The sequence below is a fragment of the Rheinheimera mangrovi genome, from assembly GCF_003990335.1.
Lineage (GTDB): Bacteria > Pseudomonadota > Gammaproteobacteria > Enterobacterales > Alteromonadaceae > Pararheinheimera > Pararheinheimera mangrovi.
This window is the reverse complement of sequence record NZ_CP034683.1, coordinates 2,587,501-2,645,171: the sequence shown is the minus strand read 5'-3', so window position 1 is coordinate 2,645,171 and position 57,671 is coordinate 2,587,501. Positions and strand designations below refer to the sequence as shown.

43 protein-coding genes and 1 CRISPR repeat array (1 of these 44 running past the window's edge) are annotated in these 57,671 nt (G+C 46.8%); of the genes, 32 read left to right on the top strand and 11 right to left on the bottom strand.

Annotated elements, in window-relative coordinates:
• Positions 1–51: 51 nt before the first annotated feature.
• Positions 52–1,716 carry an asparagine synthase B gene (gene asnB, locus EK374_RS11855; RefSeq protein ID WP_127023699.1) on the bottom strand — a complete coding sequence of 555 codons (1,665 nt, stop codon included), beginning with the start codon at positions 1,714–1,716 and terminating at the stop codon, positions 52–54.
• A gap of 289 nt (positions 1,717–2,005) precedes the next feature.
• Here asnB and EK374_RS11850 point away from each other — a divergent pair, with 289 nt between their 5' ends.
• The 18 genes from EK374_RS11850 (at position 2,006) to EK374_RS11765 (ending at position 22,464) form a co-directional block, all read left to right on the top strand.
• On the top strand, positions 2,006–2,833 hold the full coding sequence (locus tag EK374_RS11850) for a DUF3025 domain-containing protein (RefSeq protein ID WP_127023696.1): 828 nt from the start codon (positions 2,006–2,008) through the stop codon (positions 2,831–2,833).
• Between the two features lie 26 nt (positions 2,834–2,859).
• Positions 2,860–3,660 (top strand): ATP-binding cassette domain-containing protein, encoded by an 801-nt coding sequence (locus tag EK374_RS11845; protein ID WP_127023693.1) that lies wholly within the window; start codon positions 2,860–2,862, stop codon positions 3,658–3,660.
• The gene (locus tag EK374_RS11840; protein WP_127023690.1) at positions 3,661–4,863 is read left to right on the top strand and encodes an ABC transporter permease; all 1,203 of its coding nucleotides are present in this window, start codon (positions 3,661–3,663) and stop codon (positions 4,861–4,863) included. It begins immediately after the preceding gene.
• A gap of 365 nt (positions 4,864–5,228) precedes the next feature.
• The gene (locus tag EK374_RS11835; protein WP_164731867.1) at positions 5,229–5,978 is read left to right on the top strand and encodes an NUDIX hydrolase; all 750 of its coding nucleotides are present in this window, start codon (positions 5,229–5,231) and stop codon (positions 5,976–5,978) included.
• 153 nt (positions 5,979–6,131) lie between these two features.
• Positions 6,132–6,971, top strand: a complete 840-nt coding sequence (locus EK374_RS11830) for a helix-turn-helix transcriptional regulator (RefSeq protein ID WP_127023684.1) — start codon at positions 6,132–6,134, stop codon at positions 6,969–6,971.
• A gap of 103 nt (positions 6,972–7,074) precedes the next feature.
• Complete coding sequence (gene cas3, locus EK374_RS11825) at positions 7,075–9,540, top strand: CRISPR-associated helicase Cas3' (protein WP_127023682.1); 2,466 nt, start codon at positions 7,075–7,077, stop codon at positions 9,538–9,540.
• A gap of 17 nt (positions 9,541–9,557) precedes the next feature.
• Positions 9,558–10,277, top strand: a complete 720-nt coding sequence (cas5c, locus tag EK374_RS11820) for a type I-C CRISPR-associated protein Cas5c (RefSeq protein WP_206099189.1) — start codon at positions 9,558–9,560, stop codon at positions 10,275–10,277.
• Complete coding sequence (cas8c, locus tag EK374_RS11815; protein WP_127023679.1) at positions 10,274–12,235, top strand: type I-C CRISPR-associated protein Cas8c/Csd1; 1,962 nt, start codon at positions 10,274–10,276, stop codon at positions 12,233–12,235. Before cas5c ends, cas8c begins: the two co-directional genes overlap by 4 nt.
• A 10-nt stretch (positions 12,236–12,245) precedes the next feature.
• Complete coding sequence (cas7c, locus tag EK374_RS11810; RefSeq protein WP_127023676.1) at positions 12,246–13,076, top strand: type I-C CRISPR-associated protein Cas7/Csd2; 831 nt, start codon at positions 12,246–12,248, stop codon at positions 13,074–13,076.
• Between the two features lie 85 nt (positions 13,077–13,161).
• Positions 13,162–13,362: an addiction module protein gene (locus tag EK374_RS11805; protein ID WP_127023673.1), complete on the top strand. Its 201-nt coding sequence runs from the start codon at positions 13,162–13,164 to the stop codon at positions 13,360–13,362.
• Entirely contained in the window at positions 13,359–13,655 is a 297-nt protein-coding gene (locus EK374_RS11800; RefSeq protein WP_127023670.1) for a type II toxin-antitoxin system RelE/ParE family toxin, read from the top strand. Before EK374_RS11805 ends, EK374_RS11800 begins: the two co-directional genes overlap by 4 nt.
• Position 13,656: 1 nt before the next feature.
• Positions 13,657–14,298, top strand: coding sequence for a CRISPR-associated protein Cas4 (gene cas4, locus EK374_RS11795; RefSeq protein ID WP_206099188.1), 642 nt, complete (start codon positions 13,657–13,659; stop codon positions 14,296–14,298).
• Complete coding sequence (cas1c, locus tag EK374_RS11790; RefSeq protein ID WP_127023664.1) at positions 14,279–15,295, top strand: type I-C CRISPR-associated endonuclease Cas1c; 1,017 nt, start codon at positions 14,279–14,281, stop codon at positions 15,293–15,295. Before cas4 ends, cas1c begins: the two co-directional genes overlap by 20 nt.
• A gap of 19 nt (positions 15,296–15,314) precedes the next feature.
• Entirely contained in the window at positions 15,315–15,608 is a 294-nt protein-coding gene (gene cas2 / locus EK374_RS11785) for a CRISPR-associated endonuclease Cas2 (RefSeq protein WP_127023660.1), read from the top strand.
• A 179-nt stretch (positions 15,609–15,787) separates the two neighbouring features.
• Positions 15,788–17,698: direct repeats of the CRISPR family, unit length 33 nt; unit sequence GTCGCGTCCCGCACGGGGCGCGTGGATTGAAAC.
• A gap of 623 nt (positions 17,699–18,321) precedes the next feature.
• Positions 18,322–18,873 (top strand): NAD(P)H-dependent oxidoreductase, encoded by a 552-nt coding sequence (locus EK374_RS11780; protein WP_127023658.1) that lies wholly within the window; start codon positions 18,322–18,324, stop codon positions 18,871–18,873.
• Positions 18,863–20,686: a monovalent cation:proton antiporter-2 (CPA2) family protein gene (locus EK374_RS11775; RefSeq protein WP_164731866.1), complete on the top strand. Its 1,824-nt coding sequence runs from the start codon at positions 18,863–18,865 to the stop codon at positions 20,684–20,686. Before EK374_RS11780 ends, EK374_RS11775 begins: the two co-directional genes overlap by 11 nt.
• A 3-nt stretch (positions 20,687–20,689) precedes the next feature.
• Positions 20,690–21,205, top strand: a complete 516-nt coding sequence (locus tag EK374_RS11770) for a cyclic nucleotide-binding domain-containing protein (RefSeq protein WP_127023652.1) — start codon at positions 20,690–20,692, stop codon at positions 21,203–21,205.
• Positions 21,206–21,351: 146 nt separating this feature from the next.
• Positions 21,352–22,464 carry a GGDEF domain-containing protein gene (locus EK374_RS11765; protein ID WP_127023649.1) on the top strand — a complete coding sequence of 371 codons (1,113 nt, stop codon included), beginning with the start codon at positions 21,352–21,354 and terminating at the stop codon, positions 22,462–22,464.
• Between the two features lie 40 nt (positions 22,465–22,504).
• Here the strand turns inward: EK374_RS11765 and rimO are convergent, their stop codons facing one another.
• The gene (rimO, locus tag EK374_RS11760) at positions 22,505–23,902 is read right to left on the bottom strand and encodes a 30S ribosomal protein S12 methylthiotransferase RimO (RefSeq protein WP_127023646.1); all 1,398 of its coding nucleotides are present in this window, start codon (positions 23,900–23,902) and stop codon (positions 22,505–22,507) included.
• A 259-nt stretch (positions 23,903–24,161) separates the two neighbouring features.
• Here rimO and ahr point away from each other — a divergent pair, with 259 nt between their 5' ends.
• From ahr to EK374_RS11745, 3 genes are all read left to right on the top strand, one after another.
• On the top strand, positions 24,162–25,163 hold the full coding sequence (ahr, locus tag EK374_RS11755) for an NADPH-dependent aldehyde reductase Ahr (protein WP_127023643.1): 1,002 nt from the start codon (positions 24,162–24,164) through the stop codon (positions 25,161–25,163).
• A 203-nt stretch (positions 25,164–25,366) separates the two neighbouring features.
• On the top strand, positions 25,367–27,010 hold the full coding sequence (locus EK374_RS11750) for an amidohydrolase family protein (protein WP_127023640.1): 1,644 nt from the start codon (positions 25,367–25,369) through the stop codon (positions 27,008–27,010).
• 99 nt (positions 27,011–27,109) lie between these two features.
• Positions 27,110–28,483, top strand: coding sequence for a DUF2252 family protein (locus tag EK374_RS11745; protein ID WP_164731865.1), 1,374 nt, complete (start codon positions 27,110–27,112; stop codon positions 28,481–28,483).
• Between the two features lie 46 nt (positions 28,484–28,529).
• Here the strand turns inward: EK374_RS11745 and EK374_RS11740 are convergent, their stop codons facing one another.
• Positions 28,530–30,377, bottom strand: coding sequence for a cytochrome c/FTR1 family iron permease (locus EK374_RS11740; RefSeq protein WP_127023634.1), 1,848 nt, complete (start codon positions 30,375–30,377; stop codon positions 28,530–28,532).
• A gap of 258 nt (positions 30,378–30,635) precedes the next feature.
• Here EK374_RS11740 and EK374_RS11735 point away from each other — a divergent pair, with 258 nt between their 5' ends.
• The 4 genes from EK374_RS11735 to EK374_RS11720 all read left to right on the top strand — a co-directional run bounded on the left by EK374_RS11735 (position 30,636) and on the right by EK374_RS11720 (position 36,130).
• Positions 30,636–30,869, top strand: a complete 234-nt coding sequence (locus tag EK374_RS11735) for a FeoA family protein (protein ID WP_127023631.1) — start codon at positions 30,636–30,638, stop codon at positions 30,867–30,869.
• A gap of 72 nt (positions 30,870–30,941) precedes the next feature.
• Complete coding sequence (feoB, locus tag EK374_RS11730) at positions 30,942–32,774, top strand: ferrous iron transporter B (protein ID WP_127023628.1); 1,833 nt, start codon at positions 30,942–30,944, stop codon at positions 32,772–32,774.
• A 386-nt stretch (positions 32,775–33,160) separates the two neighbouring features.
• The gene (locus EK374_RS11725; protein WP_127023625.1) at positions 33,161–33,814 is read left to right on the top strand and encodes a TetR/AcrR family transcriptional regulator; all 654 of its coding nucleotides are present in this window, start codon (positions 33,161–33,163) and stop codon (positions 33,812–33,814) included.
• Positions 33,815–33,832: 18 nt separating this feature from the next.
• Positions 33,833–36,130 carry an acyl-CoA dehydrogenase gene (locus tag EK374_RS11720; protein WP_127023622.1) on the top strand — a complete coding sequence of 766 codons (2,298 nt, stop codon included), beginning with the start codon at positions 33,833–33,835 and terminating at the stop codon, positions 36,128–36,130.
• Between the two features lie 100 nt (positions 36,131–36,230).
• Here the strand turns inward: EK374_RS11720 and EK374_RS11715 are convergent, their stop codons facing one another.
• Positions 36,231–37,454, bottom strand: a complete 1,224-nt coding sequence (locus EK374_RS11715; RefSeq protein ID WP_127023619.1) for an amino acid deaminase — start codon at positions 37,452–37,454, stop codon at positions 36,231–36,233.
• A 182-nt stretch (positions 37,455–37,636) separates the two neighbouring features.
• Here EK374_RS11715 and EK374_RS11710 point away from each other — a divergent pair, with 182 nt between their 5' ends.
• Genes EK374_RS11710 through EK374_RS11695 form a run of 4 tightly spaced genes read left to right on the top strand, consistent with a single transcriptional unit; the run spans position 37,637 to position 41,917 of the window.
• Positions 37,637–38,500, top strand: a complete 864-nt coding sequence (locus tag EK374_RS11710) for a MurR/RpiR family transcriptional regulator (protein WP_127023616.1) — start codon at positions 37,637–37,639, stop codon at positions 38,498–38,500.
• Positions 38,501–38,526: 26 nt separating this feature from the next.
• Positions 38,527–38,919 carry a RidA family protein gene (locus tag EK374_RS11705; protein ID WP_127023613.1) on the top strand — a complete coding sequence of 131 codons (393 nt, stop codon included), beginning with the start codon at positions 38,527–38,529 and terminating at the stop codon, positions 38,917–38,919.
• A gap of 1 nt (position 38,920) precedes the next feature.
• Positions 38,921–40,441 (top strand): sodium:solute symporter family protein, encoded by a 1,521-nt coding sequence (locus EK374_RS11700; protein ID WP_127023608.1) that lies wholly within the window; start codon positions 38,921–38,923, stop codon positions 40,439–40,441.
• A 21-nt stretch (positions 40,442–40,462) separates the two neighbouring features.
• Positions 40,463–41,917, top strand: coding sequence for a M81 family metallopeptidase (locus EK374_RS11695; RefSeq protein WP_127023605.1), 1,455 nt, complete (start codon positions 40,463–40,465; stop codon positions 41,915–41,917).
• Here EK374_RS11695 and EK374_RS11690 read toward each other — a convergent pair.
• From EK374_RS11690 to EK374_RS11670, 5 genes are all read right to left on the bottom strand, one after another.
• Entirely contained in the window at positions 41,914–44,301 is a 2,388-nt protein-coding gene (locus tag EK374_RS11690; protein ID WP_127023602.1) for a beta-N-acetylhexosaminidase, read from the bottom strand. The two genes, EK374_RS11695 and EK374_RS11690, sit on opposite strands and share 4 nt — an antisense overlap.
• 255 nt (positions 44,302–44,556) lie before the next feature.
• Complete coding sequence (locus EK374_RS11685; protein ID WP_127023599.1) at positions 44,557–45,216, bottom strand: 3'-5' exonuclease; 660 nt, start codon at positions 45,214–45,216, stop codon at positions 44,557–44,559.
• Positions 45,217–47,037: a putative nucleotidyltransferase substrate binding domain-containing protein gene (locus EK374_RS11680; RefSeq protein WP_127023596.1), complete on the bottom strand. Its 1,821-nt coding sequence runs from the start codon at positions 47,035–47,037 to the stop codon at positions 45,217–45,219.
• Between the two features lie 66 nt (positions 47,038–47,103).
• Entirely contained in the window at positions 47,104–48,819 is a 1,716-nt protein-coding gene (locus tag EK374_RS11675; RefSeq protein ID WP_127023593.1) for a sodium:solute symporter family protein, read from the bottom strand.
• A gap of 10 nt (positions 48,820–48,829) precedes the next feature.
• On the bottom strand, positions 48,830–49,096 hold the full coding sequence (locus EK374_RS11670) for a DUF4212 domain-containing protein (protein WP_127023590.1): 267 nt from the start codon (positions 49,094–49,096) through the stop codon (positions 48,830–48,832).
• Positions 49,097–49,237: 141 nt separating this feature from the next.
• Between EK374_RS11670 and EK374_RS11665 the strand changes: the two genes are divergently transcribed.
• On the top strand, positions 49,238–52,813 hold the full coding sequence (locus EK374_RS11665) for a hybrid sensor histidine kinase/response regulator (RefSeq protein WP_233280238.1): 3,576 nt from the start codon (positions 49,238–49,240) through the stop codon (positions 52,811–52,813).
• Positions 52,814–52,888: 75 nt separating this feature from the next.
• A complete protein-coding gene (locus EK374_RS11660; protein ID WP_127023587.1) occupies positions 52,889–53,953 on the top strand; it encodes an AI-2E family transporter in 1,065 nt (354 codons plus the stop codon).
• A gap of 18 nt (positions 53,954–53,971) precedes the next feature.
• On the opposite strand, the gene EK374_RS11655 is transcribed toward EK374_RS11660, so the two are convergent.
• Positions 53,972–54,643, bottom strand: coding sequence for a response regulator transcription factor (locus EK374_RS11655; protein WP_127023584.1), 672 nt, complete (start codon positions 54,641–54,643; stop codon positions 53,972–53,974).
• 97 nt (positions 54,644–54,740) lie between these two features.
• A complete protein-coding gene (gene acs / locus EK374_RS11650; RefSeq protein ID WP_127023581.1) occupies positions 54,741–56,690 on the bottom strand; it encodes an acetate--CoA ligase in 1,950 nt (649 codons plus the stop codon).
• Positions 56,691–56,952: 262 nt separating this feature from the next.
• Between acs and EK374_RS11645 the strand changes: the two genes are divergently transcribed.
• A protein-coding gene (locus EK374_RS11645; RefSeq protein WP_127023577.1) for a DcaP family trimeric outer membrane transporter crosses the window boundary here: on the top strand, positions 56,953–57,671 show its 5' portion. The gene runs 439 nt beyond the window's last position; only the first 719 of its 1,158 coding nucleotides appear in the window; the start codon lies at positions 56,953–56,955; its stop codon lies beyond the right edge, outside the window.

The window sequence follows — 57,671 nt, the reverse complement described above, 5'->3', positions numbered from 1 at the left end:
GGGTGAGTGAACGCGGTCAACAAAGTTGCGGCATCAAGGACGCAGGGGATTTTAGTAGCCTTGTTCGTGAACGTCCCGCACTGCACGCCCTGATGGGTCAGTCATTTGCGCCATTTTCGCATCCCATGCCAAAGCTTCAGGAGTAGAACAAGCGACAGACTTACCACCTGGTACACAGGAAATTGCGCCCGTGTGTGGGAAATGCTCTTCAAAGATCACCCGATAGTAATAAGCTTCTTTGCTGTCCGGAGTATTGACCGGGAAGCGGAAAGCCGCTGTTGCCATTTGCTGATCCGTCACTTCTTTTTCCGCATGAGCTTTTAAGCTGTCTATCCAGCTGTAACCCACACCGTCAGAGAACTGCTCTTTTTGACGCCACAAAATGTCGTGCGGTAACAAGCCATCAAAGGCCTGACGCAAAATGTGTTTCTCCATTTTGCCTTTGCCACACATTTTAGCTTCTGGATTCAAGCGCATGGCGACATCCATAAAGTGCTTGTCGAGGAAAGGCACGCGGGCTTCAATACCCCAGGCCGACATAGCTTTGTTGGCGCGGTTGCAGTCAAACATATGCAACCTGTCTAGCTTACGTAAGGTTTCTTCATGGAACTCTTTGGCGTTAGGCGCTTTGTGGAAATACAAATAGCCGCCAAAAATTTCATCAGAACCTTCACCCGACAACACCATTTTAATACCCATAGCTTTGATTTTACGGGCCATTAAGTACATAGGGGTTGAAGCACGAATAGTGGTGACATCATAGGTTTCGAGGAAATAGATCACGTCACGCAAAGAATCTAAACCTTCCTGCACAGTAAACAGCACTTCATGGTGCACTGTGCCAATGCTGTCAGCCACTTTACGCGCAGCCACTAGGTCAGGTGAGCCTTGTAAACCTACAGCAAAAGAGTGCAGGCGAGGCCACCAGGCTTCGGACTGACCATCATCTTCCACACGATTACGGGCAAACTGCTGAGTAATTGCAGAAATTAAAGACGAATCCAGACCACCAGATAACAACACTCCATAGGGCACGTCGGACATTAAGTGGCTTTTTACACTTTGCTCAAGAGCTGCGCGTAATTCGCCTAAGTCAGCCGGATTGTCTTTGACAGCATCAAAACTTTGCCAGTCGCGCTGATAGTACTGCACCAGCTTGCCTACTTTGCTGTCAAAGTAATGGCCTGGTGGGAATTCCTGCATTTGCTTACATACAGGCACCAAGGCTTTTAATTCAGACGCCACATACAACTGACCGTGTTCGTCGTAGCCGTAATACAACGGAATAATACCAATATGATCACGGGCAATCAGGTAACGGTTTTGTTCTGCGTCATACAGAATAAAAGCGAACATGCCTTGCAGTTGGTCAATAAAATCAACGTCGTGCTGTAAATACAAAGGCAAAATCACTTCGCAGTCCGATTTGGTCTGGAACTGGTAATCGACTGTTAAGTTTTTCTCTAAATTTTTGTGATTATAAATCTCACCATTCACTGCCAGAATGTGATTTCGATTTGGATTAATCAGGGGCTGGGCGCCATTTTCAGTATCTACGATAGCCAGACGTTCATGCACTAAAATGGCATGGTCGTTGTTCCATACGCCTGACCAATCTGGTCCACGGTGGCGTAATAATTTAGATAACTGTAGCGCCTGCTGGCGCAAGGCTTTAACATCAGTCTTGATGTCAAGCACCCCAAATATCGAACACATGATGAGTAACCTCTAATTAATTAATCCAGATCGGTACCCTAAGTAGTTGGCGTTGCAGTGCGGCGACCAGCGAACGAGTCCCCATGGACATAGAAGGACTATGTGGTTGGGGCGGCGAACGCAGGCAACAAAGCTGCGGCGTCTACTACGACGGATACATTTCATTTTGGCAGTATGTACGTCTATACGTACTCTTTGAATTTGCCAGCTTACAGGAAAATTGCAAGAGGTTTTTTGCAGGTAATTGACAAAGTATGGTTTCAGCACAACAGACGGTTTTTTCTTATTCATGCAAAAAAGCAGCGTAAACTCCAGATTCATGGCACCCACAGCCTGGCAACCAGAGCTATTTTTACAGCCCGGTGTATTCAGCGCTTTGGCTGCACAATTTCCGTTAGCACAACAACGCCATTTCCCGTCGCCAGAGCTGCTGACAGCCTGGTTGCATCAGCGCACTGAGCTACAGGACTGGAGCTTTGTTGACAGCTCAGTGCTAGATGCAGATGGTCGTTATTACGAAGACTTTATTTGGCAAACCCGGCAAATACCTATGCGTGCAGACAACTGGCATGACTTATTTGGCGCCTTGATTTGGTGTTTATTCCCCAAAAGCAAGCGGGTAATGAATCAGCTGCATATGGCACAAATTCAACAGTTTGGCACTAAAGAACGCAGCAAAATTAGGCATAAGCTCACCTTATTAGATGAATGTGGCGTGTTGCTTTGTATCCAGCCTTCGCAGCGATTTATGTTGGATTTATTGCGTGATCACCAATGGACCGACGCTTTTTATCAGCATAAAAACCTATGGGCTGAGCTAAATCCTATTATTTTTGGCCATGCGAACTATGAAATGGCAACCAGGCCTTTTATTGGTTTAACCGCAAAATTATGGTGTATTGAATTGCCCTCAGGCTTGACCTGTCCAGACACAGAAGGTTACGATTTTGTTGATAACTTATTAGCAGCTCAGCTTGTGCAAGCAGAGCTGCTGCTTGATAATCAACAGCTTAGTCCACTGCCATTACTGGGAGTACCGGGCTGGCATCAACAGGCTCAGGATCTGGCCTTTTATGCTGATACCAGTTATTTCAGACCGAAACGGCATACGACTTAACAGAAGAATAACAAAGGGAACTATCAATGATAAAAATCGACGCGCTGGCTAAATCTTTTGCCATTAGTCGTGGCCAAAAGTTGTCGGACAGTGAAAAACAAGATGTGCGCTATAGCAAAGACGCTTTCCATTCGGTACGCAACGTCAGCTTTGATTGTGGCTCAGGCGAAGTATTAGGTTTATTGGGCCCGAATGGTGCAGGTAAAACCACCACTTTACGTATTTTATCGACTGCCTTACAGCCAGATTCTGGTTCTGTGTTGATTGAAGGCGTGGATGTGTTAAAGCAACCTGTGCAGGCCCGTAAAAAAATCGGTTTTTTATCCAGCAGCACTGGCTTATATGGCCGCCTCACTGCTTATGAAAACATTGCATATTTTGCCCGTTTGCATGGGATGAGCGAAACCGCATTAAAACAACGGATTGAAGAACTATTCACCCTGCTGAATATGCACGATTTTGCTAACCGTAAAGCCGATGCCATGTCCAGTGGTATGAAGCAAAAAACCGCCATAGCGCGCGCTGTGGTGCATTCACCCAAAGTGGTTATATTAGACGAACCTACTACCGGCCTGGATATTATGACCACCCAGACGGTACTGGATTTTATCCGCTCGTTAAAACAGCAGGGCACACCTGTTATTTTTTCTACCCATCATTTGGATGAAGTCGCGTCTTTGTGTGATCGGGTTGTGGTGATAGACAAAGGCATCAGCGCGTTTTCCGACAGCTTTGATGCATTTAAAGCGTTAAGTGCTGACGGTGATCTACGCCAGTCATTTATGAATGTGATTAATCAGGCAGGGCACAACAGGGAGTACAACTAAATGTGGCAAGTTTACCTTAAAGAACTCACCGAGTTAGTCCGCGATAAAAAAACCATGTTTTTTGTCATTTTACTGCCGATTCTGGTTTTCCCTGTGCTGTTTGGCATTATGGGATTAGTGGTAGCGAACGTAGCGAAGAATGCAGAAGCAGAAGAGCATCGCTACGTCATTATCAATGCAGATAAAGCGCCTGAATTAACAGAAGCTTTGTTTTATCACAAAAATTTCAAAAAGGTAGAGTCTGATCTGACCGAACCGGAAGCACTGAAACAAGCTATTCGCGACGATAAATTTGATTTGGCTATTATCATTGCCGACGACTTTAGTGCCGATGTAACTAATCTGACGCAAAGCCAATGGACTGTGATTTACAATATGTCGTCCCAGCTTGATATGATTGATAAATACTTCAATCAGTTGCTGCGCGATTACAGCAAAAAGCTGCAACTGGCCAAGCTGGATAGCTTAGGTGTAAGTGCCGAAAAAGTGGATGCATTGTTGCAACCAGTCAAGCTGGAAAAAGTAAATACCGCCGAAAGCCGTGAAAATTTGGGTGAAAAAATTGGCGGTTTTGTTGCTTACATCCTGATCCCTTTGTGCTTAATCGGCTGCTCTTATCCGGCTGTTGATATAGGTGCAGGTGAAAAGGAGCGCGGTACTTTAGAAACCTTATTAATATGCCCGATCAGCAGAACCTCTATTGTGTTAGGAAAGTTTCTGACTGTACTGACCACAGGCTTAGCCTCTGCACTTATTACGGTCAGTAGCTTTGGTGGCTGGGGTTATGTTATTGGCTCTTTAATGGGGGTCGATATAGTGGCTAAAACTATGTCTACTTTAGGCGTTGCCGATCTGTTACTGATCCTGATGATGCTGATCCCATTGTCTGCCATTTTTGCATCTTTATTGCTGTCATTATCCATCTATGCCCGCAGCTTTAAAGAAGCACAAAACTATATTGGCCCTTTGAGCATGATCGTCTTTATGCCGCTGATTGTGGCGTTAATGCCTGGCGTAGAGCTGACCTGGGCAATGGCTATGTTACCTATTGCCAACGTTGCACTTGCCATTAAAGAGCTGATTAAAGGCACTATGGATATAGGTATGCTGTTGGCTATTTTTGGTTCGACAGTAGTGATCGCAGGAGCCATGTTGGCCTTTTGTGTCAGCTGGTTCCAAAAAGAAAAAGTATTGTTCAGATAAAATGTTCGAGCATGTTAACGCATGTTGGCTGTAGGGGCGGGGCTTGTCCCCGCCCGTTTCAAATTACAAGGCGATGTTATAGGGCTTGTCCCCGCCCGTTTCAAATTACAAGGTGATGTTATAGGGGCTTGTCCCCGCCCGTTTCAAATTACAAGGCGATGTTATAGGGGCTTGTCCCCGCCCGTTTCAAATTACAAGGTGATGTTATAGGGGCTTGTCCCCGCCCGTCTAATGATACCCCGGTGTTAATGAAAGGGCCGGGGCACCCGCGGATTCAATGTAGGGGCGTCGTTTATCGGCGCCCGTTTCGTTTCTGCGCATATGAAGTCATTAAAGCTGCAGCTTTAAGTACGAAGGGGAGTTTAATGAAGTTATTTGATGCCATAGTCAACCCATACAAAGGTTGCTTTATTGGACCGGAACAACTGCCTGACACGATAGCCGAATTTGCCGGGCGTTTAGCTGCATCTGTGGAGGCATGGCGTCAGCATTACTCTTTAATTTGGCTTGAGCTACCGGCTTCGCGCTCAGAGCTGATTTCCGTCGCTGTTGAACTTGGTTTTGCCTTTCATCACTGCATGCCAGACAAATTAATGCTTTGCAAAAAACTGCAGGCCGACAGCTATTTGCCTTTAGCTGCAACCCATAGCATTGGGGTGGGTGCTGTGGTGTTATCCAATTCTGGCAAAGTATTGCTGGTGCAGGAAAAACCTTTGGAGGGCCGCAGAGCAGGCTATTTTAAATTGCCTGGCGGTATGGTGGACCCGAAAGAGCATTTAGCCGATGCCGCCATTCGTGAAGTACAGGAAGAAACAGGTGTCACAGCTCGCTTTGACAGCTTTTTAGGCTTACGCCATCACCATCAGGGCCAGTTTGGTGCTTCTAATTTGTATATGGTCTGCCGTTTAACCGCAGAAGAAACAGAGCCAAAACCAGACCCGCGCGAAATTCTGCACGCCCGCTGGTTTGATTGTGCCGAGTATCTGGCTGACCCTAACGCCAGCCCTTACAACAAGCTACTGGTACAAACGGCATTAACAGGCCAGCGGCTTTTAAGCCGGAAAGTGGAGGGCTATATGAAAGGACCTGATGAGTATGAGATTTTTATGGGTTAGTTTTGGTTGTTAAAGAGACTTTACCCTAATTTATCGGATCGACTCCAAACCCGTCGAATTCGACTGCTTTAGAAATAAAATCTACCAAAGCCGTTGTAGTGTTTGTCCCTGTTACGCTATGGTAGTGCCAAAGCAAAATTTCAGGGACATGAAGTGCTTAGCATTAATCAGGACAAAAGATTATGGTTTATCGAACTGATCGCTTGGTGGGAAGGCCGGATCAGTACCAGTCACTTAATCCGCCAGTTTGGCATCAGCCGCACTCAGGCACAAAAAGATATTCTTTATTACCAGCAATTGTTACCTGGAAATCTGCTTTATCACGCCAGTTATAAAGGTTTTCTGCCACAACCTGATTTTAAGCACGGCTACATTTGTGGCGATGTAGTGGAGTATCTGAATTGGGTGAGCCATCAGGACGCTATTGCCGACGTCAGCACCGCTTTGCCTTATACCACCTTAGCTCTGCCGAAACGCCAGGTAAGCGCAGAAATCATTCGGGTCTTGGTCAGGGCAATAAGGCAAAAACGCAGGTTGGAAGTAGACTATGTATCGGTCAGTAATCCTGATCGGCAAGGCCGTATCATTGTGCCGCATCATTTTGTCAGTGCAGGGTTGCGCTGGCATTTACGGGCGTACTGCGAAAAATCCAAAGGCTTTCGTGACTTTGTCTTAAGCCGTTTTCGTGGTGTACCGGAGTTATTGGATAAAACCAACATCAGCGCAGAGCTAGACCCCGGCTGGACCACTGAGTTTTGTCTAGAATTCCAACCCGACCCACGTTTAACCCCAGCCCAACAAGAAGTGTTGCGCCAGGACTACCAAATGCAAAACGGCAAACTCCAGCTCCAAACCCGGGCTTGCCTTGCCCAATACGTGCTGCAGGAAATGCAGGTCAACATCCGCGACATCAACATCAGCCCCGAAGCCCAGCAGCTGGTTTTAATCAATCTGAACGAAATAAAACCCTGGCTATTTGAAGAAAAATCATAAGCTTACCAACAACCTGCACAGTTAGTTTACAGGTGTTTTTGTACAGTGTTGTTAATTCAGGGATAGAGGGTAGAGTGGTTATATTGAAAAGGAGATACTGCAAATGAACTACATCGCTCATCCTGCGAAAGATGGTATTAGCCACCAAAGCGTCAAAACACATTTGATTGAAGTTGGTGCATTGGCTGCAGTTTATGCAAATAAACTTGGTCAGAGTGATGTCGGTTTACTGCTTGGTTTATTGCATGACTTTGGCAAGTTTAGTCAGGCTTTTCAAGGCTATATGCAACTCATTATTCAGCAGTCTGTATCCAGTTTTGATGCTGACATTGACGATGTTGACGTAAAAAGTTTGAAAGGAAAAATCGACCACTCATCAGCAGGTGCCCAATGGGTTTTTCAGCAACTGCTGCCAGTGGCACTGCGATGCTTTCCTGAAAAAGGATCTTCAGATCAAAGACTGGCCATCGCAGCGATACAAATTTTAGCTTTGTGCATCGCGTCTCATCACAGCGGTTTAATTGACTGTTTACCCTCTGAGAATGGCTCAGGCTTCTTAAGCCGGATCCGCAAAGCGGATGAGCTGACTCATCTGCAAGAATGTATAAGGGTGGCGGATGCAGAAATTCTGACTAAAGCTGCTTCATTTACATCGCTCGATTTTATTAAAAGTGTCGTCAACAAGTTAAAGCAACATTCAACTGAAGCCTCTGGATACAGTGAGGTTGCTCGGGCGTTCAATCTTGGTTTTTACACAAAATTCCTGTTCAGTTGCCTTATAGACGCGGATAGAGTCAATAGTGCCGATTTTGAGAATCCGGAATATAGCCAATACAGACACCAGAAGCCTGATTGGGCAGAGGCATGTCTGCGAGTAGAAACTTTTGTAGCAACACTGGAATGCAGAAATTCCGTGGACTCTATCCGTAAGCAAATTTCAGATCATTGTTTAAAACTTGCCGTGGATGCGCAGGGGATCTATAGCCTAACTGTGCCGACAGGAGGCGGGAAAACTTATTCCAGTTTGCGTTATGCGCTGCATCATGCAAAAGAGCATAAGCTTGACCGTGTGTTTTACATCATTCCATACACTTCAATTATTGAGCAAAATGCCGAAGCGATAAGGGAAGTACTTCATCGTGATCATGATGCGCGCCCATGGGTATTGGAACATCATTCGAATCTGGAACCTGAACAACAAACCTGGCATAGCAAATTAGTCGGTGAAAATTGGGATGCCCCTATAGTGCTGACGACTATGGTGCAATTTCTTGAAACATTGTTAAGCGGCGGCACCCGTGGTGTAAGGCGTTTACATCAACTGGCGAATAGTGTCATCGTTTTCGATGAAATTCAGACTTTACCTGTGAACTGCATTCATCTTTTTAATAATTCGTTGAACTACCTGGCCGCGTATTGCAAAACGACAGCGGTGCTTTGTACTGCAACTCAGCCTTTGCTGCATAAAGTTAAAAATGAGGAAAAAGGCCGACTGAATTTAACCGATGACAATGAGTTAATGCCTGACGTTACCGATTTGTTTGACGAGCTAAAAAGAGTCGAGATCCTCGACGTAACTAAGCCGTTAGGCTGGTCATTAGATGAAATTACATTGCTTGCACTTGACGAAGTGAAGCTGAAACAAAGCTGTCTGATTATTGTAAATACCAAAAACTGGGCCCAGGCACTTTTTAAGTCTTTACAGCAAAGTGGTGAAGTGGATGCTGAAGCGTTAATTCACTTAAGCACAGCACAATGCCCGGCTCATCGTAAGGCATTGTTAGCAAAAATACGGCAGCGTCTGAATGCCAATTTGCCTGTACTGTGTATCAGTACTCAACTTATTGAAGCTGGCGTGGATGTGGATTTTGCTACCGTGATCCGTTTTCTGGCGGGTTTAGATTCTTTGGCTCAGGCTGCTGGTCGCTGCAATCGTAATGGTAAACATCCGACATCAACGGTTTATGTGATCAATCCGGATAAAGAGACAATTGATTTACTACCGGATATCAAAGCAGGCCAAGAAGCTACAAAACGAATTTTTAATGAATTCAAGGGCAAAGACTTCCTGAAACCAGAAGTGATGCAGCAGTATTTTCAGTACTACTTTTTTGAACGTAGCGATGAGATGAATTACCCCATAAAAGCTAGGGTAGAAGAAGGCCCGAATGATTTGCTGAATCTGTTAAGCGTGAATGCCAGAAATCCAAACGCAAATCCTATGCTCACATTACAACATGCTTTTATGACAGCCGGAAAAGCCTTTAAGGCAATAGACGCGCCGACACAGTCGCTTATTGTGCCTTATGGTGAAGGACGAACATTTTTGAAAGAACTTTGTGCGGTGAACAAAAAATTTGATGCGGCCACCTATTACCAATTACTCCGGAGGCTACAGAAATACAGCGTGAATTTGTTTCCAAATGTATGGGAACAACTTCAGCAGCAAAATGCAATTTATGAAGTTATCGAAGGTGAAGGGATTTTCTATCTCGATGAGCGATTTTATAGCCAGGATTTTGGTATATGCACGAATGCTTGTGCAGAACAGTACAACTTAGTTTTCTAACTGAAAAGGACGGAATAATGGAGACAAAACCGATGAAAAACAGCATTAGTTTTCGTCTATGGGGACGTTATGCGCTATTTACCGATCCGATCACAAAGGTTGGTGGGGAGAAATGCTCATATCACTTACCTACGTATGAAGCGCTAAAGGGAGTTCTGAAATCCATCTATTGGAAACCAACAATCACTTGGTATGTCGACAGAGTCAGAGTGATAAACCCTTTACGGACACAGACGAAGGGCACTAAACCACTAAACTGGGGAGGGGGGAATAGTCTGGCTATTTATACCTTCCTGCATGAAGTTGAATATCAGGTTGAAGCGCATTTTGAATGGAATACTTGTCGGCCTGATTTGGCGAAAGATCGTGTTGATGGCAAGCACTTTAGTATTGCGAACCGAATGCTTGAAAAAGGTGGTAGACAAGACATTTTTTTAGGGACGCGCGATTGCCAGGGCTATGTGGAACCTTGTGAGTTTGGCTCTGGCTCCGGGGCTTATGATGGAATTGATGAACTTGGTTTTGGCTTGATGTTCCATGGTTTTGATTACCCGGATGAAACGGGTGTAGATGAACTGCATACCCGGTTTTGGCATGCCACTATGAAACAGGGAGTTGTCACGTTCCCCCGACCAGAAGATTGCCAGATCCGCCGCTTTATCCGCGACATGCAGCCAAAAGAGTTTGTGCTTGATGTGAATCAACAGGCTGTGGAAGAGCTGGAGGCTGCGTTATGAGCTGGTTAGCGCGTTTATACGAAACTTATGAACAGGCACAGAAGTTTTCTGCAGATTTAACGCAGGAACAGCAATTAATGCCGGTTAGCCACACTCCGCAGAACGCACATATCAATATTGTGATTGACGAAAATGGTAATTTCGTAAGAGCTGAAGTGCTGGAGAAAACACAAATAGTTTTACCGGCAACTGAACAGTCTGCGGGCCGGAGCAGTGGCTTGGCACCCCATCCATTAGCAGACAAAATCCAGTATGTTGCTGGTGATTATGCCGAGTTTGGTGGAAAAAAAGCTTCTGGCTATGAGCTGTATGAGGCTTTACTACGTTCTTGGTGCGAATCAGAGTTTGCTATATCTACACTTAAAATTATTCACACCTATATTGTTCAGAAAACGGTTGTGGCGGACCTGATTAAGCATGGTGTATTACATGCCGCAGACGGTGAACTTTTAACAAAATGGTCTGGAGATTCGGAAGCACCTGCCATTTTTAGATTGTTACCAAAAGAAAAAGGATCGTTGGATCAAGGATCAGCGTTAGTGTGCTGGACTGTAGAAGTGCCCGGGATAGTACAGTCTAAAACCTGGCTTGATTCTGAAATTCAGCAAAGTTGGATTAACTTTGACAGCTTAAATGGTGGTAAGCCTGGCCTGTGTTTAATAAAAGGCGAGCAAAGTGTTTTAGCATCAAACCATCCAGCCAAAATTCGACACAACGGCGATAAAGCAAAATTAATCTCCGCCAACGATAGCAGTGGATTTACCTTCAGAGGTAAATTTACCGATAGTGAGCAAGCATCGGCAGTGAGTTTTGATGTAACGCAAAAAGCACATAATGCCCTAAGATTTTTGCTAAAAAGGCAAGGTATCAAAGTGGGCGATGGTGGTGATAATAATGCCTACTACCTAAGCTGGGCTATTTCAGGCAAAAAGACTCCAAACCCGTTTGCAGATCCCTGGGATCTGTTAAATACCGAAATCCTACCCGACAAAGATCACTCACTCGATTTAGGCCAAAGCTATGCGCTAAACCTGAAAAAACACTTAAAAGGCACTGGTAAAGGAGAGTTAGAACGGAACGAGAGCATTTGTATTTTGGGGCTGGATTCCGCTACGCCAGGCCGCATGGGTATTATTTACTATCGTGAAACCATAGCTGAAGAGTTTTTAGCCTCTTTAGAAAAGTGGTATCAGGATTTTGCCTGGCCACAGCGGCATAAAGTAACGCTGAACAGTAATGGCAAAACTAAACCTGTCGAGAAAACAGTTTGGTCGGTTTGTGCTCCCGCCCCTTATAAAATTTGGGATGCAGTTTACGGCGACGTTTTAAAAAGTACTGATTCACTTAAGAAAAACCTGACCGAACGTCTGTTGCCTTGCATTGTTGAAGGCAGGCCTTTACCTGTAGACATTGTTAACTACGCCATTAAACGGGCAACGAATCGTTTAGCTTACAAAATAGATGAAACATGGCGCTGGGAGCAAAACCTCGGAATTGCGTGCGCACTATACAAAGGCTTTTGTAAACGTACATCTCATTCAAAATATCAAAAGGACTATGCCATGGCATTAGATGAAACCAGTACCTCACGGGACTATTTATATGGCCGCTTATTGGCGGTAGCTGAAAATATAGAATCCTACGCGCTTTACAAAGCGGGTGAAAAGCGTAACACCACGGCTGACCGTTTAATGCAACGCTTTGCCGACAGGCCGTTTTCCACCTGGCGTAATTTAGAGCTGGCACTAAAGCCCTATATGCATCGTTTGCAAAATGTAAGCCCCGGCTTTTTAAAGTTAAGAAAAGATTTGCTGGATAGCATTCAGTCGGCGTTCGACACTACAGAATTTACGTCAGACAAAGCGCTAAGTGGTGAGTTTTTACTTGGGTTTCACTGCCAGCGTTTAGAACTAAACAGTAAAAAAGACGCGGTAGAAACCGCAGATGCATCGGAATAAGGAAACCAACATGAGCTTACAAAACAAAATTGATTTCGCCATTATTTTTTCAGTAAAAAACGCTAACCCAAACGGCGATCCGTTAAATGGTAACCGCCCACGAACCGACTATGACGGTTTTGGTGAAATTACTGACGTCTGTTTAAAGCGTAAAACCCGTGATCGCTTACAAGATGCTGGTCAGGCAATTTTTGTACAATCGGATGAAAAGAAAAACGATGGACACCCAAGCCTGCGTGCACGAGCCGAAGGCGTTTTAGGTAAAGATGCGTTGAATGCCAAAAAAACAAAACCTGAAGATGCAGCAAAGTTAGCGTGTAATACCTGGTTTGATGTCCGTGCTTTTGGTCAATTATTTGCGTTTAAAAGCGAAGAGAAAGACGGCGTTTCAATCCCTATTCGTGGACCAGTCAGTATTCAATCAGCCTTTAGCCGGGAGCCGGTGAGCATTACCAGCACCCAAATAACCAAAAGTGTCAGCGGTGATGGCGATGGCAGTAAAAAAGGCTCAGATACCATGGGGATGAAGCACCGTGTTGATCAGGCTGTTTACGTTGCCTTTGGAGCCATGTCACCACAACTTGCAGAAAAAACCGGCTTTAGTGATGCAGATGCAGATGTTCTGAAATCCATTCTGCCGAAGCTGTTTGAAGGCGATGCCTCGTCGGCAAGGCCGGAAGGTTCTATGGCGGTAGAAAAGGTGATCTGGTGGAAACATAACAGTAAGGCTGGCCAATATTCGTCAGCTAAAGTGCACAGATCGTTGGATGTAAAACCCGATGGCAGCTATCAGTTAACGCCTTTGGATAACTTAAAAGCTGAAGAAATAGACGGTTTCTAGCTTTGCATAACACCAGAGCCTGCAGCAATCAGGCTCTGAAAAAGCTATAGTACCAACACAATCAGGTTAGTTTGGAGATATGCAGATGAACCTTCATGAGCTAAGTGCCAGCGAAAAGATTTTACTGGCAGAGCAGTTATGGGACAGTGTTCGGGCTGAGGCGGATGCCAGTGAGCTAAGTGCTTCGCAGCGTAAGGTGTTGGCAGAGCGTTTGGCGGAGTATGAGCTGGAACCTGCAGAGGGGGAAAGCTGGGACAGTGTGAAAGCACAAATTGCCCGGCTATGACTGCCAAATTGCTGATCCGCTCGGCTGCCAAAAAGGATCTGCAGTATGCTTTTCAGTACTATCAGTCTTGTTTGCCCAACCTGGGGCATGAATTTCTGCTGTGTGTCGATGCACAGCTGCATGCCATTCAGCGGATGCCAAAGCGCTATCGCATGGTTTATAAGATGATTCGCCGGGCAGTAGTCCAGCGTTTCCCGTATTGCATTTATTTTATCGAAACAGAACAGGTGATTAGCATTATCGCCGTACTGCATGCCAGACGTGCACCCGATAGCTGGCAGCGCAGGCAATAGTATGAATGATGTAAGACTGATCCCACTTGCTGCGCTTCAGCACTACGCCTTTTGTCCACGTCAATGCGCGCTAATCCATAACGAACAAGTGTGGGCTGATAACTTTCTGACTGCACAAGGCCATTTGTTGCATGAACGGGTGGATAGTGGTGAGCCGGAAACCCGGAAAGGGATCCGGATTGAGCGTGGAGTGCAGGTAGCTGCACCAAATATTGGCATTACCGGCAAACTGGACTTGGTTGAAAAGGATTTATCCACTGGTGAACTGTTTCCGGTGGAATATAAAAGGGGTAAACCCAAAGTAAGTGACTGGGATGAAATTCAGCTTTGTGCTCAGGCTGTATGTCTGGAAGAAATGACCAGAAAAACTGTGGCTGAAGGAGCACTTTGGTATAACCAAACCCGTCATCGTCAGGCCGTGATTTTTACACCCGAATTGCGTCAGCGTACCTTACAGGTGATTGCTGATGTAGCCACCATGCTGGAGTCTGGTATTACCCCAAAAGCTGTGTATGACAAGCATTGCCATGCCTGCAGTTTGTTTGATTTGTGTAATCCGAAGTTATTACAAAAGGACAACAGCTTGCAGTATGTGAATCGCCTTTTTTCAACGGAAGATTTCGATGAAGAGACTACAGAATAGTTTGTACATCAATACGCAAGGTGCGTACCTGCATAAAGAGCGTGAAACTTTAGTTATTGATATTAATAAAGAAAAAGCAGCTCAGCTGCCTATTCATGGTATTGGGGCTATCTTTTGCTTTGGTAATGTCATGGTGTCGCCTCAAGTGATGGGTTTTTGCGGTGAAAACTCCGTCAATCTGGCGTTTTTTACTGAATACGGCAGGTTTTTAGCGAGAGTACAGGGTAAACAAACGGGTAATGTGTTGTTGCGCCGTGCTCAATACCGTAAAGCAGACGAAGACCCGGTTTCTGTTGCCAGAAATATTGTGGCGGCGAAAATTCAGATGCAAAAGCAAGTGTTACAGCGCCATCAACGCAACCACGGAAACTCTGTTGAATTTAGTCAGCAGATCACAGCCATCAATCATGTGTTGGATACCTTAAAACACTGTGCAGATTTGGACAAAATCCGCGGTTATGAAGGGGAGGCGGCGTCCAGATATTTTTCTGTGTTTAATATGCTACTGACCAATAAAGATCTGGGTTTCGAGTTTTCTGGCCGGGTCAGGCGGCCACCAACAGATCCTGTCAATTGTTTATTGTCTTTTATGTATTCTGTGCTTGGTAACGATATAAGCGCCGCATTGCAAGGTGTAGGATTGGACCCGCAAGTAGGCTTTTTGCACCAGGAAAGACCTGGGCGTGATAGTTTAGCGCTTGATCTGCTTGAGGAGTTCAGAGCCTTTATTGCTGACAGACTGGTACTTACTCTGCTGAACCGGCAACAGCTAAAACCGTCTGATTTTATTACGGAAACCGGTGGGGCAGTAAAGCTAAAGGACGATGCTAGAAAGCTGGTATTGAAAGAGTATCAAAGCCGGAAACAACAAAAGATCCGACATCAGTTTTTAGACGAAGACGTTGAAATTGGTTTGTTACCTCATGTGCAGGCACTTTTGCTGGCAAGGCATATTCGTGGAGACTTACAGCAGTACCCACCTTTTATCAGTAAGTAAATTTGCGAGGGCAATACGCATGATGGTGTTAATTACTTATGATGTTTCTTTTGATAACGAAGGTGGGCAGCGCAGGCTCAGGCACATCGCAAAAATTTGCCAGAACTACGGCACAAGAGTGCAGTATTCAGTGTTTGAGTGCGATATAGACCCATCACAATGGGTGGCATTAAAGTCAAAGCTGTTATCAACCTACGATGACAGTGTCGACAGCTTACGTTTTTACATTCTGGGTAAAAACTGGCGGAGCAAAGTCGAACATCATGGTGCAAAAGCCACGCTGGATTTGTTTGCTGATCCCCTCATTATTTAGTTAAACGCTAACTTGTAGTGCTCTTTAAAAAGCCGGAACATTAGCGGCATCCTTAGTTACTGATTTTAAAGTAATTAAGATGTCCCATTCCTCTTATTCATGTATTTTTTTCATATTGATCTGACGTTAGCGCAAATTGCACATAACGGTTAGACTATGCGTGCCTTTGCAAAAAGGCGGTCGCGTCCCGCACGGGGCGCGTGGATTGAAACATGCTCTGTTACCTATGGGGGTTACATTACTCAGTCGCGTCCCGCACGGGGCGCGTGGATTGAAACGGACAGCAGCCGTGTTAACAGCGTAGGGTCCTCGTCGCGTCCCGCACGGGGCGCGTGGATTGAAACGCTAAGTTCTGGAAACTCCCCGAACTTATCCAGAGTCGCGTCCCGCACGGGGCGCGTGGATTGAAACCTATTAAGGGTTATTAAGCCGCTATGAAGCGGCCCGTCGCGTCCCGCACGGGGCGCGTGGATTGAAACAGTGGATTGGCATGGATTACGAGACTGAAGAATCGTCGCGTCCCGCACGGGGCGCGTGGATTGAAACCTTTCGGTGTAACAGCGGTTAGCGATGCTAAATCGTCGCGTCCCGCACGGGGCGCGTGGATTGAAACACTTACTCCATCAAAGTACAACTCAGAAATAGCGTCGCGTCCCGCACGGGGCGCGTGGATTGAAACAGTTCCAGCGCATTCACAACGGCCGTCATAAAATGTCGCGTCCCGCACGGGGCGCGTGGATTGAAACGTTGAGCTATCTGCAATGCTGGTGGCTCACGAGTCGTCGCGTCCCGCACGGGGCGCGTGGATTGAAACGTTTATATCCGATCCAGCCCAATACGTTGAAATGTCGCGTCCCGCACGGGGCGCGTGGATTGAAACTTCACTGTGGTGAAATTAAAATTAACAACAGCATGTCGCGTCCCGCACGGGGCGCGTGGATTGAAACCAGTAATGCGGCGTATTTTCTCAAGCTTGCTTTGGTCGCGTCCCGCACGGGGCGCGTGGATTGAAACAGATGTTAGCTCTGACGCCGCAGGACGTCTTACAGTCGCGTCCCGCACGGGGCGCGTGGATTGAAACACAGTGTCGCTTACGCCAATAAAAACAAATGGCGTCGCGTCCCGCACGGGGCGCGTGGATTGAAACTGAACTAAATCCTTGTGCGCCTCACGCGCAAAATGTCGCGTCCCGCACGGGGCGCGTGGATTGAAACGCGCACCAATTCGCGCATATCAGGCTCTAAAGTGTCGCGTCCCGCACGGGGCGCGTGGATTGAAACCATTGTTTTATCCTGAGCGAACCCGTCGAGCGTCGTCGCGTCCCGCACGGGGCGCGTGGATTGAAACGTGAAGGAACAGCCGTACCGCTATAACGGTCAGGGTCGCGTCCCGCACGGGGCGCGTGGATTGAAACGACGATTTATGGTCATGTAATGCCGATGCACTGGCGTCGCGTCCCGCACGGGGCGCGTGGATTGAAACTCCATTAGCCCCTTCCCGCAAGTTGGTACAGTGAAGTCGCGTCCCGCACGGGGCGCGTGGATTGAAACTTTGCCCGAAGTGCGCCAAGGTTTACCAGTACATCGTCGCGTCCCGCACGGGGCGCGTGGATTGAAACGGACAGACTAATCAGGAAAAGGCTAACAAGAAAGGTCGCGTCCCGCACGGGGCGCGTGGATTGAAACCACAGCAACGCCTGCGAGCTGAAAATAAGCATTAGTCGCGTCCCGCACGGGGCGCGTGGATTGAAACTGTGATCGTCGTGTCCCATGCGGCCAAAGGCTTGGTCGCGTCCCGCACGGGGCGCGTGGATTGAAACGACAGAAGCGCTGGCCGCTTTAGTTGCTGGAAAGGTCGCGTCCCGCACGGGGCGCGTGGATTGAAACAATCGGGTAGCTACCATCGGGTATTTCCACAACGGTCGCGTCCCGCACGGGGCGCGTGGATTGAAACCTCCAAAACGGAATCTGAACCAGTTATTTAGCCATCGTCGCGTCCCGCACGGGGCGCGTGGATTGAAACAGGTCAGGTGAGAAACAAAGGCTCTGTGGTGACAGGTCGCGTCCCGCACGGGGCGCGTGGATCGAACGAGGCAGTTGTCATTGCCAAGTATCTGCAGGTCGCGCTGCATCCTGAAAGGAGCTTATCGATTGATGTCTGTAACATTATTTCAGTATTCAAACTAGCTAATTGTTACAAAGATAGCCTGAATATTTGATGTTAAGTATTTTGCAGTAGCAGGATTGAAAGTTTTGATTTATTGACTTTGCTAAGTTAAGGCTGAACTTCTTATTGATGTTAATGATGGCGAATTCGCCATAATTAAAAGTCAGGGATCGTGTGGTGGTTGTATGCTACCTGTAATTTATCTGTTCATTTTGTTTAACAGGTTGGTCTGCTTTTTCTCGAAAATTTCGTTGTTAATGCGGTGTAGGAGCCGCATTGAAATCGGCTTTGGCTGATTCTAGATCATTGGTGTAATGCCGTCGGTGATTGCACCCTACATGATGGTTGTTTTCTTATTTAAAATGTACTGACTGGAATTAAATAGGGAATTGATGCCTTTTTGCAATCAGTTCCCTTTCTATCCGCTTTTACAGGCGGATTCTGATGGTTGCGTAAAAAAATGTGCCGGATTTTCAGATTCAACTTGCTACATCCGCAGCAGTCATAAACACTGTAGTCACTGCTTTTAAAGGACAATCAGCCAGTTATGATTAGTTTGTTATACGCCCACCCTTATGCCCACCATGCCAGGCTGGAACAAATGATGCTTAATGCTGTACAGCATTGGCCTGGGCTTGAATTGCGCGAGTTGTATCAGTTGTATCCGGACTTCTACATTGATGTAGCGCTGGAGCAAAAAATGCTGCAACACAGCAGCGCCGTTATTTTACATTACCCTATGCAATGGGGCTTACCGCCGGCTTTGTTAGTGCAGTACCTGCATAAAGTGTTTCAGTATGGTTGGGCTTATGGCAAAGATGCAGCTGCTGTGCCTGTAATGTCGCTCAAAGGCAAAAAACTCTGGCTGGTGACCAACGCAGTAACCAGTCAGCACGAGCTGGATCCTTGTTATCAGCAGACGATGTTTACTCCTTTGCGTCAGCTGGCATTGTCTTGCGGTATGCAGTGGCAGCAACCTTTGATGTTGCCAGAACTGACAGATGCAGTGACCGCTACTCAGGCCGCTGAGTTGTTCCGCCAGGGGTTGGAGCAACTGTCTGTAGCCAGTGAACATCATGGGGCACCTTATGCATCTTAATGTGCTGACGTACCTGATGATTTATCTGGCCGCTATGGTGCTGGTGGTACCTTTAGCCAAACGTTTTGGTTTAGGTGTGGTGCTGGGCTATTTATTGGCTGGTATTGCGCTGGGACCTGCAGGTTTAGCTGTCGCCAGCAACACCGATGATATCAAGCTGCTGGCCGAGTTAGGCGTGGTGTTGATGTTATTCAGCATAGGGTTGGAGCTGGATGCGAAAAAACTCTGGGCCATGCGACATAGAGTGTTTTTATTTGGATCTTTGCAGGTGCTTGTCTGCGCTGTAGGTATAGCCGTCGCCACTTTTTTACTGGGTTTATCTTATGCCTTGTCGGTCTTTATTGGTCTGGCTTTAGCGCTGTCATCCACAGCTGTGGCAATACAGTTGATGAAAGATCGCAATTTAATGGGCACTCATACCGGCCAGTCGGTTTTTGGTGCCTTGTTATTGCAGGATATGGTGGCTATTCCACTGTTGATTGGCGTCAGTTTAATAGCACCTTCGGCCGATACTGCAGAGTTTAAGGCTCTGCCAGCTTTGGCTGCTGTAGTGGCGGTGGTTTTAACAGGTCGTTATTTGATTGGATATTTACTGCACTGGGTGGCGCATCATGGTTCCCGCGAGTTGTTTGTTGGTTTAGCGTTATTGCTGGTCATTGGCGTGATGGAACTGATGACAGCTGTTGGCGTATCTGCAGGCTTAGGGGCTTTTATTGCCGGTGTGCTGCTGGCAAGCTCAGAGTTTCGTCATCAGTTAGAAGCCGACTTAGAACCTTTTAAGGGGCTGTTTTTAGGGCTGTTTTTTATCACTATTGGTGCCAGCATTAATATGCAGTTACTCCGTGAAGAATGGCAACTGATCAGCTTGTTGTTGCTGTTATTTGTCGGTTTAAAACTGTTGTTATTGTATGGTGTGGCTTGTGTGTTAAAAATTGCAGGGCCAGAACGTTTTAGTTATGCGGTGTTGTTGGGCCAGGGCAGTGAGTTTGCTTTTGTGTTAGCGGCTTTGGCCACGGCCGGAGCGCTGTTAACCGGCACCGAAGGCGCTATGCTGAACTTGCTGATCGCTTTGTCTATTGCTGTATCTCCTTTGCTGATGAAATTACAGGATGCCTGGGCGGCTCGCCAGCAAAAACAACAACCAGTACAAAACACTGATGTGCAAAGCAGCGACAGCCCGGTGATTATTGCCGGTTTTGGTCGATACGGACAAATTTTAGGCCGTTTATTACTGTCCAACGGCATAGTGCCAACAGTACTGGATCACGATTCTGACACTATTCAAACCATGACTAAATTTGGTTTTAAAGTGTATTACGGCGATGCCAGCCGGATGGACGTGCTGGAAGCTGCCGGAGCCGCAGAAGCCAAAGTTCTGGTGATTGCCGTGGATGATGTGCAGGCCATCAATGCCATAGTCTCGAGTGCTAAACAGCATTTTCCGCATTTAACTCTGATGGCGCGGGCTAAAGATGTTGCGCATATGTATCAGTTGCGCCAGTTAGGGGTGGAGCATATAGAACGTGAGCTTTTTGAAGCTTCGTTACGCCAGGGCCGTGATGTGTTGTCAGTCTTGGGCATGGGGCATTATGAAGCCAAAGAACTGGCTGACCGGTTCAGAGCGGCCAATTATCAATTGCTTGATAAAATGCAGTTGGTTCGTGAACAACAAGATGAAAAGAATTACATTCAGTTGCTCAAACAAAGCAGGGAAGAATTACAGCGTCAATTGGAACGGGAGAGCCGGGATGCGCCGCAGCGCTATCAGGGGTTATCTTCTGCGATGAAGCAAAGGGAAAACAGCAAGGAGTAACGCATGAGCTACACCAATAAATTGCGATTAATGGAAATTCTGGCCAGGATCCCGTTGTTTAAAGATCTGCAGCCAGCTGACAGAGAACTGATATTGCAAATGCCTAAAGCCTTTGAGTCATACAGTCAGGGCCAGGCGTTGATTAAAGAAGGCGGCTACGAGCCATTTTTTTATATCATTTTATCTGGACAGGCGCTGGTTTATCACCGGCAACACCAAATTGGGCAATTAATGCCAAGTCAATTTGTCGGTGAGGTCGGCTTTATTTGTAACGAGCCTCGCAGCGCAACAGTGATTGCCGAAACCGATATGGTGCTGATGAAGATTGACAGCGATAGCTTCTTAAGGTTACCAGACAGGGTGCAGTCAGCCATTAAAGACAAGATTATTTTTGGTCTGACACAAAGAGTGGCGCAGTTGAGTGAGCGACTGATTGAACTTGATGGGGTATTACCAGAGCCCCGATTACCCTCGATTGATGAGGAAATACAACGGAGTAATGAAGATCCACGGGCATAAAACAGAGTTGTAAGTCGTTTGTATTACTGGAACGTCACGGGCTATACTGCCAAATGAACAGAACAACGGAGTAATTAGTCATTAATTTTCATGGATTTGAATTACATTTACCCACGCTACTGCTGTTAACTCTGCTGATTAATCTGATGATTGGCTGCTATTTGGGCATGGTGTATTTGCTACGGCGCCATGATAAAAGCTTTCTGCTCTGGGCTGTTGCCTGTTTTGTGTTTGTGGCCGGTGGTTGTGCTGCTGGTGCAAGAAACTATATAGACCAACCCCTCATTACCTATTTGCTGGCCGATCTGTTGTTGCTGCTTTCTCCGGCTTTGGTCGTCCTGGGACTGGTGTTATTTTTGCGCGGCCAACTCAGTGCCAGATCCAAACAGCAAGCGGCCTTGTTATTGACCTTATATCTGTTGCCACTGAGTATGTTGCATCAGGTCAATAATGCCTCATCAGCACTGACCTCCTTTGGCATCGCAGTCATATTTATGTATGCGATAGTACTGTTGAAACATGCCCGGTTAACGCCGGTATTTCCGGTGTATGTGCTGCAATTATTTTTCGCTCTGCATGCAGGCTTAATGCTGCTTCAGGTTGGCCTGGTTTTGCCTTTGATCGGCGAAGACAGCAGGGCTTTTAGTTTGCCCAGCCTGCAATGGGTCTTGTTGGGTCATGTGCTGTTAACCACGAGCACAGGACTAATGTTGCCGTTATTGTCATTTTCCCTGACTGAAAACCAATTGCTTCGGCTGTCAGAGCTGGATGATTTAACTCAGTTGCTTAACCGCCGTGAATTTTTAAAACGGGCTAATTTAACCTTGTCACAGAGCAGACGCCAGCAACACAGTGTGGTTGTGCTGATGATTGACCTGGATCATTTCAAGCAAATTAACGACAAATGGGGCCATGCTATTGGTGATCTGGCGCTGAAAAAAGTAGCTGATTTACTCAAAGTAGGGCTTCGCACTTCAGATTTAATCGGCCGTTTAGGTGGTGAAGAGTTTGCTGTACTGATGCCCAACACCAGCGCAGAACAGGCGGCCTTAATTGGCCAACGTTTATGTGACCGTATTGCGCATCAAGCCTGGGAAATTGAAGCCAGGCCGGTGAAACTCACTGTCAGTGTTGGAGGAGCCAGTTGCGTCACGGCACTACGGGACTTAAAAGAACTGCTGGTCGATGCGGATAACGCTTTGTATCAAGCCAAAGCCCAGGGGCGTAACCGCATCATCTTTGGTCCTGAGTCTGAATAAAAAAACGGCCAACAGGCCGTTTTTTTAGAGGTTGTAGGGATTAAACCAGACTACCCCATAAGTCGTATTCGTCAGCTTCTTCAACCACCACATCCACCAGATCGCCCGGCTTTAATGAGGTTTCGCCATTTAAATACACAGCGCCGTCAATTTCCGGAGCATCAGCGAAGCTGCGGCCAATGGCGCCTTCATCATCTACTTCATCAATTAACACTTTGATAGTGCGGCCAATTTTGCTCTGCAAACGGGCTGCACTGATGCGCTGCTGAGTTTCCATAAAGCGGTGGTAACGCTCTTCTTTGATTTCTTCAGCAATTTGATCCGGTAAGTCGTTGGCTTTCGCGCCTTCAACCGGGCTGTATTTGAAGCAGCCAACGCGGTCTAACTGAGCTTCTTCTAACCAGTTTAATAATTCCTGGAATTCTTCTTCTGTCTCGCCAGGGAAACCTACGATAAAGGTAGAACGGATGGTCAGCTCAGGGCAGATTTCACGCCATTTTTTGATGCGCTCTAATACACGGTCAGACTGACCAGGGCGTTTCATCAGTTTTAAAATACGCGGGCTGGCATGCTGGAACGGAATATCCAGGTATGGCAATAACTTACCTTGCGCCATCAATGGGATCACGTCATCCACATGCGGGTATGGATAAACATAATGCAAACGTACCCAAATGCCTAAATCGGCTAAGGCTTCACACAAAGACTGCATAGAGGTTTTGACCGGCTGGCCATTCCAGAAACCTGTGCGATGTTTTACATCCACACCATAAGCACTGGTGTCCTGAGAAATAATCAGCAGCTCTTTGACGCCGGCTTTTTGTAAACGAGCTGCTTCGTCCAGCACTTCGCCGATAGGACGGCTGACTAAGTCGCCACGCATTGAAGGAATAATACAGAAGGTGCAACGGTGGTTACAGCCTTCAGATATTTTTAAATACGCATAATGTTTAGGCGTTAACTTAATGCCATGGTCCGGCACTAACTGCATAAAAGGGTCGTACTTTGGCTTAGGCACAAAGTCATGCACCTGCTTTAACACGTTTTCATAGGCGTGTGGGCCTGTGATACCTAATACATTTGGATGCACTTCACGGATTTCGTCTTCACGCGCACCTAAACAGCCAGTCACTATTACTTTGCCGTTTTCAGCTAAAGCTTCGCCTATGGTATCTAAAGATTCCTGCACTGCGCTGTCGATAAAACCACAGGTATTAACGATAACCAAAGCTGCATCGTCGTAGCTTGGAACTATTTGATAACCTTCAGTTTTTAACTGAGTCAGAATACGCTCTGAGTCCACCAGGTTTTTTGGGCAACCTAAGCTTACAAACCCGATTTTTGCGCCTGAACCATTGGCTTGCGCCTGAGCCGTCAGGCTTTTCACTGGCGTTTCCAGTGTGGTGGTTTGTGATGGGTCAAAGGTTTCGACTGTCATGTAAATCCTGCAAAGTAAAAGGGCCGGAAAAAAAGTGCGCGGATTATACCTGAATCGATTGGAAGATACAGTCCTTGCTGTATAAAAAACGCTCAACAGACAATGCTTATCTTTGCCTTAGCGAAGAGAACCACTGAAAGTTGTTGAAAAGCCGGAAAAATACGCTGGATACCGCTGCCAATTTATTGATCTTCGCTAATACTCTTGGCGTAATTTATTTTTTTATCAGTTAATTATTCATCAGTAGGGAAAGAATTTTATGGTCAAAGCCTATGCCGCACTGAAACCTCATGCACCTTTATCGGTGATTGAGTTCGAGCCAGGCCCGCTGGGGCGTCAGGATGTAGAAATTGATGTGGATTATTGTGGTATCTGCCACTCAGATTTATCCATGATCAATAACGAGTGGGGGATGACTGCTTATCCTTTAGTGGCTGGTCATGAAGTGGTTGGGCGTATTGCGGCTGTTGGGGCTGATGTCAGCCATTTGAAGCAAGGCCAGGTGGTTGGGTTGGGCTGGCACTCAGGTTATTGTCAGGTGTGCAGCAGTTGTGGCAGCGGCGATCATAATTTATGTGCAGCAGCACAAGGCACCATTGTCGGTCGTCACGGTGGTTTTGCCGATAAAGTGCGGGCTAATGCAGCCAGCGTGGTGGCCTTACCTGAAGGCATGGACGCAAAAAGCGCAGGACCTTTGTTTTGTGGTGGTATTACGGTGTTTAACCCTATGCTGCAGTTTGACGTCAAAGCGACCGACAAAGTGGCAGTGATAGGTATTGGCGGTTTAGGCCATATTGCGCTGCAATTTTTACGTGCTTTTGGGTGTGAAGTGACAGCTTTTACCTCCAGCGAAAGTAAAACGGCAGAAGCCAAAGAGTTAGGCGCTCATCATTGTATTAACTCCAGAAATGCCGACGAAATAGCAGCGGCTGCAGGGCGTTTTGATTTTATTTTAACGACAGTCAATGTGAAATTAGACTGGAATCTGTACCTTTCAACTCTTAAGCCTAAAGGCCGCCTGCATTTTGTTGGTGCTACGTTAGAACCTCTAGATCTGAACGTATTCAGCCTGATTATGGCGCAACGTTCAGTGTCAGGCTCTCCTGTCGGCAGTCCTGCGACCATCAAAAAGATGCTGGATTTTGCTGTGCAACATAACATTAAGCCAGTTGTTGAGATTTTTAAGTTTGATCAAATTAACGAAGCTATAGCGCATTTGGAAAGTGGCAAAGCCCGTTATCGGATTGTGCTGGAGAGGTAAGCTGGTTTCTTAAAAAGGCCGGGCTGCCGTCCTGCCTTTTCCCACTGCTGCGAACCACAGTACAGGTAATAGTGACAATGTTAATAAATGCGTTCAGATGCTGATTTTTAACGTCAGGCTCTCGCTATCTGGCTGGTTGCTTTGCTGTTGCTTAGGTATAACTAAGATAACCAAATAAGAACAGTCACTTAGAAGAGAAAAAAATGGCAATTCAGCTCTCCCGTCCTGTAGCACTACTCTTTATTGTCCTCAGCTTTACTGCATCAGCACAGACGTTGTTGTTAGAAAATATCACGCTAGTGGATGTAAAAAACTTAGAGTTGAAAGTGGGGCAAACTGTTGCGCTTGATGGTGACCGCATAAGCGCCATCTATGACACCGGTAGTAAAAAACGTCCGGCTGACAGCACTGTGCTGGATATGAACGGTTTGTATTTGTTGCCTGGTTTAATTGATGCTCATGTGCATCATGCGACTGAGCCTGAAGGGGGGGATAACGCAGCAGTCACACAACAAAGACTCAGCGCTTTGCTAAGAGGTGGTGTGACTACAGTACGGGATATGGGCGGCGATGTGCGGGTGCTGACGGGCTTAAAACGGCAGGCCGAACTGGATTTAATTCAGTCGCCTGATATTTATTATTCGGTCATTATTGGCGGGCCTGAGTTTTTCAGCGATCCGCGCACTGTAGCATCGGCCCGAGGCAAAACCCCTGGGGACACAGACTGGATGCGTTCGGTCAATGCACAGACTGACTTTGATGCGTTAATGCTGCGCACCTTAGGTACTGGGGCCACCGGTATTAAAATTTACGCCAAAGTACCAGCTGATCTAATGCCAAAGCTTTCTGCTGCTGCGAAAAAGCATGGGGTGAGGGTCTGGGCACATGCTTATGTAGGGCCGGCTAAACCTGCAGACGCGGTGCAAGCTGGAGTTGAAGTGATTTCGCATGCCCCTGATTTAGCAGCTACAGTCATTTCGCCCTATGAAAACTGGCGCCGCAAGGATTTACCTGTGTCCGCGGCAGTAAAAAAGGCTTCCTTTGATACCGCTAATTACCTGCCGTTGCTCGAACAAATGCAGCAGAAAGGCACCATGTTGGATGCCACTTTAACTATTTTCCATCAGTTGCAACAACGTAATTTGAATGCGGCCACTATTTATCAGCATGGTGTTTTATTCACCAGACTGGCGCATCAGCAAGGCATCAAAATTGTGGCGGGCACGGATTATTTATCGGATAAAGCAGGGCTGAATTACCCTATGGTGCATCAGGAAATGCAGTTGTTGGTAGAACAAGCAGGGCTGACGCCACTGGAAGCTATTCAGGCTGCTACTTTGCATGGCGCAGAAGCTATTGGCATCGCGGATCAGGTAGGCAGCATAGAAGTTGGGAAAAAGGCCAACCTGATGATCCTGTCCGCTGATCCGACAAAAAGTATTAGCAATAGCCTTCAAATCAGCCACGTGATTAAAAATGGCCAGTTTGTCTATCGTGGCGATGACAATCGTTTACCGTTTAGCAGCGCTCGTGTGGTCAATGGAGTCTTGTATTTGTCCGGCCAGTTGGGCAATTTCCCAGGCACTATGGCGCTCAATGGTCAGACCATAGAAAGTCAGATGCAACAAGCCATGCAGAACATTGGATCTGTATTACAAGAGCACAAGCTGGGTTTTGATGCAGTGTTTAAATGTACGTTAATGCTAGCTGATATCAAAGAATGGCCTGCGGCCAACAAGGTATATATTCAGTACTTTAAGACACCTTTACCGGCCCGAAGCGCATTTGCCGCCAGTGGTCTGGCATTGGGAGCCAAAGTGGAAGTGGAGTGCATGGCTAAACTTTAGCGCTCTAATTATTGCTTACAAAATTAAAGGCCGAATTGCGTTAGCAGCCATCTTGTTATGCCGTATATTCAGTGGAAAGATGAATTTAAAGGGAAAAGTATGCTGCATTCAGACCAACGTAGTGAACAGTTACAGCAGGAATTTAAACGCACAGATGCAGTAGCACCAGGCATCGATCCGTTGCTGACTAAGCATCAGAAAATGGCGCAGAACCCATTCCGGTTCTTACGTGGTAGCTCTGGTTTGTTTTATGCGGATATCAAAAATTCTGTGCTGAAGTTGCCGGAACTTCTCACCACAAAAATTCCGCTGACCACTGTGATAGGGGATTGTCATTTATCTAACTTTGGCTTTTTTACCGAAGAAGGTTCGTCCGGCGACAGAGTGATTTTTGCTCCCAACGATTTTGACGACGCCTGTGTTGGCCATGCGGTTTGGGATTGGAGCCGTTATGCGGTGAGTATTTTATTAGCCGCTGATTATTGTCAGGGCGTAAAACAACAGCGATATGCTAACGAAACTAAGTTGGACTTAAACACTTTGCAGGTGGTCACAGCCAAAGAAGCAGCTGCTGCTGTGCGTAGTTTTCTGACCGCTTATGTGGCGCAATGTCAGGCCATTGTCGAAGAGCCGGAACTCAGATATGCCGTATTGGATGATTTCCCAAAAAACCATGTACTAAAACCTGTGCTGAAAAAAGCCATTAAACGCTCTGCCAAAGGCGAAGATTTTTTGCGTAAAAGTACACTCGCCAAAGTGGCCGACTTATCGGCGCGACCGCTGAAATTTAAAGATGACTCTGCAAAATTTACCCGCTTAACCGCAGAGCTGTACAAAGACGTTGAATTTAGTTTCCGCCCTTATGTCAGTGACGATATTTTGGATATTGTCACCCGCCAGGGCGCAGGCACAGGCTCGTTAAATATGCAGCGTTATTATTTGTTGGTAGGTCCAAAAGACATTCATTCAGACGAAGATTTGGCGTTGTGTCATTTGATTGAAGCCAAACAACAACGGGATGCAGCGCCTTTGTATTTTTTCCCGGATTTAAGCCCGGTCAACCGGTTAAATGCTGCGCATTTAACAGTAGATTGTCAGCGCTTAATGCAGCGGCGACCGGATCTGGTGTTGGATGAACACTACTGGAATGGTGCTCATTATCTGGTGCGCTCGTTGCATCACGCCAATGTGGATGTGGATCCTGAAGATGTATGTTTTGCTGAAAAAGCACCGGGTGAAGAACTGGCGGAATATGCAGAGGCCTGTGGCCGGACTTTGGCATTAGCACACAGCAGAGGCGACAGACGCTCGTGCTATTTTGAGCAAGCCGTGCTGCAGTATTTACCTCAAGCTATGGATGAATTAATTCAATCTTGTCTGGATTATGCGGAGCAGCAGAAAACTGATTGTGAGTTGCTGGGGCAATTGTTGGGTCAGAACTTAAGTTCTGACCCACAAACAGAAACAGCCTAAAGCTTTGGAAACTGCAGGGTCAGAGTCAAGACTCTGACCCCGGTACTTAACCTTTACGGCTGCGCACCAGATAAATCAGCGCTATCAGCACTAAAGCAGACTGCAGTACCACACCCTGAGTATTAGGGTAGAAACCCAACCAGCTGATGGTTGGCAGGTTCAGTTGGCTCACCGACAAAGTACCAGCTTCCTGCAGGGCAGCTATACCTTTACCCGCCATCACGATGGCCAGAACCAGCATCAGTAAAGCTGTGCTGCCGAAGAAGGTTTTCAGTGGTAACTTCAGGGCAAATTTAAATACAGCCAGACCCAAAATGGCCAGTAACACCAGAGCTGCAGCTATACCAGAGACAAAGCTTTGTTGGGCCTGTTCACCGCCCTGTAACCACAGCGCCTGATAAAACAGAATAGTTTCAAAGGCCTCACGGTAAACCGCTAAAAACACCACCAGACCTAAACCAAAATATGCGCCGCCTGATACTGCGTTTTGTACTTTGTTCTGAATAAAGTTGCTCCACTCTTTGGCGCTGGTTTTGCTGTGCATCCAGAACCCCATATAGAACAGAATAGCGGCTGCAATCAGTGCGGTGTAACCTTCAGTCAGTTCACGCGAAGCACCCGAGATATCAATGACATAACTTGAGACAAACCAGGTAATAACACCCAATGCCAAAGCACCAATCCAACCTATATGTACTGTGTGACGCAAAGCCGGTTTGTCGGTTTTTACTGCCACGCTATAAATAGCAGCCACCACCAGTAAAGCTTCTAAGCCTTCACGTAATAAAATCAGCAGCGCCGCTAAAAATACATTGATGCTGCTTAGTTGAGTTTCTGCTAATTCAGTCTGAGCTTGTTTTAATAAGCCTTGAATTTCAGAGATACGAGGTGCCACATTGTCTTTTTGCATTGGGTCTTTCAGTAACTGACGCAGGCCCAACATGGCATGTTCAATCTGGTCACGCAGTTCCACATTGACTGTGCCTAATGGGTTTTCTACCAGTTCAAAACCATCCAGATAAGCAGAAACCGCCTGATCGTAAGCTGCTTGTGGGTTTTGCGCATACAAATCAGCAGAAAGTTGTAATTTCTGCTGAGCGATCACCAGCGGCTCTTTACTCTGTGCCTGGAAAAAACGCTCCGGGTGGCTGCGGAACAAACTCATCAGCTCAGCACCAAAATCAGGGTAAAGTTTAATCAAATCTTTTGGTGTAGCTGTTAATAAGTCTTTCACGGCGCCGTTTTCAATCATGGCGTCCGGCACTTTACTGCTGTCAAATCCTTTGCCTGCGATATGACCAACATAAAACGCCAGGTCCCAGCGGCTCTGTTCATCTAAATGCGCAAAAGACGCCATGCCAGTGTCGGCCACACCTAAGGTTATCGTATTAAATAAACCATAGGCGCTGCGAGCCTGATAACGCTCTACTTCGTGGAAATTGGTTGGGGCAGGGTCCAACTGAGCTCCAGCCGGGCCGTCACCCATAGCTGTTGTGCCATGACAAGCGGCACAGTTGGTGGCGAATAAAGCTTCACCACGTTTTAAATCCGGGCTTTGTTTAGGCACCGGAATAGAAGGCATAGCTGCTATTACACTTTGACGCATCAGGGCTGTTAAGGCCTGAATATCTTTTTCCGCGGCTTTATCAGCAATCAGCTGTTTTAATTGAGCGGATTGCTGCTGTAACTCTGGTGGTGCAGTGGCTACTTCCTCTGCTATTAACGAAGAAAATTCCTGCATTTCGCCATATTCAGCGGAGCTTACAATCTTGCCATCGACTACTGCCGCACTGTAATCAGCGCCTATATATTCAATATATTGGATTAATTTATCCGAAGCTAAAGTCGGAAATGCCAAAAGCGCGACCAGCGCAAGAACCACTCTATATCCCATAATTCACCTAATGTCATAAGCTCGCTAACAAGAATTATTCTCATTATACGGAAGCTGCAGGCTGATACCTAGCGCTCTTTCGATTTAATTTTGAAAACTGCCCCTTTGGTTGTGCCTGAAATAGTCTGTGAAAAGCGTCATATCCTTCGCTTAACTTCGGCTGCTGCAATCGGCCATCTATCTGGTATGGCGTTGTAAAGAGTACAGACTTAAGTCACAATGCGAATACTTTGTATTGTTATCCGTTAGGAGCTACGTATGATGACTTTATGGGATGCTTGTGGCGGCCAGACCGTGATGGTGACAGGTATAGATGCAGGCATGGATCTGTCTGTCAGCGGCAGATTACGTGAGATGGGGCTGGATGATGGTCACCATGTATTTTGCTTAAGACGCGGCCCTTTTGAAGGCACATTGGTGGTTGCTATTGCTGATTGTGTCTATTCGCTGGAGCAAAAAGTCGCTAGACAAATTCAGGTCAAACTGCTGTAACCACTGCTGTTTAATCAATCATGCTTCGTCGGTTTCACCGCTGGTGAGCTCAGTTCATTCACAGGTTTTGTTATGAAACGTATTATTTTGGTTGGAAAGCCGAATTCCGGTAAAAGTTTGCTGTTTAATCAATTGACCGGCTTACGCCAAAAAGTTGCTAATTTTCCGGGTGTTACCGTAGAGCTTAAATCAGGCAAGTTTGAGCAGTATCAATTGGTTGATTTTCCGGGCGCGTACTCAATGAGTACCCTGACTCGTGATGAAGAAATTGCGGTCGAAAAAATCAATCAGGCACTGTTGGACGAAGATACTGCATTGATTATCTGTAATCTGGATGCAACCCGGCTGCAAAGTAGCCTGATGTTTGGTATGCAGATGCAGGCCATGGCGCATCGTTACGGCAAACCTATGGTTTTTGCGCTGAATATGATTGATGAAATGACACGTTTTGGCCACCAGATTGACATGGACCAACTGAGCCGTGATTTGGGCGCACCTGTTTTTGCTATCTCCGCCAAGACGTTACAAGGTATTGCCGAATTTAAAACTGGCGTATTAGCACTGGCAGAGCAGGCCACTATTGCAGTCAATGCCGATGAGACAGCAGCTCTGCCACCGCTTGATTATAGCGAGCAGGTTAAACAAAGCCGTTTGCTCGCTGCTAAATACGGTATGCAGCCGACAGTGGTACTGAAAAACCAGAATACCATCGACTCCTTTTTGTTGAGTAACCTCAGTGGTGGTATTGCATTTTTGTTTGTGATGTTTTTGTTATTTCAGAGCATTTTTACCTTCGCCACACCGCTGATGGATGGGGTAGAAAACCTGATTGGCCTGACCGCTACTTTTGTGACGGATTTAACCGGACCAGGCATGCTGGCGGATTTTCTGAATGATGCCATTTTTGGTGGTTTGGGTTCATTTCTGGTGTTTGTGCCGCAAATTATGGTGCTGACCCTGATCATTGGTATGCTTGAAGACAGTGGTTATCTGGCTCGTGCTGCGCTGATTTGTCACAGACCACTGAGTTATTTTGGTTTGTCTGGTCGCAGTTTTATTCCATTTTTATCAGCACACGCCTGTGCTATTCCAGCCATTATGGCGGCTCGTACTATTGAATCACCACGCAAGCGCCTGATCACCATGCTGACCATTCCGCTGATGTCCTGTTCTGCACGTTTGCCTGTTTATGCTTTGCTGGTGGCTGTGTTGATCCCTGATACTACTTACCTCGGTGGGCTGATTAATCTGCAGGGTACTGCTTTTTTTGGCTTGTATTTCTTTGGTATTTTAACTGCGTTAATGGTAAGTCTGGTGCTGTCTGGTTCGAAACTTAATGACGATGAAAAGTCGGATATGCCCTTTATTCTTGAACTGCCAACCTATCGTTTACCGCACTGGAAACCCTTGATCCACAGGGTGATGAGCAGTGCCAAACAGTTTGTTTATCGCGCTGGCCCCATTATTTTTATGGTGTCGCTGGCGATCTGGCTGTTAGGTTATTTCCCTACAGGTTCAGGTGGTTTACAGAACTCTTATCTAGGCATCATTGGTCATTGGATTGAACCACTTTTTACTCCGCTTGGCCTGGATTGGCGTTATGGTGTGGCTATTCTGATGTCTTTCCTGGCCCGTGAAGTGTTTGTTGGCGCTTTAGGCACATTGTTTGGTATAGACGGTGCTGATGAGAATATTGCTGGTTTAGCTGCCAATATTCAGGCCGACGGTCTGACTTTTGGCGCTGGTATGGGCATTTTGTTGTTTTATGTAGTGGCTTTGCAATGTGTAGCAACAGTGGCGACACTCAAAGCGGAAACAGGCAGTACTAAATTGATCACCGCATTGGTTATCGGCTACGGGGTCTTGGCCTATATACTCGCCGCCTTGTGTGCTCAGCTTTTGTGATATGACGGCATCAGCTGGTAATGGCTGATGTCGTTCTTGCAACTACGTCCGTTGTTGTTATACCCCGTCAAGAACTAAGCGGTGATGCATTGAATCGCCGCAATATCCTTCCTGCTAAAAGAAAACTTCGAATTTCACTGCATAGCCCAAAATTTTGTCCCGTGCTGATTCTTCTGCACTAGGGCGAGCAATGCTTTGCCAGCGTTCAGCCTGATGCCTACGCCCCTTTAAACGGGACTTGTTGGCGTTAATATGTAGGCGGAATCTAGATTTGTTGTGTTTTTTGCTGCTCATCTGACCAGATAGGGCATTTTATGCATTCCTCGCTTGACAGTGTTTTTTTTCAAACGTACATTTCAAACAGGTGTTTTAATTCAGTCAGAGCTATGGTTAATAAAACGACAACTCAGGACAAAATTCTGGATGCAGCCGAGCAGCTTTTTGCATCAACCGGTTTTGCTGATACCTCATTGCGACAAATCACCAGCATGGCGCAGGTGAATCTGGCGGCGGTGAACTATCATTTTGGTTCAAAAAAAGAGTTGATCCAGTCGGTGTTGCAGCGTTACTTGTCGGTGCTGATGCCACGTTTGGATCAGGAATTCAGTCAGTTATTAGCTAGTCAGAAACAAAATGACTTAACGGCTGTGCTGTCGGTTTTTATTAAACCTTTGTTGGAACTGAATAAAGTGCAGCATCACGGTACCCGGATGTTTTTGCAGTTGCTGGGCCGTGGCTATACCGATGTACAAGGGCATTTGCGTTGGTTTTTTAACCACCATTATGGTCGCACTCTGGACAAGTTTGTGTTGCTGGTGCAGCAGGCTTGCCCTGATTTACCAGCCAGTGAAATCTTCTGGCGCCTACATTTTTCGCTCGGCACTGTGGTGTTCACCATGGCGTCGAACCAGGCGTTACAAGAAATAGCGGCAGCAGATTTTAACGAAAATGTAGAAATAGAAGGCGTGATCCACAGGCTTATTCCTTATTTAGCCGCTGGTATAGCGTCACCTTTAACTTTAACAAGTCAAACTCACTAATCTCTCAAGGACCTTATTATGTCAATTCTGATCCTGCTGTTGGTTGTGCTGATTGTTGTGCTCGGTGTAGCAGACATTCGACGTAACCTGATCACCAAACCTGTGTTTGGCATCTTTAAGAAAATATTACCTCCGCTGTCAGATACAGAACGTGAAGCTATGGAAGCTGGGGATGTCTGGTGGGATGGTGATTTGTTTCAGGGTAAACCTGACTGGAAGAAGCTGCATGCCATTCCAAAAGCTGAATTGTCTGCTGAAGAACAGGCTTTTATGGACAATGAAGTAGACACTCTGCTGAAGATGCTGGATGACTACAAAATTGTGCAGGAACAGCGCGATTTACCACCAGAAGTCTGGCAATTCATCAAGGACAACGGCTTTTTTGCGATGATTATTCCAAAAAGCTACGGTGGCCGTGAATTCTCTGCTATTGCCAACTCGACTATTGTATCGCGCATCGCCACCCGCAGCTTAACTGCTGCTGTGACTGTGATGGTACCTAACTCTTTAGGCCCTGGCGAACTTTTAATGCACTACGGTACACAGGAACAAAAAGACCGCTGGTTGCCTGGCTTAGCCGCAGGTAAAGAAGTGCCTTGTTTTGCTTTAACAGGCCCGGAAGCGGGTTCTGATGCCGGTGGTATTCCGGATACAGGCGTGATTTGTAAAGGCCAGTTTGAGGGTAAAGAAGTATTAGGTATCCGCCTGAACTGGGATAAGCGTTACATTACGCTGGCTCCAGTGGCTACTGTGTTAGGTCTGGCCTTTAAGTTGTATGACCCGGAAAACTTATTAGGTGAAAAAACTGAACTGGGTATCACTTGTGCCTTGATCCCAACCAGCCATGAAGGAGTTGAAATTGGTGATCGTCATTTCCCAATGAATATGGCCTTTATGAACGGTACCACCTACGGTAAAGACGTTTTTATTCCGCTGGACTGGATTATTGGTGGCCCGGACTACGCAGGTCGTGGCTGGCGTATGCTGGTGGAATGTTTATCAGCAGGCCGTGGTATCTCTTTGCCAGCTCTGGCGACAGCTACAGGTCATTTAGCCACTCGGATGACTGGTGCTTACTCTTATGTCCGTCAGCAGTTTGGTATGGCTATAGGTAAATTTGAAGGGGTGCAGGAAAGTTTAGGCCGTATTGGTGCTTACACTTATAGCTTAGAAGCCATGCGTGTGATGACGGCTGGTGCTATTGATTTAAACCTGAGCCCGTCCGTGGTCACTGCTATTGCCAAGTACCATATGACAGAGATGTCCCGCACCTTGTTAAACGATGCCTTTGATATTCACTCTGGCCGCGCTATTCAGGTCGGTCCTAAAAACTATCTGGCGCACGGTTATATGGGCATGCCAATTTCTATCACGGTAGAAGGTGCGAATATTTTAACCCGTAACCTGATGATTTTTGGACAGGGTGCAACCCGTTGCCATCCATATGTGTTACAGGAATTAGAAGCTGCTGCCAATCCAAATGCGGAAGAAGGCTTACAGCAATTCGACAGCCTGCTGATGAAGCACATAGGTTTTGCGCTGGGTAATACTTTTGGCGCACTGTGGCAGGGTTTAACTTTAGGTCGTTTTAACTCAAGCCCGGTGTCTGGTGAAACCGCCAAATACTACAAGCAGTTAAGCCGCATGAGCCGTGCTTTGGCCTTAAGCGCAGATTTTTCCATGCTGATGTTAGGTGGTGATTTAAAACGTAAAGAAATGCTGTCGGCCCGTTTAGGCGACGTATTAAGCCACTTGTATATCGCTTCTGCCGTACTGAAGTTTTATGAAGACAACGGCCGTCAGGTAGCAGACTTACCTTTCGTACGTTACTCCATCGAACGTAACCTGTTTGAAATTGGTAAAGCTTTTTCTGGTTTCTTCCAGAACTTCCCAAGTGTTGTGGTCGCCCGCTTATTAAAAACTCTGATATTCCCATTTGGCATTGGCTACAAAATGCCAGCCGATGCAGTGACTCAGGACATTTCTGATGCGCTGTTAAAACCGGGTGTGATCCGTGACCGCTTAACTCACTTATGTTTTATTGGTGAAGGCGATGAGGATCCAACAGGTTTAATGGAATCAGCCTTTATTGCAGTGCATCAAGCTCAGCCTGTGATGAAGAAGATTTATGCCGCACAAAAACAAGGTGCTGTACCACGTAAAATTCCTATGGATCAGCTAATTGCTAAAGCCCTGGAAATTAACGTGATTAATGCAGATGAAGCCAAACAACTGGTGCGCATGAACGAATTACGTTTCAGCTCGATCAGTGTCGATAGCTTTAAGCCTGGTGTGTTGTCAGAGCACTCAATCTAAAGATCCCTGATCGCTAGAGCTCAATGAAATGAGCTGCTATTGAGCATAGAGACCAACATAAAGAAGCCAGTCCAGTGACTGGCTTCTTCTATTCAGCGAATTAAAAAAACGTATCCACTTCCTGCAACAGGTTATAACGCTCATCCACCACCCATAAGGTGCGCCACTTATCAAAAGTTAAGCAGGGGTGCGAGGTGCCCAGCAGCACAATATCGCCAATCTGGGGTTGGATAGATGGGCCAAAACGCCAAAAGGCATGTTGATCCATCACTTTGATGGTTTCGCAGTCCGCTAAATCCTCTGTGACTAAGTTGCCATGCCGATAAATGGCCATAGCTTGAGGTAAACCGGCATCAAAGGCGGCATCTCTTTTACCAAAACCCAAAACGGCTAGGCCAGGCTCAGGCAAAGACTGTACATAAACGGCCAGCTCCAGAGCGTTTTGTAAATCCCCGCCAAGCGAGCACGCCAGAGGGCTGCGGGCCAGTACCTGAAGCTGAGCCTGCTGATAAATACCCTGATCGTGGCTGATATAACAACCTGGTCTGAGTACCAGTTTTATCTGCTCTGGTAGCACGGCTTTGGTGAGTTCTTCAGCCACTACGTCATACCAAACTGAACCAGCGCCACTGATCAGTGCAGTCGGATACTGTAGCAGTTGCTGTTGTTGTAACGTGGCCATCAGCCTGGCGGCTTGACGCACCAACTGCCGCACCCCCTGTTCAGGCTCTGCTCCTTTGACCACTCCTTCATAAAACTCAATACCAGCCAACTGCACTGCAGGTAGACTCTGTATTTGCTTGGCAAGTTGCATCAGGTCGGTTTCAGTACGACAGCCACAGCGCCCGCCATCCACGCCAAGTTCAATCAAGAGTGGAATAGTCAGTTGCAATGACTGAAAGAAATCTGACAGTGCCAGCACCTGAGCCGGGTGATCCACACAAACAAACACTTCGGTTCCGTCCTGCACTAGCCCGGCGACCAAAGCCATATTGGCTTTGCCTACCAACTGATTAGCCAGAATAATGTGACGGGCTCCCGCTTCGGCTGCAATTTGCGCCTGATAGGCTGTGGCTACTGTCAATCCCCAGGCCCCTGCTGCCAGTTGCTGTTGAAATAACCAGGGCGTCATACTGGTTTTACCGTGAGGAGCCAGTAACACCTTGCTGTGGTTAGCAAAACTTTGCATCCAGTTCAGGTTATGCCTGATGGCCTGTTGTTTCAGCACTGCAGCGGGCAGACAAATGTCCTGCATCAGCAAATTCAAGCCATTCGGGTAGGGGAGCGAAGTCGCTGATTTATGCCGGAGACGTTGGTACTTCATAACATTCACCTATAAGCTATATTGTATTTTAACTATATCACTACATGTAAATTACTGTAAAAGCGCCATATTAATATTTACTTTCGATTTAGTTTGGTACAAAGTAACTTTAATTAATCATTTGGTGTTACTTTTTTGCTTGTTACATAGTAACCAATGTTGAAGAAGAGTCAGGAAAAACCATGAGTTACGAAATAGATGTGTTGTCGCGGATTTCAGAACGTTTTGTCGAGATGAGTGAATCAGAGCAGCGGGTAGCCCAGCTGATCCTCGACAATGTAAAAGCCGCAACAGAAATGAGTATTGCAAAGTTATCAGAACAAGCTGGCGTGAGCCAGGCCACCGTCACTCGTTTTGCCCGTACTGTGGATTGTAAGGATGTGCGCCAGCTGAAAGTGAAATTGGCGCAGTCACTGGCGGTAGGGCAACGTTTTGTTGAAGAGACGCCGGACCTGGATGGCATTCAGGGCGTGTATGAGGCCATTAAAAATACGCTGGATTTAAGTCGCAAATTGCTGGTGGAAGCCGACATTAAACTGGCGGTCAGTTATTTACAAAACGCCCGGATGATTTTTTGTATTGGTATGGGCGGCGGCTCCTCTATTGGCTCACAAGAGCTGCAATACCGTCTATTCCGCTTCGGTATGCCAGTTTGCAGTTATCAGGATGGCTTATTAACCAGGATGGTCGCAGCTGCTGTGGAGCCAACAGATGTAATGGTGGCTATTTCGTTAACTGGCAACACAGGCGAAATTATTGATTCAGCAGCTATTGCCCGTCAGTACGGTGCCAAAGTGATCGCCATTACCAAACCAGGCTCTGCCTTAGCCAAAAACGCCGACATTGTGCTTGGGCTGCAGGCACCTGAAACAGATTTTATCTATAAACCATCGGCGTCACGCTACGCCATGCTGGCCATTATTGATGTGCTGGCAACGGAAGTGGCCAAGCTGAACAAACGTAAATCACGGGATAAATTACGCCGGGTGAAATTGTCACTCGACAGCAGCCGTGGCGGCGATGAACGTCAGCCTCTGGGTGATTAACACTGTGATGAATAGCAGGACAAAAGATGAGTATTAAGCGATACGGTATTGACGAAAGCACTGGCACAGGAGGTCAACGTTTGCCTTTTGCTAAAGCAGTAGAAGCGGGCGGTTGGCTTTATGTTTCAGGCCAGACGCCGATGCGTGATGGCGAAGTGGTGGAAGGCGGCATAGTAGAGCAGTCGAAGCTTGCTATCCAAAACTGTATCGACATTATGCACAGTGCCGGCTACGAGCTATCTGATGTAGTGCATGTAAAGGTATATCTGACTGACGCGCGTTATTTCAGTAGTTTTAATAAAGTGTTCCGCGAGGTATTTGCTGATGCACCGCCAGCCCGCGTTTGTGCTGTGACTGATCTGGTGGTCGATTGCAAAGTGGAAGTGGACTTAACCTGCTATCGCAAAGACAGGAGCTAAGATGGACAGCAGATATTTTTTAGCGGGATTTGCTTTATATCTGCTGATCATGATTGGTATCAGTTATCTGGTATCGCGTCGCCAGAGTAGCAGCGAAGATTTTTTACTGGCTGGGCGTAAAGTATCAGGTGGCCTGACCTTTGGAACTACAGTAGCTACTATGATAGGCACAGGCACCAGTATGGGTGCTGTGGGCTTTGCTTATACCCATGGCTGGAGTGGCATGCTGTATGGCATAGGTGGTGCCATTGGTATTTTATTAACAGCCTGGTGGTTTGCACCACTGCGCCAGATGCGTTTTATGACCATGAGCGAAGAGCTGAGTTATTACGTGGGGGCCAACCTTTGGGTGAAAAATGGCAGCGCTGTGCTGATTTTTCTGGCGTCTTTAGGTTGGTTAGGTGCTCATATTATTGGTGGTGCCTTGTATTTGTCCTGGGCCACTGGCATAGAAATGTTGCACGCCAAACTATTGATAGCATTAGCTTTTACTTTCTACGTCATGATAGGTGGCTACAAAGCTGTGATCTGGACCGACAGCCTGATGGCGATAGTGCTGTTTAGTGGCTTTTTGCTGATGAGCTACTCTGCGGTTGAGGCTGTTGGTGGTTTAAAACTGGTGTGGCAAAGTGTGGCTGATGCGCAACATACTGGCCGGATGCAGCAAATGGAGCTGTTACCTGCTATTTCCTTGTCTGCTGTGGTGGCTGTTGGTGTGTTGGCAACCCCCTCATTTCGTCAGCGTATTTATTCAGGGCGCAGTGTGCGAAGTGTGCGGCGCTCTTTTGTCTTTGCCGGGCTTTTATACCTGATTTTTGCTGCTTTGCCTGCCTTGATTGGTATTTCAGCCCGGCTGCTCGCTCCGGATTTAACTAACCATCAATTTGCCTTTACTACATTAGCCGTCATGACATTGCCAGTTGTCTTTGCCATGTTGGTGTTGTTGGCAGGCTTATCTGCCACTTTATCTTCTGCCTCCTCGGATTCTATAGCCGCTGTATCTGTGCTGATCCGCGACTTATATCAAAGTGTGACGGGCAGCATGCCTGAAGCGAAGTCAGCTATTTTTTTCTCGCGAATTGCAGTGATGCTGGTGTCGGTATTGGCATTACTGCTGGCGTTGATGTCGAACGATTTAATCCGTTATATCACGGGCATGATTGCTACTTTAATGTCCGGAATGTTTGTGATTGCGCTGTTAGGGCGCTTCTGGCCGCGGCTGACCTGGCAAGGGGCTTTAGCTGCGTTGATGGGCGCTTTACTGACGTCTGCCGTTATTTTAAATCATCCTTCCTGGCTGATGTTTTGGGGCAATCCTTGCTTACCAGCTTTGGCTGTGTCTTTAAGTCTGGCTTGCATAGTCAGCTTATTGAGCAAACCCTCCGATATCAGCAGGGAACAAGCCTTACAGATCATTACCATGCAGCGAGAGGGAACTGCTGATGCCGTTCAGGCGAAGGTTTCCGAATCAAATAGTCCAGCGCAATTTCCCAGGCACTATTTAAGCAATCTATTTAAGTAATAAATAAGCAACAGAGGCAATATGCGTATTTTTACCGCGTCGCTGGCGACAGAAACAAATACCTTCTCTCCTATGTACACTGATTTAGTAAGTTTCTATCAAAGCTTTTACGCACCGCCTGGCCAGCATCCTGCCACACCTACCTTGTGTAGTGCGCCTTTGGTGGCTTGTCGCGAATATGCTGAATTAAATAAAACTGTCGAAGTAATAGAAGGCAGTTGCGCCTGGGCAGAACCTGGTGGTTTGTTAAATCGTTTGTCTTATGAGCATTTGCGGGATGAAATTTTACAGCAACTCTCGGCTGCTATGCCGGTGCAGGTGGTGTTAATAGGTTTGCATGGTGCTATGGTGGCGCAGGGTTATGATGACTGTGAAGGTGATTTATTAAGCAGAATAAGAGCTATAGTGGGACCCACAGCCATTGTTGGTGCAACCCTGGATCCGCATAGTCATTTAACTGATTTACGCTTAGCTTCCGCAAATTTGTTGATCGCTTTTAAAGAGTTTCCGCATCTGGATTTTATGGCCAGATCGCGGGAGCTGGTGCAGTTGGCTGTCGCAGCTGCGCGGGGCGATATCCGGCCTGTGATGAGTTGTTTTGACTGCCGTATGATTGATGTTTTACCTACCAGCCATGAACCGATGAAATCCTTTATCGAAAAAATTTGTCTGCTGGAGCAACAGCAGCGGGCTTTATCTATTTCGGTGATCCATGGGTTTATGGCAGGTGATGTGCCAGATATGGGCTCTAAGTTATTGGTGATCACCAATAATGATGCTGAAAAAGGAGCCGCTTTGGCACAGCAGTTAGGATTGGAGCTGTTTTCTTACCGTGGCCAGACCTTACCGCAGTTTTATGACATCAGCGCAGCGTTAGATCAGGCGCAGTCGTTATCTGGCACTGTGGTACTGGCGGATGTCTGGGATAATCCAGGTGGTGGTGTAGCTGGGGATGGTACCTTAGTTTTGCACCAGGTGATCAAACGTCAGTTACAGCAGGTTGCTGTAGGAACAATTTGGGATCCTATGGCGGTCAAACTCTGTTTTGCTGCCGGCGAGGGGGCTGAAATAGAATTGAGGTTTGGTGGTAAAAGCTGTGCTACTGCAGGCGAGCCGATAGATAAATTAGTGACAGTAGTGCGCCTGCAGGCAGAAGCACAGCAGCAGTTTGCCGACAGTCTGGTGCCTATGGGCGATTGCGCACTGATCCGTTTTAATGGCATTGAAGTGATCCTGAACAGCAACAGATGCCAGTCTTTTGACCCTAGTTTATTCAGAGCTTTAGGTATGGAGCCCAAAGAGTACAAACTGTTGCTGATCAAATCCACCAATCACTTTTATCAGGGCTTTGCGCCTCTGGCTTCGCATATTATTTATGTTGATGCTGGTGCACCTTACCCAAGCGACCCTAAACGTAACGGCTATAAAAAATTGAGCCGTCCTATCTGGCCTATTGTGGCAGAGCCTTTTGCCTAATGCAGCCTGTGAGGAGACGCCTGAAGCAGAGCTGCAATGGATCTGTGCAAAGCGATAATCAATTCCTGCTGAATAGCCTTCGCCTTATCTAGTTGCAGCTCTATCTTTTGGCGCTCTGCTAACGAGAGTTTCTGCGAAGCTGCAATGCTGGCTGATACAGCTAAGCCCGCCTGACACAGCTGTGCGGTTTGTATAAAAAGTGGGGTGAGTGCTGTGTCAGGTGCTGCAGATAACGCCTGTGCGGCTTTTTGCCAACGCTGTAATTTTTGCTGCAGACGCTTTAATTGTTCTGGCTTTTTTTGCTCCAGCCACAAAGCGACATCTTGTTCAAAGCGCCGCATCGCTTGATGCTCTGCCGGCAAAAAGTCGACCAGTTGATTTAACGGTGCCTGTTGATGATAAAGTCCTGCCTCTGATTTTTCATGCAATCGATGATAATAATGCGCCGGCTCCAGGGTTTCGGCCACGATAAGAAAGTCCGCCAGATAAGTTGCAGGCAATAGCTGCTTCAAGCCCTGAATTTGTTGCTGCTGGTTTTTTAACCCGATAAATTGCTGTGCCCACAGCTGCACGTAATCCAGTCGTTGATAGAAGTCTTGTTCATCCTTTTGGCTTTGTGCTGACCAGAGTCGTTCAGCGACTGCAAATCCGTTTGGCCATAAACGAAGATCTATTATATCCGGCGTAATAAGCTCACCCCATAAGGCGATTTCACCGCCTAAAACCTGCTGCTTTGCTTTGTCGCTCAGGTTTTTTGCAAACTGAATGGGTAAGACTGCCTGTGACGCTAAAGCCTGGCCTGTGATCTGATAAGGAGCATTCCCTACCACGAATTCGCCCTGAACAGCGTCTGACAACTGTAACCTGGCCAATACAGGCCCCATCCAGCTATCAAACTGAAAATAGATATGTTTGCCTTGCTGGTGCAGGGCTTTGGCTTCAATCAGCATTTTTCCGGGAAACTGGATAAAACCGCGAACTGTGCCGGCTTTTAACTGCACCAGATACACTGTACCTGTCACAGCAGCACCTCGTTTACGCTCGAATTGAAAACTCCAGCCAGACCAGCTTTTAATCTCCTTCGCTTGTGGTGCCATCACCACATCAGGTAAAGGCTCGTTGCGATAATGGTACGCTGCAGTTTGAGGCTGATCCAAATAAAAACCGGTGGATAAAATAGCGGGGTGACCCGCCTCTGCGGCCTGAAATAAAGATTCAGTGCCACGCCAGGACTGCACCACCACTGAGTTTGGTAACTGATCATCCAGTACTTCATCCCAGCCAATCATGGTTTTACCCAAAGGTTGCAGAAGTTGTTCGACACGGCGATTAAAATAAGCCTGCAAAGCGCCGGCATCCGCTAACTGTTGCTGTCGCATAAAAGCCTGTACACCCGGATTTTCAAGCCAGCGGTCGGGGAGTACCTCATCGCCACCTATATGAAGATAAGGATCAGGAAATATCTGGGCTACCTCAGCAAGTAATTGTTGTAAAAAGGAATACACCTGCTCGTTGGATGGGTCTAACACCGCAGCATGTACACCCCAATGAATTTCTGCGGCAGTGGGGGCTGGAGCTGTCATCAACTGCGGATACGCCAGACCTAAAGCCGTGGTATGGCCTGGCATATCAATTTCAGGTACCACACGAATGCCACGTTCTTTGGCATACAACACCAGTTCCCGTAATTCATTCTGAGTGTAATAGCCGTCTTTGCCGCCCGTTTGATGCAGCTTAGGGAAAATTTTCGATTCAAAGCGCCAACCCTGATCATCGGTTAAATGCAGATGCAGTACATTAAGTTTGACTGCTGCCATCAGATCCAACTGACGTTTGATATCAGCTAAAGGCAAAAAACGTCTTGCCGGGTCGAGTAATAACCCCCGCCAGCTAAAACGCGGCTCATCTTCAATACTTAGGTTGGGTATAACAGTCTGTACTGACTGGCGCTGAACTAGTTGCTGCAGAGTTTGCAAGCCGCGCAATACTCCAGTGGCATGCTTGGCGCTTAGCAGAATGTGATTACTGTTGACTTCAAGTTGGTATGCTTCCTGTTGCTGCGCTGTTGTTGTGTATTCAGCATTGAGCTGTATAACTAAATGCGCTCTGTTATCTGCTTCGAACTTTAACGCTGTATTGATAGTGCTCTGCTGAATAAATCGTTCAACCAGGATTTTGAATTCAGGATGTCCGGCAGGGAGTTGCACGTTAAACTGCTTATCAAACACAAAATGACCCTGTCTGAGTTCCAGCTGTTTTGGATAAGGCAATACAGGAAGTTGCGCCCAGGCTGAACTCAACAACAGGCTTTGCAGTAAAAGCGACAGGAGCAGGCAATACAAACTATGCATAAATAAAGGCACTTCGTTGTTACTTGGTAACATATTAATAAGCAATAATGATGCGATTGTCTAGATTTAGATGCTATATGAAGCTGTTTTTTCATCAAATAATGTTTACTTTTAATTGGTTTTGGTACAAAGTAACATTCTGCGCCCGCTATTGTGACAATGGAATGTACATGGCTCTGCGCAATAAGTAAAACCGGGTGATTAGTTTTTTGTTCCCCTAAAGCGGCGTGCAACCTGCTTTGGTTCCTGAATCTCTAGTCACCCGTCCTTACATAGTTCATCTAGCTTTTAGCGGCTTTGTTGAAAAAGCTCAGCCAAAGTACAGGACGTTCCTCTGGTTTTTAACTGTGCCAGTAGTAACTGAGCGCAGCCAAAGGCATCAGATAAGGCATGATGCTCTGTCACTTCAGGCAATTGATAGCGGGCCAGACAAGCGGGCAAACTCAACGAATTTTGTGCCACAGGCCCGCCTTTGAGCTGCATTTTGTAAAGCTCAAGTTTTAAGGTGTCGACAGCTTTAAAGGCAGGAGAGCGACCAAAGCAGTTTTGGCAGCTTTGTTTTAAGAAGTTCAGTTCCAAAGCGCTGTGATGAGATACCAGCACTGCACCTTTTAGTTCCTGCAACAATAGGCTTAATAGCTCCTCCAACTCTATACCTTGTTGCACTTCGTTATTATGCAGACCATGGATCACGGCACTTTGGCCAACTGAGGCCGGGCTTTTCACCAGTCGGTACTGAGCTGAGTTTAAATGAATTCTGCCAGCGGAAATTTTGACCCAGCCCGCACTGACGATATGGTGTTTTTTTGCATCCAGCCCAGTGGTTTCAAAATCAAGTACCACATAATGGGCTGTACTGGCCAGGCTTTGTTTGTCCAGGCTGTGCTCGTTCTCGAAGTCCAGTACCCGTTGATGCACTGCCACTGGTTTTCTCAGCCAGTTCCACATTTAGAGTTCCCGGCAAAAACGTTGTCTGAGCACTTGCTGCTCGTCGCTGATCACAGCAAAAGCGTCTTTTAACTGATGGCGCTGTAATAAGCTCAGTTGGGACGGATCCAGTAAATTGGATAAATGCCGACCACGTTTCAGATCCTGTGACTGTAATTGCCAGCGTAAATTGGCCAACACATCAAACGCACCCTGTAAGTTTTGCTGCTGGCGCTGTGTAAGCACTGCGTGTTGCAATAACAGCTTCAGACGTTCTCTGGTGTTCACAGCCTGGATACCAGCGGACAAAGCGTAAACCCGCACTAAATCTGTAATAAGGCTAATACCGCGTTTTTTCAGATCCAGTCCTTTACGCTGACGACCATCCTGTTCCAATAAAAAGTGTTTAAAAAAACCGAGGGGCGGTTGGCGTTCAGTGGCATTTTTAGCCAGATGATACAAAAACAATTCGTTATTTTTACAGCGTGCCAGCACATCTTCATGCAGCACATTAAATAAACCTTTACTGCCATGAACAAGGCGCATATCAAAAAAGATACTGCTACTTAATAGGGCTTTTGGGTCTGGCGTATTCAGCCATTTGGCAAAACGACCCGACCAGCCTTTGAGACTTAATCGTAACTCTGGGTTGGAGGCCATGATATGGCCGTCACAGAGCGCCTGACCGGAGGAGGCTAAACCGTTGCAAACAATATCTGAAAGCGCGGAAAAATAATCGGCGACTGCTCCAACAGGCTCTTTTTCCAGCAACAGAGCATTGTCCTGATCGGCACTGGGTAACATATCTCGTCTGGCTTGAGAGCCAAACACCAACCAACTGTAGACACAAGGGGCAGGGCCCAATTGTTGTTCTGCTATGTGTAACCAGCTCTGTGCTAAAGCGTCCATAATGCTGGTAAGCACGCTACTGACTTCATAAGAAGGAATGTGTTGCTCAGCCAGTTGTATAGCAAGTTGCTGTACTTGTGGAGTAATGGCATTGAGGCCTTCGGCTTTATGCTGACGGTGAATGTGACTGATCAGAAAAACCGGATGTTCCTGTTGGCTGCGGATTAAGTCTGTGGTGGTTAATACACCTATGGCTTTACCATCCTGCTCAACGGGTAAGTGGTGAATATTGTATTGACTCATCTGCTGTATGGCTTCAAAAGCAAAGTGGTCTGCTTCGATGCTTTGTGGTGTTTTTGTCATCACTTCTTTGACTGTGGTGGTGGCAGATAAATTTTTCGCCAATACACGGCTGCGTAAGTCCCGGTCAGTCAGTATGCCCACCAGTTTGTCATCTTGCTCAATTAATAGACAGGAAACCCGTTGCTCTGTCATCAACAAAGCGGCTTGCTGCACTGTGTTTGAGCATTCAATCGATACTTTTCGTCTGGTGACTAAATCAGAAACTTTTAAGGTGGAAGTGCTTTGCTGCTGACTGCTTTGATACAGATGCAAGCGGCGACTAAATAAGCGTTGGAAAAATAAATCAAAATTCTTGTACTGGTGACGTAATTTATCAAAGCTGTTTTGGGGTAAAAAATACACCAGCCCATCTTCTTCACAGCGAATGGTATCTGGGTCAGCCAGGCCTGTCAGCAATAACTGATAGCCATAAAAGTCGCCACTTTGTAAATGAGTCAGACGTTGTTGTTCGGTATGCAGCGCAAACAAGCCCGAACGCACTAGCATTAATTGGGGTTCTGGTTGTAGTGCTTCGCCAGTGGCAAGATACAACACAGATAATTCTCTGCTCAGGGTTTCAAGGACGTGCGGTGCCAGATCATCAAAGGGTGGCGTTTGCTGCAAAAAAGTAACAACTTCCTGAACTTGCATACAACCTTCCTGACTAGAAAATAGTAAGGCGTGTCACCACGCCTTACTCATTACAACTAAGTGGCGTTAGTGAACCTGAGCTTCACCTGCACCTTTTGGATAGCGGATTTGTTCTACGATGTCCTGGACATCTTGTGGTACTTCTTTGGTAAATTTGCTTACCGCATAGGCAACTACAAAGTTTACGACCATACCTACGGTACCTATACCCTCAGGGGAGATACCAAACAACCAGTTTTGAGGTTTGTTTTCAGCAAAGGGGGTGATAAAAATACCTTTGAAGTACAGGATATAACCCACAGTGAATATCACACCTGCCAGCATACCGGCGATAGCACCTTCCTTGTTCATTTTCTTGTAGAAAATACCAAGAATAATGGCCGGGAAGAAACTCGCCGCGGCTAAGCCGAAGGCAAATGCCACCACCTCCGCCACAAAGCCTGGTGGGTTAATGCCTAAGTAACCAGCTACAATGATGGCTACAGCTGCGGCTAATCGGGCAGCCAGTAATTCCTGTTTATCGGTAATTCTGGGCATCAGATTTCGTTTGAGTAAATCGTGCGAAATAGATGTTGAGATCACCAGTAACAAGCCGGCTGCTGTGGACAACGCTGCGGCAATACCACCAGCGGCTACCAATGCAATAACCCAATCCGGTAACTGAGCTATTTCCGGGTTTGCCAACACCATGATGTCACGGTCAATCGTCATTTCGTTGCGCTCATCACCTGAGTAGAACATACGACCATCGCCATTCTTATCTTCGTGTTTAATCAGACCCGTTTTTTCCCAGTTTTTGATCCAGGTTGGAGCTTCAGTTACTAATGTTCCCTGAGCGTCAGGACCGTTGATGGTATCAATCATGTTGTAACGGGCAAAAGCACCGATAGCAGGAGCTGTTGTGTACAGAATCATGATAAATACTAAGGCCCATCCTGCAGAGATTCGAGCATCTTTTACCCGTGGTACTGTGAAGAAACGTACAATAACGTGAGGTAAACCTGCAGTACCTACCATTAAGGCTGCAGTAATAGCAAAGATGTCAGCTGTGGATTTAGTTCCTTCGGTATAAGCGGCAAAACCTAACTCAGCTGACAGTCCGTCCAAGCGCTCCAGCAGGTGCAGTCCTGAACCATCCAGTAAGGTGGCACCGAGGCCAGTCTGTGGTAACACGTGGCCTGTGATCATGATAGAGATGAAGATTGCTGGCACCATGTAGGCGAAAATCAGCACACAATACTGAGCAACTTGGGTGTAGGTAATACCTTTCATACCGCCTAGTACTGCATAGAAAAATACCACAGCCATACCAATGATTACACCTGTGGTGATATCTACTTCAAGGAAACGGGAGAACACCACACCTACACCACGCATCTGACCTGCCACATAAGTGAAGGAAATCAAAATGGCGCAAACAACGGCCACTGTGCGTGCTGTTTGAGAGTAATAACGGTCACCGATAAAGTCAGGCACAGTAAATTTACCAAACTTACGCAGGTAGGGAGCCAAACATAAGGCCAGCAGCACATAACCACCAGTCCAACCCATCAGGTAGACAGAACCGTCATACCCCATAAAAGAAATTAAGCCGGCCATTGAGATAAATGACGCGGCTGACATCCAGTCAGCGGCAGTTGCCATACCATTGGCTAAAGGCGATACACCGCCACCTGCCACATAGAACTCTTGCGTTGAACCCGCCCGGGCCCAAATAGCAATGCCGATATACAACGCAAAGGTTGCACCGACTACGATATAAGTTAACGTCTGTAAGTCCATTATCTACCCCTTAATCTTCGTGGACGTCGTATTTACGATCAAGTGCATTCATCTTGATGACGTAAACAAAGATCAGCAGAACGAAGGTGTAGATAGAGCCTTGTTGCGCGAACCAGAATCCGAGCTTAAAGCCAAAAAACTGCACCATATTCAGTTGGTCTACAAATAAAATTCCGGCTGCGAAAGATACTGCAAACCAGACCGCCAGCAGTTTGAGCATCAGCGAGATGTTCTCCCGCCAATACGCTTTGGCTAATTCATTGCTTTGAAATGCCATCGTTGTCTTCCTCTTGTTGTTTTTTGTGGTTGTTATAGAAATTCTGTTGACTTGCATGCTTAATCTAGCAGCAGGAGTGGGAAGCGATAGCCCGACTTTAGTCGAACCCCAAAAGCCAGATCATTGACTTTCTGCAGCTTTATGCCAAAAGTAACGTCAGAAATCAGAGGGGAGCATGCTTTGTCAGCCTGGATAGTCGCCTTATTGGCCTTGTTGTATGTAGGTTTACTGTTTTTTATTGCCAACTGGGGTGAACGCCATGCCGGTGATCAACTACTACGAAAGTATGGTGGCTTGTTATATAGCCTGGCTTTGGCTGTGTATTGTACATCCTGGACTTATTATGGTGCGGTAGGAACTGCGGTTACACAAGGCTGGGATTATATACCGATTTACCTTGGGCCAATTTTAGTCTTTCTGTTTGCTCAGCCCTTTTTGTTTAAGTTGTTGTATGTGGCAAAAAAACAAAACGTGGCCTCTATTACTGACTTTATCAGTGCTCGTTATGGCAAACGTAAGAATATTGCCTTAGTCACGGCGTTATTGTGCCTGGTGGTGGTGATCCCATACATAGCGTTGCAATTAAAAGCTGTTGCCAGTTCCTATCAGGTATTGCTTGGCCATGATTTATCTGATCACTCATTACCCTGGTGGCAGGACACGGCCTGGTTCAGCGCTATGGCGATGACCGTGTTCGCTATTTTGTTTGGAACCCGTAAAGTACAGCTGACTGAGCAAAACCGCGGTGTAATGGTGGCTATTGCCTTTGAATCTGTAGTGAAGTTATTTGCTTTGCTGTGTCTGGCTTTTATGACTTACTGGCTGTTGTTGCCTGACACTATCGGCGTCATACAGTTTGCGGAACATGCCAGTCACCTGCAATACAGTACAGATCACAACAGCTGGTTTTCTTTTACCATCAAAACGGTACTGGCGATGACAGCTATTTTTTTGCTTCCCCGCCAGTTTCATGTCGCTTTTGTAGAGAACGTCGATCACCGACATTTACGCCATGCTAAACGCTGGTACAGCAGTTATTTGTTGTTAGTGACGCTGGTCGTGATCCCTATAGCTTTGGCTGGCATGCACTTATTTCCGGGGCAGGAGCATCTGGCGGATAGTTTTGTATTGTTAATTCCGGAAAAGTCCGGTTGGCATACCTTAAGTGTGCTGGTGTTTATTGGCGGATTTTCTGCTGCGACTTCTATGATTATTATTTCTACACTGGCGCTAAGTACCATGATCAGTAATGACGTGGTGATGCCGGCCATTTTGCGCCGCCCAGGCCATGGTCAGCGCATTAAAGACTATAGTGGTCTGATTTTATTAGTGCGCCGCACCATGATTATAGCCGTGATGCTGCTCTCTTATGGTTATTACGCATTGTTCGCGCGCAATTATGAACTGGCTGAAACAGGTTTATTAGCTTTTGCTTTGGCTATTCAGCTGGCGCCTGCGGTAGTGGGGGGCTTGTATTGGCGTCATGGCAATGCTTTTGGTGTTTATGCTGGTGTGGCTGTTGGTTTTATGTTGTGGTTTTTTTGCCTGATGGTGCCACAGCTGGCTGCTGTAGGCGTGCTGGATCAAACCCTATTGCAGCAGGGGTTGTTTGGCATTGAAGCCTTAAAACCAACATCTCTGTTTGGTCTGCAGCTGGATACCTTAAGTCATGGTGTGATCTGGTCTTTAGGATTAAATCTGAGCTGTTATTTGCTGTTCTCCTTGTTGGTCAAGGTAAATTTAAAAGATCGTTTGCAGGCCGCAGCCTTTGTAAAACCCACTTTGCCACTTGAACCCAAAGAGGCGCCAGTGCGCCGTGTCAGAGTTCGGCGAACAGACATTACTATGCTGTTGGAACGTTTTATTGGTGCGCAGCGCTGTAATGAAGCCATGGCTGAGTTTCAACGTCGTTTCCCTGATTTGGACTCACAGGACAGTATTGCAGGACCAGAGCTTATTGCTTTTGTTGAACGAGAGCTCGCCGGTGTAATAGGTGCAGCCTCTGCTTTGGCTGTGGTCAGTGCAGCAACTGAAGGCCGGCAGTTGGAGCTTGAGGATGTCGTCACCTTGTTTGACGATACCACTCAGGCCATTCAATTTTCCCGTAAAATTTTGTTTTCAACCCTTGAGCATTTAAGTCAGGGCGTCAGTGTTGTAGACCGTGATTTAAAACTGGTGGCCTGGAATAAAGCCTATCTGCAAATGTTTGATTACCCTGATGGTATGATCCGTATTGGTCGTCCTGTTGCTGATATTGTGCGCTTTAATGCGGAACGTGGTCTTTTTGGCGAAGGGGCGCCTGAAGAGCATGTCGCGAAACGTATTACCCATATGCAAAATGGCACCTCTCATGTTTTTCAGCGGGTCAGGCCGGATGGCACAGTGATAGAAATGCGCGGTAATCCAATTCCGGGTGGAGGTTTTGTTACCAGTTTTACCGATATTACTGAACATGTGCGCGCAGTGCAGCAACTGGCGGAAGCCAAACAACATCTGGAACAGCGGGTGCAGGAGCGCACTCACAGAATAAGTGAAATGAATCAGGAGTTGGTGGAGGAGGTTGAACGACGCAGTACAACTGAATTGCAACTACTGCAAGCAAAAGCAGAAGCAGAGGCCGCCAACGCGTCCAAGACACGCTTTTTGGCACTTGCCAGTCACGATATTTTGCAACCACTTAATGCAGCCCGGCTTTTCACTGCCGCTTTACAGGGAGCGGATGCAGGGACGGATCAGCAAAGGATTATTCATCAGTTAGATAATTCCCTCAAAGCCACTGAAGAGCTGATTGCTACTTTGTTGGATATTGCCCGTCTGGATGACGGCCGGTTGCAGCCGAAAACTCAGGCACTATCGGTCACTGCTATTTTACAGCCGTTAACTGATGAGTTCAGATTGTTGGCAGAGCAAAAACAGCTCAGACTTCGCACTCACTTCGGCGACTGGCAAGTGCAAACGGACGGCACTTATCTGCGGCGTATTCTGCAGAATATTTTAAGTAATGCGATTAAATACACGCCTGCCGGTCAGGTGCTTGTGTCCTGTCGTAAGAGAAGCGATCGGTTGTTGATGCAGGTTTGGGATACCGGACCCGGCGTGGCAGAGCATGAGCTTAAACGTATTTTTGACGATTTTTATCGGGTTGACAGCACAGCCCGCGGTCAGCAAGGGGTTGGTCTAGGTTTGGCCGTCGTGCAGCGTATGGCTCGTTTGCTGGGACATCAGCTTGAGGTCCGTTCTGTGGTTGGCAAAGGCACTGTGTTTAGTTTGTATTTGCCTCTTGCAGCTGAGCGATCTGTGGATGAGCAAAAAGCGATGCTGGAGAATCAGAGTACTGCGTTGCCGCAATGGCAGGTGCTTTGTGTGGATGATGACAGCTCCAATCTTGCTGCGCTTCGGGTGTTATTGCAGCAGTGGCAACTAGGGGAGGTGAACAGTTATGTGTACGCTGAACAGTTGCTGCAGCATGCTGAGACTATGAGCAAGCCTGATTTACTCATTCTGGATTATCAGTTGGGGCAAGGGCTCAATGGTTTAGAGCTGTATCAGCAATTGCAACAGTATTGGGGCAATGTGCCAGGTATTTTAGTGTCGGCAGCTCCAGAACCTGATTTAGCCCAGAGAGCTAAAGCGGCTGGTTTACTGTTTTTAGCTAAGCCAATTAAACCTGCGGCACTTCGGGCAGGTATTAACCATTTAAAAAATCAGCGTTCGTAACGCATATTCTAGGCGCTTCGCCTTCGCTGTGGTTAAATGCCTCAACGATTAAAATTCTGAGCAAAGGAGAGCTGAATGCTGGCCAAGTTGGAAGAGCGTGTTTTTTTAGCCATGTTGATTATTGTCACCCTGGCTTTTGGTTTTGTACTGGAACCTTTTTGGGGCTGTATTTTCTGGGCTTGTGCCATCACCGTCATTTTTTATCCGGTTCATACCACAATTAAGCGCCGTATTGGCAATAAACCCAACAGAGCTGCTTTGTTAACTTTATTGCTCTGTGTGCTGATAGTGATATTACCCGTGTTGGCCATTGGCGCGGCTTTTATTCAGGAAGGTATAGCTTTTTACGACAAAATAGAAAAAGGTGAAATTAATCCGGATGGTTTCATCGAAGCCATACGACAAGCCTTTCCTGTGGTGACTGAGTTTTTAAGTCGCTTCGGTATTCAAACGGATGGATTACGTGAAAAATTGTCGTCTGGTGCTGTTGAGGCCAGTCGTTTATTGGCCAAAGAAGCGTTGTCGATTGGACAAAATACCTTTGGCTTTATTCTCAGCTTATGTCTGATGCTCTACCTAACCTTTTTCTTATTACGTGAAGGCCCTCGTTTAGTCGAGTTAATGATCAAGGCTTTGCCTCTGGGCGATCAGCGTGAACGGATACTTTTTGCCAAATTTGCTGAAGTTACCCGGGCGACCATTAAAGGTAATTTGGTAGTTGCGGTAGTACAAGGGGCTTTGGGCGGCTTTATTTTCTGGTTACTGGGTTTACCTGCGCCTATTTTATGGGGCGTGGTGATGGCATTTTTGTCCTTATTACCTGCTGTAGGCGCTGCATTGGTTTGGCTACCTGTGTCCTTGTATTGGTATGCGACAGGCGATTGGGTGATTGCGACTATTCTTGTGGCTTATGGTGCTCTGGTGATTGGTTTAGCAGACAATATATTGCGGCCGTTATTGGTGGGCCGTGATACCAAGTTACCGGATTATCTGGTGCTGTTTTCTACTTTAGGTGGCATTACCTTGATGGGCATTAATGGTTTTGTATTAGGGCCTATGGTTGCCGCGCTATTTTTAGTGTTCTGGCAAATCTTTATCGATGAGTTTCAACAGCCCCAAAAATCTGACAAGCCTGAGTAATCAGGCCTGTTGTTCTGATTAGTTGGCGACCAGCGTTTTGTCTGCCGGAGCTTCCAGCTGCAAGCGCTGGGCTTGAATCACAACCTGTGTCCTATTGGTGACTCCCAATTTGCGGAAAATAGCAGTGATATGAGCCTTTACCGTTGCTTCGGAAATATGTAAGTCATAAGCAATTTGTTTGTTTAACCAACCCTCAGTCAAATAAAACAAGACTTTGTATTGCTGCGGTGTCAGTTCAGCGACTTTACTGGCGAGATCTAAATCGGGTTGGTGCTGCTGTTGATTTATCACCTGGCTGCGGATCGCAGGCGGCACCCAAAGCTCACCATCTATCACTGCACTTAAGGCTTTACCAATTTCTGCCGGATGCGACGATTTTGGAATAAAGGCTGAAGCGCCAAACGCCATGACGCGTTTAATCACGTCGACGTCGTCACTGGCTGATATCACCACTATAGGCAGGGTCGGGTACTGCTTGCGCAGTTGAATCAGCCCCAAAAAACCGCAGTTGCCGGGCATATGCAAATCCAGCAGCAACAAGTCTGCATCAGGATGTTCCAGCAAAGCTTCACAGGTTGCCTCAAAGCTGTCGGTTTCTATAGTGGCTTTGGTGACAAAGGTATTACTGATCGCATGGATCAGCGCGTTTCGAAATAATGGGTGGTCATCTGCGACAATTAACTTTGCCATATAAACTCCTAACCCGGCCTCTGCTATAAAGCGGAGGCCGGGTTCAGCTAAAGTGTTGTTGCTATTAATTAAACATTAGCAACTTATTGTCAACAGATTAGCGGTTTAATCTGTTTTGGATCAAGTTCTCTACAACGGAAGGATCCGCCAAAGTAGAAATATCGCCTAACTGATCGTATTCATTGGCCGCAATTTTTCGCAGAATCCGGCGCATAATTTTGCCTGAACGGGTTTTTGGTAAGCTGGGTGTCCACTGGATAATATCCGGTGCAGCAATAGGGGAGATCTCACGACGTACCCAATCACGCACTGCTTTTGTCAGCTCATCACTTGGTTCTACACCCACACGAGGAGCAATAAAGACATAAATGCCCTGACCTTTAATGTCGTGTGGATAACCTACCACTGCGGCTTCGGCAATCGCATCATGTGCCACCAGACAGCTTTCAATTTCGGCAGTGCCTAAACGGTGGCCAGAAATATTCAGCACGTCATCGACACGGCCTGTTAGCCAATAGTAACCGTCTTCATCGCGTTTTGCGCCGTCACCGGTAAAGTACATGCCTTTGTAGGTGCTGAAATAGGTTTGTTCAAACCGTTCATGATCACCAAACACAGAACGCATTTGCCCAGGCCAGCTATCGAGGATCACTAAGTTACCTTCAGCTACGCCATCGATCAGCTCACCTTCGTTCGTAACAATAGCGGGTTTTACGCCAAAAAATGGTCGTGTGGCAGAACCTGGTTTTAAGGCTGTTGCACCTGGCAATGGCGTAATTAAAATACCGCCTGTTTCTGTTTGCCACCAGGTATCGACAATAGGGCAGTTACTTTTGCCATAACTCTGGTGATACCAGTTCCAGGCTTCAGGGTTAATAGGTTCGCCTACACTGCCCAAAATAGTCAGCGAGGATAAATCGGCTCCATCGACAGCCACAGTGCCATGTGCCATTAAAGCGCGGATAGCGGTTGGCGCTGTATACAAAATGTTCACTTTGTACTTGTCGACCACCTGAGCAATACGCTTAACGCTCGGATAAGTAGGGACACCTTCAAATAAAATGCTGGTCGCGCCGTTCGCTAACGGACCATATACTATATAGGTATGGCCTGTGACCCAGCCGATGTCCGCGGCACACCAGTATATGTCTCCGTCTTTGTAGTCAAATACATATTGATGAGTCATGGACGCCCACACCATGTAGCCGCCTGTGGTATGTAACACACCTTTAGGTTTGCCAGTGGAGCCTGAGGTATAAAGGATAAACAATGGATCCTCAGCATTCATCACTTCAGGCTCACAATGTTTTGGCTCTTTCGCCAGAACTTCGTGATACCACAGATCGCGGCCCTGATGGAAATCGATGTTTTCCCCCACATGTTTAACCACAATGACATGCTTGGCCGGATTCGCATCACCTAAGTGTGCTAAGGCTTGATCGGTATTGTCTTTTAAATAAGTGAGGCGACTACCACGTGCAGCTTGGTCGGAGGTGATCACCAGTTTTGAATCGCAATCCTGAATACGGCTACCTAAAGCGTCTGGTGAAAAGCCAGCAAAGACGACTGAATGAATAGCGCCTATACGAGCGCACGCTAACAGCGATACCACAGCTGCTGGGATCATAGGTAAGTAGATAGTCACACGATCGCCTTTGCTTACACCTAAAGTGCGCATGGCATTGGCCAGTTGGCAAACTTCGTCGTAGAGCTCCTGGTACGTGACCGCCTTTTGTACGCCAGGCTCATCACCCTCCCAATAATAAGCTACATGGTTGGCTTTGGCTGGTAAGTGGCGATCCAGGCAGTTATAGCTGGCATTTAAACTGCCATCACTAAACCAATTCACATGCACATTACCCAAATCGAAACTGGTGTCCTTCACTTTTGTAAAAGGTGTAAACCAGCTAATGCGCTTGCCATGCGTTGCCCAAAATTGTTCAGGTTGTTTCACTGACTCTTCATACATCGCCAGATACTGCTCGTTGGTCACCAAAGTGTTGGCTTTGGTGTGCTCTGGTACCGGATAAAGCTGGGCATGACTCATGTTTAATATTCCCCTGTCTTGTAGGCTCGATGGCTTAGTCCAATAGCGACCACCACCTGTTATGGCTATGTTCGTTCTACCTTTTTTAAGGTGTCAGCAACATTAGACCTTAGTCTAGCCAATTCAGATGCTGTCGTCTTTGGTGTGGCTGAATAAAAAACAATCTGCGACTAAAGGCTAATTGTCGCTTTGCCAAAAGCAAACCAAAGTTGAGTTGTGGTACAGACAATAACAACATTTTGACTTGGACCAGGAGAAAACAATGCTGACGAAAAAACCTCTTGCCAGCTTAGTGGCTTTAACCTTTGCCGGGATCTGCACCCAGGCGCAGGCTGCAGTCACCTTTGGTGATACTGAATTGACCTACGGCGGTTATATTAAATTAGATACGATGTGGACTGATACCTCAGATGGTCAGATCCCTACAGGTATCGGTCGTGATTTTTATGTACCCAGCCTTACCCCTGTTGGTGGTGAAGGTGAGTCTGCGACTTTTGACGCTCATGCCAGACAATCCCGCTTTTTCTTTAAAACAGCGACTACGCTTGATAATGGAAAGAAAATAAACGGCACAATTGAATTTGACATGATGGCGACACCTAATGGTGATGAACGTATCACCAATGGTTATAGCCCAGAAATTCGCCATGCGTTTTTAACCTATGACAATTGGCTGATGGGGCAAACCTGGTCCACCTTTATGGATGTAGCCTCTTTACCTGATAGTCTTGATTTTGTGGGCAGTACGGATGGTGCCATATTTAATCGCCAGGCTCAGATCCGTTATACCTATGGTGGTTGGCAAGTCGCACTGGAAAACCCAGAAACTACAGTCACTCCTAATGGTGGTGGCGCCCGTATAGTAACGGATGACAACACTGTTCCCGATGTGGTTGTAAAATACCATCATGCTGATAGCTGGGGATCCGTGGCATTGGCTGTGATGGCACGCCAGCTTTCGATTGAGTCAGGTGGCATAGA

Bases quoted from the DNA above. Each gene is read 5' to 3' on its own strand.
- cas3 (WP_127023682.1), top strand. From the start codon at position 7,075: ATGAACTACATCGCTCATCCTGCGAAAGATGGTATTAGCCACCAAAGC.
- cas7c (WP_127023676.1), top strand. From the start codon at position 12,246: ATGAGCTTACAAAACAAAATTGATTTCGCCATTATTTTTTCAGTAAAA.
- cas2 (WP_127023660.1), top strand. From the start codon at position 15,315: ATGATGGTGTTAATTACTTATGATGTTTCTTTTGATAACGAAGGTGGG.
- ahr (WP_127023643.1), top strand. From the start codon at position 24,162: ATGGTCAAAGCCTATGCCGCACTGAAACCTCATGCACCTTTATCGGTG.
- EK374_RS11775 (WP_164731866.1), top strand. From the start codon at position 18,863: ATGCATCTTAATGTGCTGACGTACCTGATGATTTATCTGGCCGCTATG.
- asnB (WP_127023699.1), bottom strand. From the start codon at position 1,716: ATGTGTTCGATATTTGGGGTGCTTGACATCAAGACTGATGTTAAAGCC.
- cas5c (WP_206099189.1), top strand. From the start codon at position 9,558: ATGGAGACAAAACCGATGAAAAACAGCATTAGTTTTCGTCTATGGGGA.
- EK374_RS11675 (WP_127023593.1), bottom strand. From the start codon at position 48,819: ATGGACTTACAGACGTTAACTTATATCGTAGTCGGTGCAACCTTTGCG.
- EK374_RS11770 (WP_127023652.1), top strand. From the start codon at position 20,690: ATGAGCTACACCAATAAATTGCGATTAATGGAAATTCTGGCCAGGATC.
- EK374_RS11655 (WP_127023584.1), bottom strand. From the start codon at position 54,643: ATGGCAAAGTTAATTGTCGCAGATGACCACCCATTATTTCGAAACGCG.
- EK374_RS11660 (WP_127023587.1), top strand. From the start codon at position 52,889: ATGCTGGCCAAGTTGGAAGAGCGTGTTTTTTTAGCCATGTTGATTATT.
- EK374_RS11835 (WP_164731867.1), top strand. From the start codon at position 5,229: ATGAAGTTATTTGATGCCATAGTCAACCCATACAAAGGTTGCTTTATT.
- cas1c (WP_127023664.1), top strand. From the start codon at position 14,279: ATGAAGAGACTACAGAATAGTTTGTACATCAATACGCAAGGTGCGTAC.
- EK374_RS11745 (WP_164731865.1), top strand. From the start codon at position 27,110: ATGCTGCATTCAGACCAACGTAGTGAACAGTTACAGCAGGAATTTAAA.
- EK374_RS11805 (WP_127023673.1), top strand. From the start codon at position 13,162: ATGAACCTTCATGAGCTAAGTGCCAGCGAAAAGATTTTACTGGCAGAG.
- EK374_RS11725 (WP_127023625.1), top strand. From the start codon at position 33,161: ATGGTTAATAAAACGACAACTCAGGACAAAATTCTGGATGCAGCCGAG.
- EK374_RS11690 (WP_127023602.1), bottom strand. From the start codon at position 44,301: ATGTTACCAAGTAACAACGAAGTGCCTTTATTTATGCATAGTTTGTAT.
- EK374_RS11840 (WP_127023690.1), top strand. From the start codon at position 3,661: ATGTGGCAAGTTTACCTTAAAGAACTCACCGAGTTAGTCCGCGATAAA.
- EK374_RS11780 (WP_127023658.1), top strand. From the start codon at position 18,322: ATGATTAGTTTGTTATACGCCCACCCTTATGCCCACCATGCCAGGCTG.
- rimO (WP_127023646.1), bottom strand. From the start codon at position 23,902: ATGACAGTCGAAACCTTTGACCCATCACAAACCACCACACTGGAAACG.
- EK374_RS11710 (WP_127023616.1), top strand. From the start codon at position 37,637: ATGAGTTACGAAATAGATGTGTTGTCGCGGATTTCAGAACGTTTTGTC.
- cas8c (WP_127023679.1), top strand. From the start codon at position 10,274: ATGAGCTGGTTAGCGCGTTTATACGAAACTTATGAACAGGCACAGAAG.
- EK374_RS11680 (WP_127023596.1), bottom strand. From the start codon at position 47,037: ATGCAAGTTCAGGAAGTTGTTACTTTTTTGCAGCAAACGCCACCCTTT.
- EK374_RS11845 (WP_127023693.1), top strand. From the start codon at position 2,860: ATGATAAAAATCGACGCGCTGGCTAAATCTTTTGCCATTAGTCGTGGC.
- feoB (WP_127023628.1), top strand. From the start codon at position 30,942: ATGAAACGTATTATTTTGGTTGGAAAGCCGAATTCCGGTAAAAGTTTG.
- acs (WP_127023581.1), bottom strand. From the start codon at position 56,690: ATGAGTCATGCCCAGCTTTATCCGGTACCAGAGCACACCAAAGCCAAC.
- EK374_RS11700 (WP_127023608.1), top strand. From the start codon at position 38,921: ATGGACAGCAGATATTTTTTAGCGGGATTTGCTTTATATCTGCTGATC.
- EK374_RS11720 (WP_127023622.1), top strand. From the start codon at position 33,833: ATGTCAATTCTGATCCTGCTGTTGGTTGTGCTGATTGTTGTGCTCGGT.
- EK374_RS11850 (WP_127023696.1), top strand. From the start codon at position 2,006: ATGCAAAAAAGCAGCGTAAACTCCAGATTCATGGCACCCACAGCCTGG.
- EK374_RS11670 (WP_127023590.1), bottom strand. From the start codon at position 49,096: ATGGCATTTCAAAGCAATGAATTAGCCAAAGCGTATTGGCGGGAGAAC.
- cas4 (WP_206099188.1), top strand. From the start codon at position 13,657: ATGAATGATGTAAGACTGATCCCACTTGCTGCGCTTCAGCACTACGCC.
- EK374_RS11665 (WP_233280238.1), top strand. From the start codon at position 49,238: ATGCCAAAAGTAACGTCAGAAATCAGAGGGGAGCATGCTTTGTCAGCC.
- EK374_RS11800 (WP_127023670.1), top strand. From the start codon at position 13,359: ATGACTGCCAAATTGCTGATCCGCTCGGCTGCCAAAAAGGATCTGCAG.
- EK374_RS11765 (WP_127023649.1), top strand. From the start codon at position 21,352: ATGATTGGCTGCTATTTGGGCATGGTGTATTTGCTACGGCGCCATGAT.
- EK374_RS11695 (WP_127023605.1), top strand. From the start codon at position 40,463: ATGCGTATTTTTACCGCGTCGCTGGCGACAGAAACAAATACCTTCTCT.
- EK374_RS11750 (WP_127023640.1), top strand. From the start codon at position 25,367: ATGGCAATTCAGCTCTCCCGTCCTGTAGCACTACTCTTTATTGTCCTC.
- EK374_RS11685 (WP_127023599.1), bottom strand. From the start codon at position 45,216: ATGTGGAACTGGCTGAGAAAACCAGTGGCAGTGCATCAACGGGTACTG.
- EK374_RS11715 (WP_127023619.1), bottom strand. From the start codon at position 37,454: ATGAAGTACCAACGTCTCCGGCATAAATCAGCGACTTCGCTCCCCTAC.
- EK374_RS11740 (WP_127023634.1), bottom strand. From the start codon at position 30,377: ATGGGATATAGAGTGGTTCTTGCGCTGGTCGCGCTTTTGGCATTTCCG.
- EK374_RS11735 (WP_127023631.1), top strand. From the start codon at position 30,636: ATGATGACTTTATGGGATGCTTGTGGCGGCCAGACCGTGATGGTGACA.
- EK374_RS11705 (WP_127023613.1), top strand. From the start codon at position 38,527: ATGAGTATTAAGCGATACGGTATTGACGAAAGCACTGGCACAGGAGGT.